This is a genomic window from Rhodococcoides trifolii (assembly GCF_014635345.1).
GTDB classification, from domain to species: Bacteria; Actinomycetota; Actinomycetes; order Mycobacteriales; family Mycobacteriaceae; genus Rhodococcoides; species Rhodococcoides trifolii.
Map to the genome: position 1 here is coordinate 225283 of NZ_BMCU01000004.1, position 55103 is coordinate 280385.

Annotated in this window: 64 protein-coding genes (1 of these 64 running past the window's edge); 32 read left to right on the forward strand and 32 right to left on the reverse strand. The window is 65.9% G+C overall.

The window, feature by feature from the left end; genetic code table 11:
- Positions 1-389: 389 nt before the first annotated feature.
- Complete coding sequence (locus tag IEW02_RS18700) at positions 390-647, forward strand: hypothetical protein (protein ID WP_188546393.1); 258 nt, start codon at positions 390-392, stop codon at positions 645-647.
- A gap of 59 nt (positions 648-706) precedes the next feature.
- A complete protein-coding gene (locus tag IEW02_RS18705) occupies positions 707-2215 on the forward strand; it encodes an amidase (protein WP_188546394.1) in 1509 nt (502 codons plus the stop codon).
- A 15-nt stretch (positions 2216-2230) separates the two neighbouring features.
- Here IEW02_RS18705 and IEW02_RS18710 read toward each other — a convergent pair whose 3' ends face one another.
- The 4 genes from IEW02_RS18710 to IEW02_RS18725 form a co-directional block, all read right to left on the reverse strand.
- The gene (locus tag IEW02_RS18710) at positions 2231-3040 is read right to left on the reverse strand and encodes a DNA-formamidopyrimidine glycosylase family protein (RefSeq protein WP_188546395.1); all 810 of its coding nucleotides are present in this window, start codon (positions 3038-3040) and stop codon (positions 2231-2233) included.
- 10 nt (positions 3041-3050) lie between these two features.
- Entirely contained in the window at positions 3051-3416 is a 366-nt protein-coding gene (locus IEW02_RS18715) for a hypothetical protein (protein ID WP_188546396.1), read from the reverse strand.
- Between the two features lie 110 nt (positions 3417-3526).
- Complete coding sequence (locus IEW02_RS18720; protein WP_188546628.1) at positions 3527-4426, reverse strand: manganese catalase; 900 nt, start codon at positions 4424-4426, stop codon at positions 3527-3529.
- A gap of 151 nt (positions 4427-4577) precedes the next feature.
- Positions 4578-5408 (reverse strand): oxidoreductase, encoded by an 831-nt coding sequence (locus IEW02_RS18725; protein ID WP_188546397.1) that lies wholly within the window; start codon positions 5406-5408, stop codon positions 4578-4580.
- A 153-nt stretch (positions 5409-5561) separates the two neighbouring features.
- Here IEW02_RS18725 and IEW02_RS18730 point away from each other — a divergent pair, with 153 nt between their 5' ends.
- Entirely contained in the window at positions 5562-6443 is an 882-nt protein-coding gene (locus IEW02_RS18730; RefSeq protein ID WP_188546398.1) for a PDDEXK-like endonuclease domain-containing protein, read from the forward strand.
- A 43-nt stretch (positions 6444-6486) separates the two neighbouring features.
- On the opposite strand, the gene IEW02_RS18735 is transcribed toward IEW02_RS18730, so the two are convergent.
- On the reverse strand, positions 6487-7962 hold the full coding sequence (locus IEW02_RS18735) for an MFS transporter (RefSeq protein ID WP_188546399.1): 1476 nt from the start codon (positions 7960-7962) through the stop codon (positions 6487-6489).
- Between the two features lie 91 nt (positions 7963-8053).
- Here IEW02_RS18735 and IEW02_RS18740 point away from each other — a divergent pair, with 91 nt between their 5' ends.
- Positions 8054-8668, forward strand: a complete 615-nt coding sequence (locus IEW02_RS18740; protein ID WP_188546400.1) for a TetR/AcrR family transcriptional regulator — start codon at positions 8054-8056, stop codon at positions 8666-8668.
- Here the strand turns inward: IEW02_RS18740 and IEW02_RS18745 are convergent.
- Positions 8649-8927 (reverse strand): WhiB family transcriptional regulator, encoded by a 279-nt coding sequence (locus IEW02_RS18745; RefSeq protein ID WP_188546401.1) that lies wholly within the window; start codon positions 8925-8927, stop codon positions 8649-8651. The two genes, IEW02_RS18740 and IEW02_RS18745, sit on opposite strands and share 20 nt — an antisense overlap.
- Before the next feature lie 236 nt (positions 8928-9163).
- Between IEW02_RS18745 and bla the strand changes: the two genes are divergently transcribed.
- Positions 9164-10063 (forward strand): class A beta-lactamase, encoded by a 900-nt coding sequence (gene bla / locus IEW02_RS18750; RefSeq protein ID WP_188546402.1) that lies wholly within the window; start codon positions 9164-9166, stop codon positions 10061-10063.
- Here the strand turns inward: bla and IEW02_RS18755 are convergent, their stop codons facing one another.
- The 4 genes from IEW02_RS18755 to mihF all read right to left on the reverse strand — a co-directional run bounded on the left by IEW02_RS18755 (position 10064) and on the right by mihF (position 12273).
- Entirely contained in the window at positions 10064-10963 is a 900-nt protein-coding gene (locus IEW02_RS18755) for an alpha/beta hydrolase (protein ID WP_188546403.1), read from the reverse strand.
- 66 nt (positions 10964-11029) lie between these two features.
- Complete coding sequence (locus IEW02_RS18760) at positions 11030-11416, reverse strand: DUF5313 family protein (RefSeq protein WP_188546404.1); 387 nt, start codon at positions 11414-11416, stop codon at positions 11030-11032.
- Positions 11413-11859 (reverse strand): MarR family winged helix-turn-helix transcriptional regulator, encoded by a 447-nt coding sequence (locus IEW02_RS18765; RefSeq protein ID WP_229746173.1) that lies wholly within the window; start codon positions 11857-11859, stop codon positions 11413-11415. Before IEW02_RS18765 ends, IEW02_RS18760 begins: the two co-directional genes overlap by 4 nt.
- Before the next feature lie 102 nt (positions 11860-11961).
- The gene (gene mihF / locus IEW02_RS18770) at positions 11962-12273 is read right to left on the reverse strand and encodes an integration host factor, actinobacterial type (RefSeq protein ID WP_188546405.1); all 312 of its coding nucleotides are present in this window, start codon (positions 12271-12273) and stop codon (positions 11962-11964) included.
- Between the two features lie 344 nt (positions 12274-12617).
- Between mihF and IEW02_RS18775 the strand changes: the two genes are divergently transcribed.
- Positions 12618-13667 carry an NAD(P)H-binding protein gene (locus tag IEW02_RS18775; RefSeq protein WP_188546406.1) on the forward strand — a complete coding sequence of 350 codons (1050 nt, stop codon included), beginning with the start codon at positions 12618-12620 and terminating at the stop codon, positions 13665-13667.
- A 54-nt stretch (positions 13668-13721) separates the two neighbouring features.
- Here IEW02_RS18775 and IEW02_RS18780 read toward each other — a convergent pair whose 3' ends face one another.
- The 5 genes from IEW02_RS18780 to IEW02_RS18800 form a co-directional block, all read right to left on the reverse strand.
- A complete protein-coding gene (locus IEW02_RS18780; protein WP_188546407.1) occupies positions 13722-13925 on the reverse strand; it encodes a hypothetical protein in 204 nt (67 codons plus the stop codon).
- Positions 13925-14182 carry a lipopolysaccharide assembly protein LapA domain-containing protein gene (locus IEW02_RS18785; protein WP_188546408.1) on the reverse strand — a complete coding sequence of 86 codons (258 nt, stop codon included), beginning with the start codon at positions 14180-14182 and terminating at the stop codon, positions 13925-13927. The genes IEW02_RS18780 and IEW02_RS18785 overlap by 1 nt, the downstream gene beginning before the upstream one ends.
- 57 nt (positions 14183-14239) lie before the next feature.
- Entirely contained in the window at positions 14240-14977 is a 738-nt protein-coding gene (locus IEW02_RS18790) for an aquaporin (RefSeq protein ID WP_188546409.1), read from the reverse strand.
- Between the two features lie 358 nt (positions 14978-15335).
- A complete protein-coding gene (locus IEW02_RS18795) occupies positions 15336-15506 on the reverse strand; it encodes a CsbD family protein (RefSeq protein ID WP_188546410.1) in 171 nt (56 codons plus the stop codon).
- A 116-nt stretch (positions 15507-15622) separates the two neighbouring features.
- The gene (locus tag IEW02_RS18800; RefSeq protein ID WP_229746155.1) at positions 15623-15943 is read right to left on the reverse strand and encodes an Asp23/Gls24 family envelope stress response protein; all 321 of its coding nucleotides are present in this window, start codon (positions 15941-15943) and stop codon (positions 15623-15625) included.
- Positions 15944-16132: 189 nt separating this feature from the next.
- Between IEW02_RS18800 and IEW02_RS18805 the strand changes: the two genes are divergently transcribed.
- The 4 genes from IEW02_RS18805 to IEW02_RS18820 all read left to right on the forward strand — a co-directional run bounded on the left by IEW02_RS18805 (position 16133) and on the right by IEW02_RS18820 (position 18173).
- Positions 16133-16705, forward strand: coding sequence for an RNA polymerase sigma factor (locus IEW02_RS18805; RefSeq protein ID WP_188546411.1), 573 nt, complete (start codon positions 16133-16135; stop codon positions 16703-16705).
- Positions 16702-17232 (forward strand): hypothetical protein, encoded by a 531-nt coding sequence (locus IEW02_RS18810; protein WP_188546412.1) that lies wholly within the window; start codon positions 16702-16704, stop codon positions 17230-17232. Before IEW02_RS18805 ends, IEW02_RS18810 begins: the two co-directional genes overlap by 4 nt.
- 132 nt (positions 17233-17364) lie before the next feature.
- Entirely contained in the window at positions 17365-17769 is a 405-nt protein-coding gene (locus IEW02_RS18815; protein ID WP_188546413.1) for an STAS domain-containing protein, read from the forward strand.
- Positions 17770-17849: 80 nt separating this feature from the next.
- Positions 17850-18173 (forward strand): hypothetical protein, encoded by a 324-nt coding sequence (locus IEW02_RS18820; RefSeq protein ID WP_188546414.1) that lies wholly within the window; start codon positions 17850-17852, stop codon positions 18171-18173.
- Here IEW02_RS18820 and IEW02_RS18825 read toward each other — a convergent pair.
- From IEW02_RS18825 to IEW02_RS18840, 4 genes are read right to left on the reverse strand one after another with little or no spacing between them, the layout of a single operon-like run.
- Positions 18167-18970 (reverse strand): glycosyltransferase family 2 protein, encoded by an 804-nt coding sequence (locus IEW02_RS18825; RefSeq protein WP_188546415.1) that lies wholly within the window; start codon positions 18968-18970, stop codon positions 18167-18169. The genes IEW02_RS18820 and IEW02_RS18825 overlap by 7 nt on opposite strands.
- Positions 18967-19962 (reverse strand): glycosyltransferase, encoded by a 996-nt coding sequence (locus IEW02_RS18830; RefSeq protein WP_188546416.1) that lies wholly within the window; start codon positions 19960-19962, stop codon positions 18967-18969. Before IEW02_RS18830 ends, IEW02_RS18825 begins: the two co-directional genes overlap by 4 nt.
- Positions 19959-21113 (reverse strand): glycosyltransferase family 4 protein, encoded by a 1155-nt coding sequence (locus IEW02_RS18835; protein ID WP_188546417.1) that lies wholly within the window; start codon positions 21111-21113, stop codon positions 19959-19961. The genes IEW02_RS18830 and IEW02_RS18835 overlap by 4 nt, the downstream gene beginning before the upstream one ends.
- Positions 21113-22168, reverse strand: coding sequence for a glycosyltransferase family protein (locus IEW02_RS18840; protein ID WP_188546418.1), 1056 nt, complete (start codon positions 22166-22168; stop codon positions 21113-21115). Before IEW02_RS18840 ends, IEW02_RS18835 begins: the two co-directional genes overlap by 1 nt.
- A 161-nt stretch (positions 22169-22329) precedes the next feature.
- Here IEW02_RS18840 and IEW02_RS18845 point away from each other — a divergent pair, with 161 nt between their 5' ends.
- The 8 genes from IEW02_RS18845 to IEW02_RS18880 all read left to right on the forward strand — a co-directional run bounded on the left by IEW02_RS18845 (position 22330) and on the right by IEW02_RS18880 (position 29018).
- Positions 22330-23274 (forward strand): WcbI family polysaccharide biosynthesis putative acetyltransferase, encoded by a 945-nt coding sequence (locus IEW02_RS18845; protein WP_188546419.1) that lies wholly within the window; start codon positions 22330-22332, stop codon positions 23272-23274.
- Positions 23271-24281 (forward strand): glycosyltransferase family protein, encoded by a 1011-nt coding sequence (locus IEW02_RS18850; RefSeq protein WP_229746156.1) that lies wholly within the window; start codon positions 23271-23273, stop codon positions 24279-24281. The genes IEW02_RS18845 and IEW02_RS18850 overlap by 4 nt, the downstream gene beginning before the upstream one ends.
- Complete coding sequence (locus IEW02_RS18855) at positions 24278-25573, forward strand: glycosyltransferase (protein WP_229746157.1); 1296 nt, start codon at positions 24278-24280, stop codon at positions 25571-25573. The genes IEW02_RS18850 and IEW02_RS18855 overlap by 4 nt, the downstream gene beginning before the upstream one ends.
- Before the next feature lie 61 nt (positions 25574-25634).
- Positions 25635-26069, forward strand: coding sequence for an SRPBCC family protein (locus IEW02_RS18860; RefSeq protein WP_188546421.1), 435 nt, complete (start codon positions 25635-25637; stop codon positions 26067-26069).
- Between the two features lie 3 nt (positions 26070-26072).
- Positions 26073-26756 (forward strand): glycosyltransferase family 2 protein, encoded by a 684-nt coding sequence (locus IEW02_RS18865; RefSeq protein ID WP_188546422.1) that lies wholly within the window; start codon positions 26073-26075, stop codon positions 26754-26756.
- The gene (locus IEW02_RS18870; protein ID WP_229746158.1) at positions 26753-27694 is read left to right on the forward strand and encodes an acyl-CoA dehydrogenase family protein; all 942 of its coding nucleotides are present in this window, start codon (positions 26753-26755) and stop codon (positions 27692-27694) included. Before IEW02_RS18865 ends, IEW02_RS18870 begins: the two co-directional genes overlap by 4 nt.
- Entirely contained in the window at positions 27679-28455 is a 777-nt protein-coding gene (locus IEW02_RS18875; protein WP_229746159.1) for a PIG-L deacetylase family protein, read from the forward strand. Before IEW02_RS18870 ends, IEW02_RS18875 begins: the two co-directional genes overlap by 16 nt.
- Positions 28452-29018 carry a class I SAM-dependent methyltransferase gene (locus IEW02_RS18880; protein WP_188546423.1) on the forward strand — a complete coding sequence of 189 codons (567 nt, stop codon included), beginning with the start codon at positions 28452-28454 and terminating at the stop codon, positions 29016-29018. The genes IEW02_RS18875 and IEW02_RS18880 overlap by 4 nt, the downstream gene beginning before the upstream one ends.
- A 56-nt stretch (positions 29019-29074) precedes the next feature.
- Here the strand turns inward: IEW02_RS18880 and IEW02_RS18885 are convergent, their stop codons facing one another.
- The 4 genes from IEW02_RS18885 to IEW02_RS18900 form a co-directional block, all read right to left on the reverse strand.
- Positions 29075-30472, reverse strand: a complete 1398-nt coding sequence (locus IEW02_RS18885; RefSeq protein WP_188546424.1) for a fatty acid desaturase family protein — start codon at positions 30470-30472, stop codon at positions 29075-29077.
- A 19-nt stretch (positions 30473-30491) separates the two neighbouring features.
- A complete protein-coding gene (locus IEW02_RS18890; protein ID WP_188546425.1) occupies positions 30492-31586 on the reverse strand; it encodes a ferredoxin reductase in 1095 nt (364 codons plus the stop codon).
- Between the two features lie 210 nt (positions 31587-31796).
- Positions 31797-32318: a peptide-methionine (S)-S-oxide reductase MsrA gene (gene msrA, locus IEW02_RS18895; RefSeq protein WP_188546426.1), complete on the reverse strand. Its 522-nt coding sequence runs from the start codon at positions 32316-32318 to the stop codon at positions 31797-31799.
- A gap of 66 nt (positions 32319-32384) precedes the next feature.
- Positions 32385-33938: an acetolactate synthase large subunit gene (locus IEW02_RS18900; RefSeq protein WP_188546427.1), complete on the reverse strand. Its 1554-nt coding sequence runs from the start codon at positions 33936-33938 to the stop codon at positions 32385-32387.
- Between the two features lie 126 nt (positions 33939-34064).
- On the opposite strand from IEW02_RS18900, the gene IEW02_RS18905 reads away from it, so the two are divergent.
- From IEW02_RS18905 to IEW02_RS18920, 4 genes are read left to right on the forward strand one after another with little or no spacing between them, the layout of a single operon-like run.
- Positions 34065-34934 carry a TIGR04222 domain-containing membrane protein gene (locus tag IEW02_RS18905; protein ID WP_188546428.1) on the forward strand — a complete coding sequence of 290 codons (870 nt, stop codon included), beginning with the start codon at positions 34065-34067 and terminating at the stop codon, positions 34932-34934.
- Positions 34931-35809, forward strand: a complete 879-nt coding sequence (locus tag IEW02_RS18910) for a TIGR04222 domain-containing membrane protein (RefSeq protein ID WP_188546429.1) — start codon at positions 34931-34933, stop codon at positions 35807-35809. Before IEW02_RS18905 ends, IEW02_RS18910 begins: the two co-directional genes overlap by 4 nt.
- Positions 35806-36621, forward strand: coding sequence for an MbnB/TglH/ChrH family RiPP precursor modification enzyme (locus tag IEW02_RS18915; RefSeq protein ID WP_188546430.1), 816 nt, complete (start codon positions 35806-35808; stop codon positions 36619-36621). Before IEW02_RS18910 ends, IEW02_RS18915 begins: the two co-directional genes overlap by 4 nt.
- Complete coding sequence (locus IEW02_RS18920) at positions 36618-36959, forward strand: SCO6045 C-terminal-like domain-containing protein (RefSeq protein ID WP_188546431.1); 342 nt, start codon at positions 36618-36620, stop codon at positions 36957-36959. The genes IEW02_RS18915 and IEW02_RS18920 overlap by 4 nt, the downstream gene beginning before the upstream one ends.
- On the opposite strand, the gene IEW02_RS18925 is transcribed toward IEW02_RS18920, so the two are convergent.
- On the reverse strand, positions 36876-37532 hold the full coding sequence (locus tag IEW02_RS18925) for a nitroreductase/quinone reductase family protein (protein ID WP_229746160.1): 657 nt from the start codon (positions 37530-37532) through the stop codon (positions 36876-36878). The genes IEW02_RS18920 and IEW02_RS18925 overlap by 84 nt on opposite strands.
- Positions 37533-37552: 20 nt before the next feature.
- On the opposite strand from IEW02_RS18925, the gene IEW02_RS18930 reads away from it, so the two are divergent.
- Both IEW02_RS18930 and IEW02_RS18935 read left to right on the forward strand, forming a co-directional pair.
- Positions 37553-38140: a TetR/AcrR family transcriptional regulator gene (locus tag IEW02_RS18930; protein WP_188546432.1), complete on the forward strand. Its 588-nt coding sequence runs from the start codon at positions 37553-37555 to the stop codon at positions 38138-38140.
- A 20-nt stretch (positions 38141-38160) separates the two neighbouring features.
- Positions 38161-39342: a DNA cytosine methyltransferase gene (locus IEW02_RS18935; RefSeq protein ID WP_188546433.1), complete on the forward strand. Its 1182-nt coding sequence runs from the start codon at positions 38161-38163 to the stop codon at positions 39340-39342.
- 1 nt (position 39343) lies between these two features.
- Here IEW02_RS18935 and IEW02_RS18940 read toward each other — a convergent pair whose 3' ends face one another.
- The gene (locus tag IEW02_RS18940; protein WP_188546434.1) at positions 39344-40180 is read right to left on the reverse strand and encodes a GAF and ANTAR domain-containing protein; all 837 of its coding nucleotides are present in this window, start codon (positions 40178-40180) and stop codon (positions 39344-39346) included.
- Positions 40181-40343: 163 nt separating this feature from the next.
- On the reverse strand, positions 40344-40949 hold the full coding sequence (locus IEW02_RS25370) for a TetR/AcrR family transcriptional regulator (RefSeq protein WP_188546435.1): 606 nt from the start codon (positions 40947-40949) through the stop codon (positions 40344-40346).
- Between the two features lie 77 nt (positions 40950-41026).
- Here IEW02_RS25370 and IEW02_RS18950 point away from each other — a divergent pair, with 77 nt between their 5' ends.
- Together IEW02_RS18950 and IEW02_RS18955 are read left to right on the forward strand one after the other, a co-directional pair.
- Positions 41027-41440, forward strand: a complete 414-nt coding sequence (locus IEW02_RS18950) for a VOC family protein (RefSeq protein ID WP_188546436.1) — start codon at positions 41027-41029, stop codon at positions 41438-41440.
- Positions 41437-42051, forward strand: a complete 615-nt coding sequence (locus IEW02_RS18955; RefSeq protein ID WP_188546437.1) for a DedA family protein — start codon at positions 41437-41439, stop codon at positions 42049-42051. Before IEW02_RS18950 ends, IEW02_RS18955 begins: the two co-directional genes overlap by 4 nt.
- 34 nt (positions 42052-42085) lie before the next feature.
- On the opposite strand, the gene speB is transcribed toward IEW02_RS18955, so the two are convergent.
- The gene (speB, locus tag IEW02_RS18960) at positions 42086-43039 is read right to left on the reverse strand and encodes an agmatinase (RefSeq protein ID WP_188546438.1); all 954 of its coding nucleotides are present in this window, start codon (positions 43037-43039) and stop codon (positions 42086-42088) included.
- 99 nt (positions 43040-43138) lie between these two features.
- Here speB and IEW02_RS18965 point away from each other — a divergent pair, with 99 nt between their 5' ends.
- Both IEW02_RS18965 and IEW02_RS18970 read left to right on the forward strand, forming a co-directional pair.
- Entirely contained in the window at positions 43139-43927 is a 789-nt protein-coding gene (locus tag IEW02_RS18965) for a carbon-nitrogen hydrolase family protein (RefSeq protein ID WP_188546439.1), read from the forward strand.
- Positions 43924-45615 carry a flavin monoamine oxidase family protein gene (locus IEW02_RS18970; RefSeq protein ID WP_188546440.1) on the forward strand — a complete coding sequence of 564 codons (1692 nt, stop codon included), beginning with the start codon at positions 43924-43926 and terminating at the stop codon, positions 45613-45615. The genes IEW02_RS18965 and IEW02_RS18970 overlap by 4 nt, the downstream gene beginning before the upstream one ends.
- On the opposite strand, the gene IEW02_RS18975 is transcribed toward IEW02_RS18970, so the two are convergent.
- Positions 45609-47105: a PucR family transcriptional regulator gene (locus tag IEW02_RS18975; protein ID WP_188546441.1), complete on the reverse strand. Its 1497-nt coding sequence runs from the start codon at positions 47103-47105 to the stop codon at positions 45609-45611. The genes IEW02_RS18970 and IEW02_RS18975 overlap by 7 nt on opposite strands.
- Before the next feature lie 123 nt (positions 47106-47228).
- Between IEW02_RS18975 and gabT the strand changes: the two genes are divergently transcribed.
- The 3 genes from gabT (at position 47229) to IEW02_RS18990 (ending at position 51034) form a co-directional block, all read left to right on the forward strand.
- Positions 47229-48587, forward strand: coding sequence for a 4-aminobutyrate--2-oxoglutarate transaminase (gene gabT / locus IEW02_RS18980; RefSeq protein ID WP_188546442.1), 1359 nt, complete (start codon positions 47229-47231; stop codon positions 48585-48587).
- On the forward strand, positions 48584-50026 hold the full coding sequence (locus IEW02_RS18985) for an NAD-dependent succinate-semialdehyde dehydrogenase (RefSeq protein ID WP_188546443.1): 1443 nt from the start codon (positions 48584-48586) through the stop codon (positions 50024-50026). The genes gabT and IEW02_RS18985 overlap by 4 nt, the downstream gene beginning before the upstream one ends.
- A gap of 81 nt (positions 50027-50107) precedes the next feature.
- Positions 50108-51034: an esterase/lipase family protein gene (locus tag IEW02_RS18990; RefSeq protein ID WP_188546444.1), complete on the forward strand. Its 927-nt coding sequence runs from the start codon at positions 50108-50110 to the stop codon at positions 51032-51034.
- A 4-nt stretch (positions 51035-51038) separates the two neighbouring features.
- Here IEW02_RS18990 and IEW02_RS18995 read toward each other — a convergent pair whose 3' ends face one another.
- The 3 genes from IEW02_RS18995 to IEW02_RS19005 are packed head-to-tail and all read right to left on the reverse strand — an operon-like array spanning position 51039 to position 53058.
- Positions 51039-51644, reverse strand: a complete 606-nt coding sequence (locus tag IEW02_RS18995) for a TetR/AcrR family transcriptional regulator (protein ID WP_188546445.1) — start codon at positions 51642-51644, stop codon at positions 51039-51041.
- A gap of 29 nt (positions 51645-51673) precedes the next feature.
- Positions 51674-51841: a rubredoxin gene (locus IEW02_RS19000; RefSeq protein ID WP_188546446.1), complete on the reverse strand. Its 168-nt coding sequence runs from the start codon at positions 51839-51841 to the stop codon at positions 51674-51676.
- Complete coding sequence (locus tag IEW02_RS19005; RefSeq protein ID WP_188546447.1) at positions 51838-53058, reverse strand: alkane 1-monooxygenase; 1221 nt, start codon at positions 53056-53058, stop codon at positions 51838-51840. The genes IEW02_RS19000 and IEW02_RS19005 overlap by 4 nt, the downstream gene beginning before the upstream one ends.
- 155 nt (positions 53059-53213) lie before the next feature.
- On the opposite strand from IEW02_RS19005, the gene IEW02_RS19010 reads away from it, so the two are divergent.
- Positions 53214-54986 (forward strand): acyl-CoA dehydrogenase, encoded by a 1773-nt coding sequence (locus tag IEW02_RS19010; protein WP_188546448.1) that lies wholly within the window; start codon positions 53214-53216, stop codon positions 54984-54986.
- Between the two features lie 70 nt (positions 54987-55056).
- Here the strand turns inward: IEW02_RS19010 and IEW02_RS19015 are convergent, their stop codons facing one another.
- On the reverse strand, positions 55057-55103 hold the 3' end of the coding sequence (locus tag IEW02_RS19015) for an NHL repeat-containing protein (protein ID WP_188546449.1). The gene runs 1012 nt beyond the window's last position; the window shows 47 of its 1059 coding nt (coding positions 1013-1059); its start codon lies beyond the right edge, outside the window — the gene reads right to left on this strand; it ends in the stop codon at positions 55057-55059.

A 55103-nucleotide genomic window follows, 5' to 3' on the forward strand; every position in this document is an offset into this window, starting at 1 on the left:
TTTGGTTCGCGTTGTGTGTCCGCACCGTCCCCGGCGGCTGAGCTTGTCACCGAGCACGACGAGACGACGTCGTCGGTGACCTATGTCCGTTTTGTCACGTAAACCCCACTGGCCGTTACCCATTCACGATACGTTCACGTTCCGACCGCCCTTCGCGGCTTTCCACAACCAGCCGTTCATGTTGTCTCTGTACACCTTTGAGGCGGCCGCACTCGGCGGCCCGGACCACGAGGAGTAACCATGCCTGATTTCGTCACCACTCTTGCCGCTCTCTCCGACCTGCTGGTCGCGTTCAACGCCTTCAACGGCCTCAGCTGACGGTTGTGGATGGTCGATCGTTTTCGATAGTTGACCGTTCGACCAGATCCTGACTGTGCGATTCTTGGTGGGTGAATTCCGACGGGAGTGACGACGACGCCGACGAGGCTCAGGCGCGTCTACTCCTGGGCGCTCTGAACGAGCACGTCGAACGCTGCACCAACGGCATCGAGACTGCCGACCGGCGCGCGAGCACACTCCGAGCAGAAGGTGCTCGCGCGCCCGCGGAAATTCTCGAATCGGAGTCGCGTTCGTTGCGGGCCGAGTTGTACGAGGTCTCCCGGCACATCGATCGGCTCGTCCAGCGGTTCCCGACGGTGCGCCGCTAGATCGACGAGCGCGCGGGGTTGTGGCACAGGCCCTGTCCTGTGCACTAACGTGCGACCGTATGCGCTTCGACGAGTACCGGACATTCGACGCCCTCGGTTTGGCCGAACTGGTGCAGGCGGGGCAGGTGACCGCGACCGAATTGCTCGACGTCGCCCGTGACCGAGCCAGGGTCGTCAACCCCCGAATCAACGCGATCGTGCGCTTCATGGACTCGCAGGCCAGAGACCTCGTGAAGCGCGGGGCCACAGGGCCGTTCGCCGGGGTCCCGTTTCTTCTGAAGGACCTGCACCAGGACTACGCCGGCGTCCCGACGAGTTGCGGCTCGAGTTCGCTCGCCTCGATCCCTGCCGCCGAGCACGCGACGGTGGTTCAGCGTTGGATCGACGCGGGTGTCACCGTGTTCGGGCGGACCAACACCCCCGAGTTCGGCGCCAAGGGCATCACCGAACCCGACTTGTTCGGCCCCACACGCAACCCGTGGGACCTGACCCGGACACCGGGAGGTTCGTCCGGCGGGTCGGCCGCCGCCGTGGCGTCCGGGATTCTCCCCGTGGCCGGAGCCAGTGACGGAGGCGGCTCGATCCGCATCCCGGCCGCGTGCTGCGGATTGGTGGGCCTCAAACCCGGACGCGGACTGATTCCGATGGGACCGACGTCGGGCGAAGCGATGCACGGGGCCGCGACCCAAGGGGTGGTGTCGCGCTCGGTTCGCGACACCGCGGCCATGCTCGACGTACTGGCCGGCGGCGAGCCCAACGGACCGTACTCGCCTGCAATGCCGACCGAGACGTTCCTGTCTCAGGTCGCACGGGATCCCGGTTCTCTGCGGATCGGCGTGTGCACCTCGTCGAGCATCAACTCGTCGCCACATCCGCAGGCCATTGCCGCCGTGAATGCTGCGGCGACATCGCTGGAAGGACTCGGGCATCGGATCGAGTTGCTCGACGCACAGCCCTTCGACGACGCCGCACTCGCGCGTGATTTCCTGCTGACCTGGTTCGTCTACCTGGCGTGGGAGATGGACGACGCCAAACGCCGATCCGGTTGCGGGAACAGCGCTTTCGAGGTCGACACCCAGATCATGGCTGCGCTGGGCCGCGCCTACAGCAGCGTCGAGTACGTCGACGCCGTCGAGCGCCGACACGCACACGTGCGTCGGTTGACGACGTTCTTCGAGTCGTACGATCTTCTGCTGACGCCGACCTTGGCGGATCTGCCTCCGAAGATCGGGTCACTCGACACACCCAAGCTCACGTCGATCGCGGCGGCGGGCCTGCTGAAGACCGGCACCGCGGGTCTGCTCAGGCATTCCGCACTGGTCGATCAGATGATCGATGCCAACCTCGGCTGGGTGCCCTACACCCAACTTGCGAACCTCACCGGCCGGCCGGCGATGTCGCTCCCTCTGCACTGGACTCCGGAGGGTCTGCCGATGGGAGTGCAGTTCGTCGCTCCGCTGGGCGGTGAGTCGACCCTGCTTCGGTTGGCCGGTCAGCTCGAGCAGGCACTGCCGTGGGCGCAGCGCTACGCGACCGCGTACGGCCGCGTGGACAGCGCGAACGTGTAGCCCGGCTACGCCCGTTCAGCGATCCGGTCCGGGACCCGGCTGGCAGTGCGGGCACCACCACGTTCGGCGACGCTCCGGGTCGCCGGGAACTTCGTCCACCACCCGGATCGTCGTCCCACATCGTAGGCACGGTTTGTGCGCACGTCCCGACACCCAGTGCTGCCGGCCGGGTCGCTTGTCACCCGTCGTGACCTGCATTGCTCCCGGCACGGTTGCGGAGTGCCGCATGGTTTTTCGGGTCAACGCCACCAGCGCCGCCGCGTCGACCTCACCCGCGGGCCGCCACGGTGACAGTCCCCGCAGGAAGCACAATTCGTTCGCCCACAGGTTCCCCGGTCCTGCCATGACGCGTTGGTCCAGCAACACCGCGACGATGGGCCTCGACGGGTCGGCGAGGACGTTCGCGGCGGCCACGGCCGCGTCGAAGTCGTCGTGCAACGGATCCGGTCCCAGGTGGTCGGTCCACTGGTGCGCATCGCCGGTCTTCGCCAACTGCACGACCGGAAGGTTCAGGCCGTACGCGGTCGGTCCGTTCTCCACGGCCAGACGGACGCGGACCTCGGGATCGAGCCGGGAGGGTAACCGTCGGCCCGCTCGGACGACGGTCCACGAACCGGTCATCTTCAGGTGCGTGTGCAGTGTGATGTCGCCGTCGAAATCGGTCAGCAGGTGTTTGCCGATGGTGCGATGACGCAGGATCGTCTGTCCGGTCAGGTCTTCGGTCGCGTGCGCCGGAACCTGAAGTCGTCCGGACGCGAGGCTTTGGCCGTCGAGGGCCGGTCGCAGCTTTCTGGCGAGCTGAAAGACGGTGTCGCCTTCGGGCATTCGTTACCGCCTAACGCGTCGGTTCGGCTCTGTACCGGTCGTCGTCGAGTTCGCTTCCGGCCAATTCTGCCGCCAATTGTTCCTCGAAGTCACGTGCGGACGCCATGGCCGGTGATTCGGGGCTCGAGCGTCGACGCGGTTCGACGGCCAATCCTGCGCTGCGTGCCGCCGCGAGTACGACGGTGGCCACGTCGACATCGAGAGCGGCCGCCGCCGCCGCGAGCGTAGAGGGTTCGGGAAATGTCGACAGCGGCGTCCCCGTCGCCCACTGTCTCCACGACTCCTCCGGCACCGGCCCACGGTAACGGTCGACGAGTTCGTCGAGCGACCAGCGGCGGGTGGCCAAGAATTCGTGAACCAAACGTTCGAGCGTCATGTGTCGTCTCCCTGGTTCCGACGGCGGAGATGAGACCCGGCCACCGACCCCCGAAGGGACCGATGGCCGGTCTCAGCAGCGCCCGCGGTCTCGAGGCGCCTGGCCTCGATCTAGTCGAGCGCGTCCTTCAGCTTTCCCAGAACGCCTTTCTCGGTTCCCACGGCGGCCGTCGCGGGCGCACCCTTCGCTCCGTCGTACGTCGCATAGAGCAACGGGTCGGGGGCCGGGGCACTTCCCTTGTCGCCCAACGGCTGCGGGTCCGCGAGAAAGCCCATCTGGTGGACGCCGTCGGGGGCGAGGCGGCTGGCCCAGCCGCCGGTCTGCGACATCTCACCGTCGGACAGGTGCCACAGGTCGGTGGCGTGCTCCGCGTACTCCTCGTCCATCAGCGCGTTCGGCACGACCACATCTTCGTACCCGTCCGTCTGCAGTTCCTCGATGGCGGCGAGCCACAGGTTCTGGTGGTGGGTGTCGCGGGCGAGGTTGAACTTCAGCATCGCCTTGACGCCCGGATCGTCGGTCATGTTGTACAGACGCGCAGTCTGCAAGCGCCCCTGCGCTTCTGCCGCGACGTTGGCGCGGAAGTCGGCGAGCAAATTGCCGCTGGCGATGATGTAGCGCCCGTTCCAGGGATACCCGTTGCTGTCGGCCGGCAACGCTCCGCCGCCGGCCACGATTGCCTGCTGCGGGTCCATTCCGCCCATGACCGCCGCGACGACGGGATCGCCGGCGGCCGCTGTCGTCGGGTCGGTGGCGGGCGCCCCTTCGAGTAGACGCGCAACCATCACCGCGAGCATCTCCACGTGGCCGATTTCCTCGGTGGCGATGTCCATGATGAGGTCCTTGTACTTGCCCTCCATGCGGCAGTTCCAACCCTGGAACAGGTACTGCATTGTTACGGTCATCTCGCCGAACGCGCCGCCGATCAGCTCCTGGAGTTTGTGGGCGTAGACCGGGTCGGGCTTTTCCGGCTTGGCGTCGAATTGCAGATAATCGGTGTGACGGAACATGATCGAACTCCAGATGTCTGGTGTCACCGGAATGTGCTTCACTCGTCGCGGGAGACTTCACGACGATCAGGCACCTATGAGCAGGGTGCGCTCGGCACTCTCCGCTGCCAGGCGGATACCCAGGGCTTCCGGTCTCAATCAGTCGTGAAGCCTACGAATCGAAATCGGTGCTGCGACTGACGACCTCCCACGCGTCGACGTCGGAGAGCAGCGAATCGAGTGCTCCGCGGAAGGCGTCGACGGAATCGTTGCCGAGGAGCAGCATGAACGGCGGATCGTCCGATTCGATCGCCTGGATCAGGACAGCAGCGGCTCTGGTGGGGTCGCCCGCCTGCGTGCCGTGGGCGGTGTCGTTCTCGAGCCGGCGCGCGCCTGCCGTGTCTGCGTAGTCGGCGATGGGGACCTCGGACTGCGTCAGTGATCGGCCCGCGAAATCGGTTCGGAAAGCGCCGGGTTCGACGGCGACGGCACGAATCCCCAACGGCGACACCTCACGTCGCAGTGAGAGTGTGAGCGCTTCGATCGCCGCCTTGACCGCCGAGTAATACCCGGAGCCGGCCGGCGAGATCCGCGCGCCTATCGACGAGAGGTTGACGATGGTGCCGGAGCGTCGCTCTCGCATTCCGGGAAGAACGGCCTTGACCGTGCGCATCGTGCCGAACACATGAGTGTCGAACAACCGTCGGACGGCGTCGTCCTCCCCTTCTTCGACGGCTGCGCGGTAGCCGTATCCGGCGTTGTTCACCAGCACGTCGATGCTGCCGAAGCGGTCGATGCCCGCGCCGACCACCGTGTTCACCTGCTCGTCGTCGGTGACGTCGAGGGCGACCGCCAGTGCGGTGTCCGGGAACCGCCCGGCGATGTCGTCCACCGAATCGACGTTGCGAGCCGTGACGACGACGTTGTCGCCGTGTGCGAGGACGGCCTCCGCGAGGTCACGTCCGAGGCCGGTGGAACAGCCGGTGATGAGCCAGGTTTTCATGGAGGTCCTGTCGTTGTGAGTGTGGATTCGACAGTACGGTTCGGTCGATCGCGGCGGACCGGCAATCGGGCACAATCGATCTCGCTCAGCGAGAAAGAAGCTCCCCGATCTTCTCGTGGAACCGCGGGGACAGTTCGATCCGTCCAAGGATGTATGCAGCCTCCCGAGTTGAGCCGGATCCTCGCCAAGCAGGACGGCGTGATCAGCGCCGGGCAGGCACTGCGCGCCGGACTGAGTCGCGCGGCGATCGGCCGCCGCGTACAGACGGGTCGGTGGCGATCGGTCGGCCCCGGCGTCTACCTCAGCGCGGACCGTCAGCTGACCGACGCGGCTGAACTTCGAGCTGCTGTTCTCGGGGCAGGTGATCGTGCATGCGCCTACGGGCCGAGTGCACCGTGGTGGCACGGCCTACTGGATCGTGCGCCGCAGAAGCAGTGGGTGACAACGCCACGTCGGCGCAATATCAAGCGTGGCAACGGAATCACGGTGCGCAGACGCGACCTGCAGTACCGGGATGTCGACACGGTCCGCGGGTTGCGGGTGACGAATGTGCCGCTGACGGTGCTCGAAGCGGCCGTTCTCGTGCCCGATGGATCACGGCTGATGGATCGCGCCCTCCAGTTCAAGACCAATCTTCCGATACTGACGGCGGTGCACGAACTTCATGCGGGCCGTGCGGGAAGCGTGGAAGCCGCACGGCTATTGCGTATCGCTGCCGAGGGAGGACACTCGGAAGCCGAACGCATCCTGCTTCGCTTGCTTCGTGGAGCCGGAATCACCGGATGGCGTACCCACGTGAAAACCTGTGGCTACGAGGTGGACGTAGCGTTCGCTGTGCAACGGGTAGCCATCGAGGTGGACGGCTGGGCCTGGCATCGAGATGTCGAACGGTTCGACCACGATGCTCACCGGCAGAACGTGTTGATCAATGCGGGTTGGCACGTTCTTCGTTTCACCTATCACCGGATCGTCGGGGACCCGTCAGGCGTCCTTCTCGAAATCCGGCGAGCGATCGGGCACAATCGATCTCGCTGAGCGAGATAGAGAGTGCCCGATCGCCGCTAGTCGTCCGGACACATCACTCGGCCCGTTCCTGGACCAGCTCGTGACCCTGACCGACGCGGTCCTCGGTCCCGCCTGATGTGGGCGCCACGAAGCGCGGGATGAATGCGGCGAGCACGAACGACAGCACGGCAGCCCCCGCCGCCACGCCCATCGTGACGTGGAAGGCGGCCTCCGACGGAATCGACCGGCCGCCGAGGTCGATCGTCATCTGCGCGAGGATCACACCGGCGACGGCACTCGCGAACGATGTTCCGAGAGAACGCATCAGCGTGTTGAAGCTGTTGGCTGCACCGGTCTCCGATGCGGGGACGGCGCCCATGATGAGTGCGGGCATGGCGCCGTATGCGAGGCCGATGCCGGCGCCGATGACCATGGAGATGACGACGAGAAGCCAGACGGCGCTGAGGGTGACGACGCCGATGAAGTATCCGGCCGCGATGACGACCGCGCCCAGCATCAGAGTGGTCTTGGGTCCACGGGTGGTGGTGATCCGTGCGGACAGCGGGGCGACGAGCATCATGATGACTCCCGACGGTGCCATCACGAGGCCGGCGGCCAGGATCGACTGACCGAGGCCGTAGCCCGTGGCCGTGGGGAGCTGCAGTACCTGCGGGAACACCAAAGACATTGCGAACAAGGCAAATCCGATGGCGATGGACGCGAGGTTCGTGAACAACACCTGACGCCGGGTGGTGACGCGCAGATCGACCAACGGCAGCGGGGTGCGCAGCTCCCACCACGCCCAGAATGCGAACGCGGCGAGGGACAAGGCAAGCATGCCCAGCGTCGTGCCACTGGTCCATCCCCAACTCGACCCCTTCGAGATGGCCAGGAGGAGTGAGACGAGAGCGATCGACAGCGACGCGGCACCGGGGAAGTCGAAGCTGCCCCCGGCTCGGACCGTCGACTCGGGGACGACGGCGACAACCAGAGCGGTCACGACGACACCGAGCGCAGCCGACGTCCAGAAGAGGTAGTGCCAGTCGGCGTACTCGGCGATGAGGGCGGCAGCCGGAAGGCCCAGTGCGCCACCGACTCCCAGCGATGCGCTCATCAGGGCGACGGAGCCGGCCAGCTTCTCGCGAGGAAGGACGTCGCGCATGACGCTGATACCCAGTGGGATCACGCCCGATGCGAGGCCTTGCAGCACTCGACCGACGATGAGCGGCAGAACGGTGTCACTGAGTGCGCCGACGACCGAACCGACGACGAGCAGAGCGAGTCCGACGAGCAGCAGCCGACGCTTTCCGAACATGTCGCCGAGGCGGCCCATCACCGGTACCGCCACGGCGCCGGCCAGAAGGGTGGCCGTCACGACCCATGCCGTGTTCGCAGCGGACGTGTCCAGCAGCGTCGGTAGTTGCGGGATGATGGGAATGACGAGCGTCTGCATCAAGGCGACGACGATGCCGGCGAAGGCGAGGACCGCGACGATTCCGTTGGTGCCCTGAGCTTTCGGCGCCGTGGCGTCCGGTGAACGTGTGGACATCGCCACTCCTCCAGTAAACCGTTGGTAAAGTTTTTAAATCAACTGACTTAGAGAATTTAAGTCATGTGATTGAATATGGCAAACGGAGGAGATGCACGTGCACGGTGACGACACGCGAGACGTGATCATTGCGGCCGCCGAGGAGTTGTTCGCCGAGCGCGGTGTGTTTGCGGTGTCGAACAGGCAGGTGAGCGAAGGCGCGGGACAGCGAAACAGCTCGGCCGTCGGCTACCACTTCGGGACCAAGGACGACCTGGTGCTCGCGATCGTCCAGAAGCACGCGGTGCCGATCGAGGAGAGTCGGAAACGGCTGCTGGCAGAGATCGAAGGATCGACCGACCTCCGTGACTGGGTCACGTGCCTTGTCGTGCCCTACATCGAACACCTCGTCACGATGGGGGCGCATTCGTCGTATGCGCGATTCAGTGCGCAGGTCATGACCGACCCGGCGCTGCGCGGGGTGATCTACGAAACCGCCTTGGAGTCACCGGCATTGCGCCGAATTCTGGCCGGACTGCAGAGCTGTGTCCGAGATCTGCCACCCTCGGTCCGCGCAGCGCGCGGCGACATGGCTCGACAACTCATCGTCCACATGAGTGCCGAGCGCGAGCGCGACGCCACGGGGAACTGGGCGGATTTCGGCGCAGACCTGGTGGACGCGATCGTCGGGATGTGGAGCGCGCCGGTCAGTCGGACGTGGGCGTGACGTACGTCCGGCGCTTGCGCCTGTCGGTCTCCGACAGCCCTCCCCAGACGCCGTGGCGCTCGTCGACGGCCAGCGCGTAGGCGCGGCACTCGGTGAGGACGGGGCATTGCTCGCAGATTTTGCGGGCTTTGGCGACCAGGATGCTGCGAGCGTGCCCGCGTTCGTTCTCGGGCGGATAGAAGACGTCGGCGTCCATTCCGCGGCATGCCGCCCCGAGACGCCATTCGGCCTGATCGAATGCGGGGGAATTGGTGGTCATCGATTCGGCTCCGGCCGGCAATCGGGCATCGAATGCGTTGCTCGACATACAGATCGAGCGCTGTCCTGTGTTCCCGGGCGAAGAGTCGACGACGTGGCCTGTGCGGCGACGACGTGGATCCCGGTTCGGCTGTTGTCCCCAGCAATCTCCAGTGCATACTCCCCGACAGGTTTTGTCAATTTCTCACATCGGACCGGTGGCGTCGTGAGGAATCACAACCTGGTTGAGTACCCGTCATGAGCTCACGCCGTGCTGCCGCGTTCGTTGCTGCGTTCGTGTCGGCTGCCACCCTCGTCGGATGCTCGTCGGCGACGACCGACGCGCCGCCCCCCGTCACCACCTCGCGCGTCGATTCGCCGTCGCCGTTCGTTGCGCTCGAGAGTCGCGACTCGGCCCGACTCGGAGTCGCCGCTATCGACCTGTCGTCGGGTCGGACCCAGAACAATCGGTCCGACGAACGATTCCCGTTCTGCTCCACGTTCAAGGTCTACGCGGTGGGTGCGGTGCTCGCGGCCGTGGACGCAGGCCGATTGTCGTTGTCCGACACCAGAATCGTCACCGCCGAGGACAAGGTGCCCGGATCTGCGGTGGACTGGCCCGCCGGGTCGACGGTCACCGTCGCCGACCTCGCGTCTGCCGCTCTCACCAAGAGCGACAACACCTCCGGCAATCTGCTCATTCGGGAAGCCGGAGGAACTGCTGCGCTGACATCGTTTGCGCATTCGTTGGGAGACAACGAGTTCCGGCTCGACCGCACGGAACCCGAGCTGAACACCGCGATTCCGGAGGACCCGCGCGACACCACCACACCTGCCTCGTTGGCCGCCGGATATCGGACTCTGCTCGACGGCGACGTGCTGAGCGGGCCGTCCCGCGAGCAGTTGCTCACGTGGATGGGGAGCACCGAGACGTCCACCGCGCGGTTCCGGGCTGGCATTCCCGAGGGATGGACGTCGGCCGACAAGACGGGCACCGGAAGCTACGGCGTATCGAACGACGCGGGGCTTCTGCTCGGCCCGGACGGTCGACGGATTCTCCTCGTCGTTCTGAGCACCACAACGTCCGGCGACGAGAACGCGCCGGCCATGAACGCACTGGTGGCGGACACGACGCGTCTCGTCGTCGCGGGCTCGTGATCAGACCGGGACGGCGTCGGCCAGGAACGCGAGCTGATCGGCGATGACGGTGGGGAACAGCGGTTCGACGTAGGGGTCGAAATGTCCGCCCGGGTAGGTCTTGACGACTCCGTTCCGGATCTTGGACGCGGCCTTCAGTGCGACCGCGGTGGGAGTGATCGAATCCTCGGTCACGATCTGCACCAGCGCGGGGCAGGTGATCGCCGACGCGTGGCGCCCCGGCGAGTAGAGGCCGATCCGCAGCAGAATCCGCCCCGCGACGTCCATGGGATAGGCGTCCGGCGTCAGCCCCGATTCCGAGATCAGCTTGGAGTAACCGGGCTCGGCGTCCGGGGTGGCCATCACCGCTTTCGAGCCCGGCGTACCGGCGGCGGCAACGTAGAGAGGTGCGCGCCCGAGCAGGCTGCGTACCTGATCGCCGAGGGCGTACGGGGCGAGGCGCAGAGACTGCTTGACGCCGGTGGCGCGCACCGCGGCCGGCCCACTGATGTGGGGAACCTGCGCGATGACGGCAGCGAGCGGCTCGCCGGATGCCGCGAGTGTGATGACGTGTCCGCCGGAGAACGATGTTCCCCACGCGACGACCTTTCCGGCGTCGACGCCGTCCAGGGCGCGGGTGAATTTCAGAGCGCTGCGCCAGTCGTCGAGCTGGGCGTCGATGTCGAGCACTTGCCGGGGTTCACCCTCGCTCTCACCGAAGCCGCGGTAGTCGAAGACCACCACGGTGTACCCGGCGTCGGCGAATCGCTCGGCGTAGGCGTAGAGCCGCAGAGCTCGGACTCCGTTGAAACCGTGCGCCATGACCACGGCCGGACCGGTCTGCGACTCGGGCCGAAAGACCGCGGCCGCGCAGCGAACCCCCCTCGAATCGAACTGTTCCTCGGTGCGTGTGAACCCCACGTCGTAACCCCCCTTGTTCGGTGATCAAGACAAGTTAGCACCGGCTCGACGGGGTCGACCGATCGGTCATCCCAAGCCGAACGGCGAATGCCTCTTCTCGTACGCCTCACGCTCGGCGTCGATGCGTTGCTGTTTCTTCGGGTTCTGCAACGTCGGGGGCAAGCCGTGCCGTTCGAGGCGGCGCATGCGGTTCTGCTCCATGTACGCGGCGGTGTAGAACAGCGCGAGTAGCACGCCGAGCAGGATCATCGCGCCGCGCAGCCACAGTTCACCGGGAAACAGCAGGAACGCGGCGAACACCGGTGAGAACAGCACCATGTTGCGCGCGAGGTGCCGCGGGACCGCTCTCGGACCGACGAGGTCGTTGCGCACCCAGTCCTGCATCGAGGGGGGAAGGGTGCGGCCGGCGGCATAGCCGAGCCATTGAATCGGGTTGGGTCGGGTGGTGCTCATATAGCTCCAGCTGTCTGTGCGGCGGTGTTGATGCGGGTGAGAACGGAGTGCAGTTCGACGATCTCGTCCATCTCGACTCCGAGTTTGTCCATCACGGCACCGGGAATCGCGAGCGCCTCGTTCCTCAATTCGGAGCCGGCGTCGGTCAGGGAGACGAGGAGTGTCCGTTCGTCGCCTTCGGCGCGGGTGCGGGTGAGCAGGCCCGCCGCTTCGAGTCGCTTCAGCAGCGGCGACAGGGTGGGCGAATCGAGTTGGAGGGCCGCGCCGATCTGCTTGACGGACATCGGCGAGTTACCCCAGAGGGCGAGCATCACCAGGTACTGCGGGTGGGTGAGACCCATCGGTTCGAGCAGCGGGCGGTACACCGCGAGGACTGCGCGATTGGTGACGGCCAGAGCGAAACAGACCTGACGATCGAGGGCGAGGGGATCCACGGCCGCCAGTGTAGTCACAGTTCGTGCACTAACCAATAGCGTGCGAACTAATTGACCGGCACGAAAAACGGGGAGCCTCCCGCAGGAGACTCCCCGTTCGACGAGCGTGCGTCAGGCCAGTGCGGCCAGAAGCTGCGTGCGCTGGGCCGTGCCCAGTCCGCCGATGCGTCGCGTCGGGGTGATCCCGATGGTGGTCATGAGTTCGGCAGCTTTGACCTTGCCGACGCCGGGAAGTGACTCGAGGGCGTACGAGACCTTGGTCTTCGCCACGATCGCGTCGTCGGCGGACTTGTCGAGGAGCGACTGGAAGGTCAGCTCTCCGGCCTTGAGCTGTTCACGCAGCTTGGTGCGCGCCGTGCGGGCTGCAGCAGCCTTGGCGAGGGCGTCGGCGCGCTGTTCGGGGGTCAGTGTGGGCAATGCCATTGGGTGTCGGCCTTTCGTGTTGCGGTGTGGTCACAGTAAGCCAGAAGACCGACAGTCTATGGACCCACCTCGTTCGGCGAGTCAGACACCGTGGGCGAAATCGCGGAGCTCGCTACGCTCGGTGTCCGCCGTCACGGCAGTCGTCCATATCACTCTCGGGAGCAGGTAGAACCCGAGCGCCTCGATCGACCAGCAGGTCCACGGTACCGGTCGCGGTGAGCGTCACGCCCCGGTGCACCCGGTTCTCGGCGGTTTTCGCCTCCGAATCGGTCCTGTCGCGGGAGTCACGTGTGTTCTCCGCCGACGACGGGTAACCCGACGCACAACAGAAAGCAGGTTTCGACGTGCGTGTTCTCGTCACGGGTTCCACCGGCTACATCGGGTCTCGATTGATCCCGATCCTTCTCGACCGGGGGCACGACATCGTCGCGGCGATGCGCGACCCGAAGAAGAAGAACAACTTCGCGTGGGGTGACCGCGTGGAGACCACACACTTCGATCTGGACGACCACGATTCGTTCGACGACGCGACGGTCGGGGTCGACGCGGTCGTCTATCTCGTCCACTCGATGGACGAGGGCGACTTCGTGACCAAGGACCGGGAGGCGGCGGAGCGTCTGGCGCGTGCTGCCGAGAAGAACTCGGTGGGCCGGATCGTCTACCTGTCCGGCACCGTGCCCGACGACGGCACGGCGCTGTCGGATCACATCAAGTCCCGTTTGCAGGTCGAGGAAGCGTTCGACGCCGGCGCCGTCGACTCCACTGCATTGCGTGCCGCGATCATTCTCGGTTCGGGTTCCACGTCCTTCGAGCTGGTCCGCCGGATGAGCGAACGACTGCCCGTCACGCCCATTCCCACCTGGATGAAGCGGAAGGTGCAGCCCATTGCGGTGGCCGACGTACTGACCGTCATCGCCGAGGCACTCGGTCCGACGGCGAAGCCCGGGTCCTTCGACATCGGAGGCACCGAGGTGCTGACGTACCCGGAACTGCTGAAGACGTACGCGCAGGTTGCCGGGTTGCGACGGCCGCAGGTGTCCATTCCGTTTCTGCCGACGGCGCTCGTGGGGCGCTCCGTCGCGGCCATCACTCGGATGCCGAAGGGCACCGTGGTCTCGTTGGTCGAGAGTCTCGAGCACGACATGGTGGTCCGCCGCGGGAATGCAGCGATCGACGTCTTCGGAATCGAGAAGCCGATCGCGCTCACCGAGGCTCTGGCGCGCGCTATCACCGTTCGGTCCGGAAACGGAACCGAATCGGACGTCGACCCACTGGCCGCTGCCGACACCGATCCGGTGTGGGCCGGCGGCGTCGTCTCGATCGAGTCGGGCAAGGTCGAGCACCGTCCGGCAGGGTTGATCTCGCGGGCACTGCTGGGGGCAACGCGTCGCTGATACGACAAAAGGCGCGAACTCTCCGGGGAGAGTTCGCGCCTCGAGCGGGAGTATTTACTTCCTCTTGCCGGCGGCCTTGTCTGCTCGCCGCTGAGTGAACGCGCCGATCTTCTTCAGGCCCTTCGACACGGTGGTGGGTTGGCCCGCCCGCTGTTCGAGTGTGCCGCCGAGACCGAACATCAACCGCGCGAGAAGCGGGAAGCCGAACGCGACGAGCAAGTACCGGTAGATGTACTTGCGTGCCAGGAGTGGCAGCATCAGCGAACCGCGCGACGCAGGCGGATCGCTGCGCCGAGGATGAGGGCGATGACGGCTCCGACGATCGCCGCGCCGAGCAGCGACACGCCCACCGACAGGTCGAAGTTCCACCCGATGAAGTTGATGTTCTGGTGCACGGTGTTCTGCAGAACGAAGATCACCAGCGCGACGATCAGGACGAGCGCGATGAGCAACGAGAACTTGGACGCGAATCCGCCGGCCTTGCGAGCGGGGGTGCGGTTGGTGGTGGTCGACATGATGGTTCCTCTTTCTTCGGTGAGTGTTTCGGTGAGTGAACGTGCGGGCGAAGTTGATCAGGCGGTGCGGTTACGACCGGCGTCGAGCAGTCGGTAGACCCCGGCGGCCAGAGCGCCGCCGATCAGCGGGAAGACGACGAAGACCCAGAGTTGGCTCAGCGCGAGATCACCGGCCAGCAGCGCCGGGCCGAACGAGCGTGCCGGGTTGACGGACGTCGAGTCGATGCCGATGGCGATGAGGTGAATCACGGTGAGCGTCAAGCCGATCGGAACGCCGACTGCCGCGGACGGTGCGTGCGGGGCGGTCACCGCCAGGACGACACCGACCAGGAGTGCAGTCAGCACGATCTCGGTGATCGCGACGGGTACGAGGCCGTATCCACCGGTGGAGGCAGAACCGTATCCGTTGGTGCCCAGACCGTCGACGGCCTTGTCGTACCCCGGTCGTCCGGATGCGATCGCGAGTACCACCGCTGCACCGACGAGAGCGCCGACAAGCTGTGCGACAACGTATCCCGCGGCGCGGACCGCCGAGATACGGCCGGCGAGCATCGCGCCGAGGGTGACTGCCGGGTTCACGTGGCACCCGGAGATCGGTCCGATGGAGAACGCCAGCGCGAGCAGCGTGAGACCGAAAGCCAGTGCGATGCCCGGTGTTCCGACGGTGTCGCCAGCGAGAACGGCTGTGCCGACTCCGCCGATCACCAGGATTGCGGTACCGATTCCTTCGGCTGCGTAGACGGTGGGCGCCGAGTATTCGACCGTCATGTCGTGTGCGACTTCCTGCGATGTCATCGTCGCTGACCTTTCTGTGCGCGGCGCTCGTCGATCTTGCGGCGCACTACTTTCCACGTGACGCGGCCGAGACCTTCGTACAGCCGACTGGCAATACTTCGTTGTCCGCTCATCGGATGTGTCCTGCTTTCTGGCGCGACCGACGCCCGACCGTCGTCGATCGGTGGTGGTCGCCTGTGATGAATGCGCCGAAGCGCGAGAAGAATGATGGGCAAGCGGTGAAATAATCACGCCTGCAACGTGTTTCTGATGCTTGGTGCACTTACTGGTGTTGCTGCCGGTGGCGGGTCGGGTGGCGTCCACTCCCTCGGGAGACGCCCTCCGACCGCCGCGGCGGGTGAAGCCGTGAAAGGACGTCTTACTTGAAGGTGTCCTTGATGTTCTCGCCGACCTTCTTGACGCCGGCCGAACCCTGATCCTTCTTGCCTTCGGCTTCGAGATCCTTGTTGTCGGTGACGTCGCCGATGACCTCTTTGGCCTTGCCGACTGCGTCTTCGGCTGCGTTCTTTGCTTTGTCGATGAAGCTCATGGTGAATCCTTTCGGTAAGTGTTACTGCCTGTGACAGAGAGATAGTCGGTAGTTGCGAGCGAAACCGAACGCGCGTGCTCTGTGATCTGAATCACAGCCAGGTATCGTGCGATTTGCTAGGTCGGCACAACGTCTTCGACCGTCACCGTGACGGCCGTCGAGCCCATGCCGTCGGCCACGGCCTGCTTCACGGCGCGCGCAGTCTTCCGTAGAGGAGCGCCCTCGGTGACGCTGACGTGTACGTCGACACCTGTCTCGTCGACGCGAACTCCGTCCACTCGGCGGCCGGGCAGGTAGGTTCCGACCTCGCCGAACATCCCGCCGTGCAGGGCGGCGACACCGTCGACGGCAAGAGTGGCGGCCGCAATGGCGTCCGCCTGCTCTGCGATCGGCAGCGAGGCCCAGGTCGAGGGCTGATTCTCGGGCGTGCTGGTCACGGGTACTCCCAAACTTGTACGTGTGTCCAAGTCTCAGTCGGTTGGTGGAAACGAGAGCGCATCTACGATCAGTGTGATGTGCATCACGTTTTACCAGCGATAGTTGAGGAAACAACGAATACACAGCAGTCGAAGTCATCGGCTGCAAGTGCCTCTACCCGTGATGGCGTTACGGGAGAGGACTGCGCAATGACCGACGACCACGCCGACTCGGCAGACCTCCCGGTCAGTGATCGGGTACTGCTGGACCTGTCGGCGGCGGGCGACCGCACCTCCTTCGAACAGCTGGTCCGTCGGCACGGACCGTCCCTGACGCGCTACGCCCGGCGGATGTTGCGGGACGAGGGTGACGTCAGCGAGGTCGTGCAGGACACGTTCGTGGTCGCCTGGAAGCAGTCGTCCTCGTTTCGCGGAGAGTCGACGGTACGGACCTGGCTCTTCTCCATCTGTTCTCGCAAGATCGTCGACTCGCGTCGGGTGAAACGCGCGCAGCCGATGCCGGACTGGCTTCTGGAGCCGGCTCATGTCGGCAGAGCACTGGATCCGCACGTGTTCGCGTCGAACCAGGAATTCGTCTCCGCTCTGGAGAAGGCGCTGGCCGAGCTGCCGCCCCGGCAGCGAGCATCATGGGTACTACGGGAAATCGAGGGAATGACGTTCCCGCAGATCGGTGTCGCGCTGAGTCTCAGCGCCGACGGCGTTCGCGGGCATCATCTCCGGGCGCGTAATGCGCTGAGTCTCAGAATGGCAAGGTGGAAATGACCGACGATCCCGTGGCCGCCTTCTTCGCGCGGGCCGGCAAAATTCTCGAGGGCGTTCCCGAACCCGACTGGGACCGCATCGTCGACGCCGTGATCGACGCCGTCCGTCGTGCCCCGCGCGGAGGCTGGCCTCTCGACGTCGACATGTCCGACCACGACCACGACCACGACCACGCCGACGACGACAGGTCCACCGACGATCACGGAAAGAAGGACTCGGTCGCGTCCGTCGTGGACGGCGCCATCGCCGTGAGCGATCTGGTGTTGCGGGGCGCCCTGGCTCGTGCGCTGGGCGACGACTCCAGCGTGCCGCGCAACATCGAGTTGACGCTCGACGGGCGACACCTCGAACGCATTCGCGTGGAACTCGCCGCGCGCTACGGCGCCGAGCTGAGCGATGTCGCCGACAAGGTCCGCCATGTCGTGGCGGGTGTCGTGGAGGACATCCTCGGCCGCTCGCACGCGTCGGTGGACGACGTCGACGTCGTGATCACCGACGTCGTCGAGGGCGATCCGAGGGCCGACTAGATCCGTTACCACTCCGTTATCTGACGTACATCGCTTCGTGACGGAGCGTCGACCGCAACGACGTTCTCGAAGTTCAAAATTCAATCAGCGGGTCGCTTCGACCCAAGATCCAGCAATAGAAGGAGTGTCCCGGTGAAACTCGTCGACGTCACTACACAGCCCGCCCGCAACGACGCTCCCCTGACCGTGCTCGAGGACATGGACGGCCACACCGCGCGTCTCGTTCTCTCCGGCGAGGTCGACCTGGCCACATCGACCATCCTCAGGTCTGCGCTCTACGGCATTGCCGACGCAAACCCGGACGAGCTCATCTTCGACTTCAGCCGCCTCGAATTCCTCAGTGCCGCAGGGGCCGTTGCCATCGTGACGGAAATCCGTCGTCGTCGACCGGCTCGAACCGTGATCGTCTCCAACGACCCGTCCGTGAGCCGTTCGCTCACCTTGCTCGGCGCCGGTGCCGGCATCGAGATCTTCCCGACGTTGGCCGAGGCCCGCGCAGCACTGTCGTCGGTACGCGGCGCACTGCGCGTCTGCTGAGCTCCCGGCGCGGCCTCCGGCCGGTTGAGACGCCGGACACTGGGTAGTCTGCGACGACCACGTCGCGACAGGAGTCCCCAGTGACCGAAGACAAGACTCGATACGAACAAGGCTCGCAAGAGTCCGAGGACGATGCGGTCGACGACTCCCGGACCGCGCGCGCACACGCCGGTGAGGCCATCACCGACGCGCGCAACTGGCCCGGATACTTCCTGGTCGCACTGGGCTTGGCTGCCCTCGGCCTCGCGCTGACTGCAGCGGGCGGCGGATTCGAGGGCTGGACGATGATCGCCGGCGTCTCGTCCGTCGTGCTCATCGCGGCCGGTATCGGTCTGGTGCTTTTCCAGCGCAAACGTGTCAAGGCGCAAGAAGGCAAATCTCTGATGGACCCCGGCGGTCACTGAACGAGCGTAATCGTCCCGTCGTCGCGTTCGATCAAGCCTCGGCGCTCGAACTCGTCGAGCCAGCCGGACATGGGCCAGCGCCCCCACCGGTCGTGGAACAACCGCGAGTTGGTGACGATGTCGACGAGATGCTCGACCGGCGGCGACGACACCGGATGGTGCTGGTGATACGCGTGCGCGCCGCCCACCCAGACCAGGCCGACGCCGGAGCGCCGCGCGGTCCAGGCGAAGTCGGTGTCCTCTCCTCCGTAGCCGGTGTAGTCCTCGCAGAACCCGCCCACCGTGTCCCAGGTGCTCGCCGTCAGAGCGAAGGACAGCGACCAGAAGAGGTCGTAATTCGTTCCTTCCGCGATGATGCCGTCCGGGGGGTTCGGTCTCGCGGGGTGCGGATTCGTGAAGCGATCCAGCCCGTCGACGGCGACCTCGCCCATTGCCGGCAGGTAGGTGACCGGGCCGCACGCGAGTGCGCGGGGCCGATCGGCCACGGCGCGTTGGTACCGGTCGATCATTTCGGTGCCGGGAATGCAGTCGACGTCGAGAAAGATCAGCACGTCGCATCCGGCCCCGAGGGCGGTCCGCGCACCGAGGTTGCGTGCCGCGGCGAGAGGGAGCGCGCTGCCGGGCTGCTCCAGGTCGACGACAGTGGCCGCGTCACCGACCAGCTCGCGAACGTCCGGGTCGCCCATCGACACGACGATGTGGCGATCGGGCGAGATGACCGAACGGTGAAGACCGGCAAGTTGATTGGCGAGGTGCCGGTGCCGACCGTGAACCACCGTGACGACGGCGGTGCTCACCGTGAGGGCACCGACGACACGGCGGCCGCCCCTCGTTCTGCTGCGCCGTCGACACGCAGTTCCGACCAGCCCGCCGGTTTGCGTTTCGCGGCCGCCTCGACGAGTGCCGGCCAGTCGCCGGGCCGCGGCCAGCTGGCGACGGTGTCGGCGATCCCGTTGTCGGACAACGCCTGTGCGGTTGCCTGTTGCTCGTCGAACGGTCGGTCCTGCGCGACGATCACCGCCGCGGTCCGTGCTGCGGCGACATCGGCGATGGCGTTCTGTCCGGCGTGGGTCACCACGACGTCGGCGTCGCACAGCAGGGGCCACACGTCATCGCACCAGTTGTTCGGTCCGATTCCGGCGCTCACCCAGTCGAACTGAGGGTTGACCGTGCGGCATTCGTCGATGTCGTCGGGAGTCAGGACGCTCCCGCCGGCCCCACCGAGGACCAAGATTCGTGGGGTGGCCCCCCGTTCACGTACGGGTGGTCGCGCCCTGCCTTCGAAGCGGCTGATCGATCCGGTGTAGGTGACCTTGTGGTCGAAGGGTGCCAACCACGACGGTCGGTACACCCGATCCGACCACGGCGCGACGATGAGCGTCGCAGCGCGGTAGGCCAGGGTGTGCGCCGCATCGGTGCGGGTGCCCGGCATGGCCGTCACCGCCACCGGCGTTCCCAGAAGTCGCACCAGCAGAGCAACTTCCACGGACACGTCGACGACGACGAGCCGCGGCCGCTCGGTGGTCACCCACCGCGCGATCGTGTTCATGCGCTCGCGCAGCCCGTCGCTGCCGAGAGGTGCCCAGTGCAGTGCACCACCGGCAGTGGGATCGACGGGGTGATCGCTCGTGTCGGTGTCCAGGGGCAGCGACACCCAATCGGCGAATTCGTGCTGCGCAGGTTCGGCCCGCGAACTCAGCAACACGACGGGCTCGTCGAGGTGCTGTGCGATGGAGGTCGCGCGAGTCAGGTGTCCGACACCGTGATGGTGTGCGTAGTAACCGATCACACGGCAAGCAGGGTGTCAGGAGTGGAGCCTGCGGAACGACCCGAGGTGTCAGGAGTGGAGCCTGCGGAGGTGATCGATCGGGAGGGCCGGAGCATGCTTCGATACATGGTCAGGTAGCGGTCGACCATGGTTTCCTCCGAGCACGCCTGCTCGGCCCGAGCGCGCACGTCGGACCGCGACAGCTGCGCCGCCTCGAAGATCGCGTCGGCCAGCCCGCCGATGTCGTCGGGGGGTGCCAGCCTTCCCGACGTGGCGTCGATGATCTCGGGAATGCCGCCACGCGAGTAGGCCGCGACCGGTGTGCCGCACGAGAGTGCTTCGGCCACAACGAGTCCGTAGGGTTCTTCCCAGAGCGGGGAGACCACCGCCACGGATGCTCCGCCGACGAGGGCGGCGAGGTCGTCGCGGCGCAGGTGCCCCTCGTAGGTCACATCGGCGCCCAGCAGCGGTTGCACTTCGCTGCGGAAGTAGTCGATGTTGCTCGTGGGACCCGCCAGTTTCAGCCGGTATCCGGCTGCTCTCGCCGCCTCGATCGCTTGGGTGACACCCTTCTCGGGAACGAGGCGTCCCGACCACACGGCGTATTCACCGGCTCCGTCGCCGACCGGCCACGAGTCCAGCGGAATTCCGTTGGGCACCACGGGAACGTCGCCGGTGACCGGGTGCCATTGCCGCGCGGTGAACGCGCTCACCGCGGCGAATTGCGTGAACGCACCCTGCTGTAGAGCCACCGCTGATTCGAGCCAGGCGAAAGGGGGAGTGTGCAGCGTGGTCAGCATCGGGGTGGAGACCATCGGCGACATCGCGATCGGAAGATAATGCAGGCTGTGGTTGTGGATTACGTCGAAGCTGTCGCGCAGCTCACCGGCCATGTCCATCATCACGGCGAGATAGGCGTGGTGCTCTTCGACCGCCCAGCGTGGGGTCGTGGGATCGGCGGCGGCGATGTCGGTCATGTCGAACCGGCGCACGGGGATTCGCGAATACGGGGCATCGACGGACGAGCCGTCGGCAGCGAACAGACTCACCTCGTGTCCACGCCCGGACAGAGATCGCGCCAATTGCCACACGTGCGCTTCGAGGCCACCGGCGAACGGTTGGCGCACAGGGAATCTCGACGAGGCAAGCAAAGCGATACGGAGCGAATTCATCAGGCGGACACCGCCATGGTGGCGACCGAGGTGTACACCGCTTCGTGTGTGGCCCGCACTGCGGCCTGTTCGGCCGTGCGTTCGCGACGCAGGGCGGTCCCGTCGAACGGTGCGGAGGCCGCGGCAACGGCGGCGACCACCGCGGCACGGACGGAATCGTCGTCACCGAATTCGTAAGTGTCGCAGTCGAACTGGTCACGGTAATGCCCCAAGGACGGGGCGACGACGCGAGTGCCGACGTCGCGGCACGCCTCCATCCATCCGGAGTGCGTGCCGAACCGATAGGGCAACACCGACACGTCGATGTCGCTGAGGTAGTCGACGAACTGGTCGTCGTCGAAGCGCGCGTGTACTCGGACGTCGACGTTCGGGAATCGGCGGAACGCCAGCAGGCGCTCTGCCGCGTCCGGTGCGTACGCGTGGCTGCTCGGGTCGAACATGTTGTCGTCGATGTCCAGGCGGACGTCGGCGTCGACCGAGGCTGCGGCAGCGATGACGGCCGGGAGAACGGACTCGGGATCGAGATTGGCGCGCAACGATTTCGCATGAATGCCCACCACCGCGCGGTCGCGTACCGGGCGCGCTGCGCCGACCAGCTCGAGGGGCACGATGTGCGGATGCGGCACGACGATGGCCGATACGTTCCACGTCTGCTCGATCTCACGGGCGGCGCCCTCGGTCAACGTGAGGACGACGTCGGCGGCCGGGACCAGGACGTCGAGTCGACGACGGTGTTCGGTGTTGTCGGCAACGTGCGGGTTGTGCAGATCGTGGACGGTGAGGACGAGCGCCGTGCCGTGGCGCCCAAGGAGTTCGACCACGTCGGTCAGCTGGGCGGGGGTGAAATGCTCGAACCCGAAGTGGATGTGCAGAACGTCGATCTCGTGGATGCGCGTGGCGAGGTACTCGGGTTCGAGGAAGCGCGGCGGCCACCACTGGCCTGCTGGTGCGTCGACACTCGGTGCGGGGTCGGTGAGCACTCGAACCGAGTCGCCGGCGGGGATGCTGCCGGTGACGTAGACGTGGGCATGCGGGATGGACGCGACGGTAATCATGTGACGCCTCTCGGAACTGATCCAGTCGGCGACGCCCGGACAGGTTTCACCGGACCCGCTCTGGAGTGAGGGTGGAAAAAGATCGGCCTCCGCTGCTTCGAGGCGGTCAACCGGGGGGTACCCGGTTTGGCACACCCTAATCTCGGCTACTCCGGACGGCGATGATGACTATGGACGGGCGCACCCGTCACTACGGCGAGTTCTACGGCATCGACGACACCGCCGATGACCGTCCGTTGATCGTGATCCTGGGGAACTGCCAGGCCGAGGCACTGCGGGTGGTACTCGACGCGGTCGCGGACAGGCCCTATCGGACCATGCGCATTCCGCCGGTCCACGAACTCACCTCCGGCGACGTGCCGCATCTGCGGCGCGCGGCCGGCGCGACGTCGACGCTTCTCACCCAACCCATCAGGTCCGGGTATCGAGAGCTCCCGATCGGCACCGACGACGTGGTGGCTCAGCTTCCTGCCGGTGCGACGGTGGTGCGGTGGCCCGTTCTGCGGTACGCGGGGCTGTACCCGTTCCAGGCCATCGTTCGCCACCCCAGCGACCCGAGTGCGGACCCGGCGGTGGTGCCCTACCACGATCTCAGGACCGTCAGCGCATGGAGTCACGGCCGCGGCGCCGACGAACCGTGGGACGTCGAGCTGACCGCGGACACCATCCGCCGCATCGGCGACGCGAGCGTCGCCGAGCTTGCTCGGAGGGAAGCGCGAGACACCGACGTCGCCGTGTCGGATCGACTCGCGTCCTTCGGCGCCGACGCCGCACATACGATCAACCATCCTGGCAACGGCGTGCTCCTCCTTCTGGCGATGAGAATTCTTGCTGCGATGGATGTTTCGGCTGTCGAGCCGACTATCGATCGGGTGCTGTTGCGTTCGGTGATGGCACCGCTCGAAGCGCGCGTTCTGCGCGCCCTCGGCTCCGACGCACCGACTCGGCCGATGTGGCGGGTCGGGGAGGACGACGTCTCCGCGGACGAGGTTCATCGCAGTCAGATGGCCTGGTACGACGAGCATCCCGTGTTCGTCACTGCGGCCGTCGAACGGCACCGCGAGACGATGGAGCTCCTCGGCCTCACCGTCGGAGATCGGGTGTGACAGCGGCTGTGACTTCGGCGGGGCGGCCATCGGTCGGTCAGTTGGTGGTGGGGCCGGATCGGCACGGTGTGGTCGAGTACGCGCGCCGAGTGCAGGTCGAGTTGGAGAAGGCTCGTCCGGGTGCCTACCCCCGCGTCGACGCGCCGCGTTCGCGCGTCGACGGCCTTCACGTCCATTTCACCGATCGATTGTTCGGGTCCGGCGCGGCGGAGGCCGCAGACCGATTCTGTTCGCTGGCAACGCAATCGCCGACCGGCCTGTCCGTCACCCTGCACGATGTTCCTCAGGAGTCGGACGGTCGGCACGCCCTCGTCCGCGCCGACGCGTATCGACGCGTCGCCCGCGCCGCGCGAGGAGTGGTCGTCAGCAGCGAACACGAACGAGCCTTGATGGGCGACATCCCGGACGCTCCGGTGCCGGTGGTGATCCCGCTGGCCGTCACCCTTCCGTCGCCCCCGATCCCGTTCGAGGACAGCACGATTCCCGACGTCGCGGTTCTCGGTTACATCTACCCGGGCAAGGGTCACGACGAGGTGCTGCGGGCCCTGGCGTCCGTCGACCCCTCCATCGGGTTGCTCGCGGTGGGCACTGCGTCGGACGGGCACGAAGACCTGGTGGCCGAGCTGTCGCGCGTCGCGGAGACGATCGACCGGCGGTTTCGAACGACCGGGTTCGTCGATGACGACGCACTGCCGGCGCTGCTGAGGAGCGTCGCGGTCCCCATCGCGCATCACCGGCACATGTCCGCGTCCGCGTCCATCACCAGCTGGATCGAAGCCGGTCGACGACCGTTGGCGCCGCGCACTCGCTACACGGGCGAGATCGATGCCCGGTCGCCCGGCACGATCCGCCTGTTCGACGACACCCCCGACGCCCTCGTCGCGGCACTGGCGTCCGCGCTCGCGGAACCCCGCACCACATGGATCGACGCTGCGGCGCAGGCGCATCCGACGTGGGCAGAGGTGGCCGATGCGCACATCGAGGTGTTCGACGAGTGGTTCGGGTGAGCGGGAAGGCCGGAGGCCGGTCGGGGCATGGCCTGCCGGGGAACCGGTGGGATCTCGTGCGGGATGAGCCGCACCGCTTCCCCACGGTCAGCGTGGTGATTCCGTACTACGAGCAACCGCGCCAGCTCGAGAACGTACTGACCGCGTTGCGTATGCAGACCTACCCGGCGGACCTGATCGAGATCGTGGTGGCCGACGACGGTTCCACCCCGGCGTTGGTGCGGGCGGACGTGACGGTGGTTCGACAGGAGGACAAGGGTTTTCGGGCGGCGGCCGCACGCAATCTCGGAGCGTCGGCGTCGACCGGTGAGGTGCTGTGTTTTCTGGATGCGGACACGGTTCCCGAACCGGGATACATCACCGCGCTCACCCGATTGCCGTCCATCGTGCCCGACGCACTCACCGTCGGGCGGCGGCTCCACGCCGACCTGGCGGAGGTCGCCGATCTGGGGCGGTGGTTCGCGGACCCTCCCGAAGTGGACGAGCCCGGTTGGCTGGCCGACGCGTACCGCGGTACTGCCGATCTGCTGACGGTCGATCACACGTCGTACCGGTGGATCATCAGTGCCGTGATGTGTTGTACCCGAGCACTGTTCGACGAGCTCGGCGGTTTCGACGAATCCTTCGTCGGGTACGGCGGCGAGGACTGGGAGCTGGCCAATCGCGCGTTCCACGCCGGCGCCGTCTTCGCCCGCGTCCCCGGGGCAACGGCGTGGCACGACGGACCGGACTGGGCAGGCCGTAGCCCGGACGACGACGAGCGACGTCGCGCGAAGAACGGGGAGGCGCTGTCGTTGGCGCGTCTCGTGACCGATCCTGCCGCACGTCGTCACGGCCTGATCTTCGACATTCCGGACCTGGTCGCGGTGGTGGACACCGACGGGCATTCTTCGGCGAGTCTGCTGCGAACGGTGTCGTCCGTGCTGTCGTTCGCCGATTGCGGTGTGTGGTTGCAGGGGTCTGCCGCCGACCTTGCGGCGACGTGGGGAGCCGCGGACTCTCGGATCCATGTCGGCGCCGTTCCCCCGCGTGTGCTGGCCAGATCACGTTGTCGACTGCACGTGTCCGGCCGGGTGTTCTTCGAAGCAGATTCGGTGAGGACGCTGGTCGGTCTGCTGAGCGACGACGTCGGGACGGTCACGGTGTCGGGCGTCGACGTGACGATGCGCAGCTCACGGTCGATCGGCCGTGCGCAGCGGTGGCGGACGGACGATCTCTTCGGCGCCGTCCACGTCGACGGTGCCGAGGCGGGAATTGTGTTGTCGCCTCGTGAGCCCGATCTTTCCTGGTGAGTGTGAACAGCGTCGGCGCTGGGTAGTCGATCGGAACAGCGTCCCAGACAAGGAGCCACCCATGGTCGATGTGACCCGTACCTTCACCGTCAAGCAAACCCTGCCGAAGGTGACCGCGTACCTTCGAGACTTCGCCAACGCGGAAGCCTGGGATCCGGGTACCGAGAAGTGTGAGCAGATCACCGCGGGCCCTGTGGCTGTGGGAACGCAGTGGCACAACACCACCAAGATGTACGGGATGTCCACCGAGTTGACCTACTCGCTCGAGACGGACGAAGCCGAGCACATCGTGTTCCGCGGTGAGAACAAGACGGCGACCAGTGTCGACGACCTGACCTTTGCCGAATCCGGGCCTCAGTCAACGGAAATCACGTATCACGCACACATTCAGTTCAACGGCATTGCCAAGTTGGCCGATCCGATCGCCGGTGTTGCGTTCGAGCGGGTCGGCGACGAGACCGTCGACGCGATCACCGCAGCAGTCGAGAAACTTTAGAACGTGTTCACGCCGCCGACGCAGTTGGTCGCTGTGGTTCCGGCGCACAACGAAGCCGAGCTGCTGCCCCGCTGTCTCGACGCGTTGAGCCGGGCCGCTGCGTCGGTGCTGGTTCCGGTCACGATCGTCGTCGTGCTCGACGCGTGCGACGACGACACTGCGTCCGTGGTGCCGCAGGGCATCGAGGTGGTCGAGATCGTCGCGCGGAATGTGGGCGCCGCCCGGGCAGCCGGGTTCGCCTCGGTGGCAGCGGAACTGGGGTCGGATGCCTGGCTCACGACCACCGATGCCGACTCCACGGTGGAGTCGGGTTGGTTTCACAACCACCTCGCCCACGCGGCGCACGCGGATGCCGCAGCAGGGACCGTGCGAGTCGATGCTTGGCCGAATCATTCGACCGCAGTGCAGCGTCTGTTCCACGAGCAATACGCTGCGGCGCAGGGAAATTCGACCCAGAAGCACGTGCACGGCGCAAGCCTGGGCATTCGCGCCGACGCGTACTGGTCCGTCGGTGGGTTCCGGCCCTTGGCCGTCGGTGAGGATCAGGACCTCGTCGATCGCTTGATCGCAGCAGGGCGACCGGTCGCCTGGGCGGACGATCTGTGCGTGGCAACCTCCGACCGGACCGACGCGCGCGCCGGCGAGGGATTTGCACATCACCTCCGCTCGTTGGCGGTCCCATCGTGACGGTGGCAGCCGTCTCCGGACTCTTGGACCTCCCGTTACCCGGCGGGGGTCGCACCCGCGAACGGTGGACGGCGTTGCAGCGCTTGGCCAGAGAGAATGTCGTCCTCGGCCGGATGGCCGAAGCGCATGCCGACGCCGTCGCAATCCTCGCCGAACTCGGTGGGCCGTCGGTGGGCCCCTCGGACTCGTGGGGGGTGTGGGCTGCCGAGCCACCCGAACCGATCCTCGTCGCGACGCGTCGCGGCAGCACCTGGAGTCTCAGCGGCAGAAAGCCGTGGTGTTCGGGAGCGAGCAGCTGCACGCACGCTCTGGTCACAGCGCGCGTGGACGGGACGCCGGCGCTGTTCGCGGTCGATTTGCGTGTGGACGGTGTCGAGCCGGTGCCCGATACCTGGCACGCCGTCGGGATGGCGGGCAGCGACTCCGGCGCAGTCGATTTCGACGACGTCGCGGCGCAGCCGGTCGGCGCTACCGGGGACTATCTGTCACGACCGGGTTTCTGGCACGGGGCCATCGGCGTCGCCGCGTGTTGGTTCGGGGGAGCTCTCGCGGTCGCCGACGTGCTGTACGACAAGTGTGAGCGCGGCACGGCGTCGCCGCATGCGCTGGCGCACCTCGGCGGTGTCGACGCCAGTCTCGCCGCCGCGTCCTACGCATTGGATTGCGCAGCAACGGAAATCGACAAGGACCCGTCGGACCGCTTCGGTGAGGGGCGGATGCGCGCGTTGCGAGTACGCCGCATCGTCGAACAGTCGGTCACCGACACACTGGACCGGGTCGGTCGCGCCCTGGGCGCTGGTCCGCTCTGCATGAATGCCGATCACGCACAACGAGTTGCGGATCTCGGGACCTATATCCGGCAGTCCCACGCAGAGCAGGACCTGGAAGCACTGGGGCAGACCATCGTGGAGAAGGAGCCGACGTGGCGAACACGGTGAGGTTCGAGGCGAGCCCCGTCGAAGACCGGGGAACGCCGGAAACGGTGTGGCAACAGTGGACACCGAACTTCGCCGCGCTGGACATGTCGACGTGTCGACGCCTCGTCGTGATCGCCCCTCACCCGGACGACGAGATCTTGGGGTTGGGCGGAACTGCGGCGGGGCTTGCCGCGGTCGGAGTCGACGTCTCCGTGGTGTCGGTCACCGACGGCGGGGCGTCGCATCCCGGTTCGCCGACCTACGGCCGGGCCGATCTCGAACGAATCCGCCGGCTCGAATCCATCACCGCGCTGGGGGAGCTCGGCCTCCCGCCCCCGCACCGACTGGGTCTACCCGACGGCCACATCGCGCAACACGAGGATCTTCTGGCGGGCGAGCTCGCCGAGTTCCTGGACGGCAGCGGGCCGGGTACGTGGTGCGCCGCAACCTTTTCGGGTGACGGGCACCCTGACCACGAGGCGACCGGACGCGTCGCACAGATGGTGGCGGCTGCGGTGGGTGCCACGTACGTCGAGTACCCGATCTGGATGTGGCACTGGGCCGTTCCGGACGACGACGGTGTGCCGTGGGACCGGGCCCGAACCGTCAGCCTGTCGCCGGAGCAGATGGAGGCCAAACGTCGAGCTGTCTCGCGGTTCCGGTCTCAGATCGACGACCTGTCCCCGGATCCGGCCGACCGCGCCGTGCTGCCACCGTGGGTGCTCGACCGATTGCTACGAGAAACGGAAACTGTGTTCCTGGAAGATGTGAGGGCCGTATGACCGCGTTGCCCGACAAGTACTTCGACGACATGTACTCCGCGAATCCCGATCCGTGGGGTTTCGAGACGCGGTGGTACGAGCGTCGCAAGTACGACCTGACGATGGCCATGTTGCCGGAGGAGCGCTACCGGAGGGCTTTCGAGCCGGGGTGCTCTATCGGGGTGCTGACCGAAAGGATTGCCGCACGGTGTGATTCGGTGTTGTCGACCGACATCGCTGCGGCTGCCCTCGAGCGGGCGCGGGCGCGGAATCTGGCCAATGTCACGTTCGAGCAGAGTTCGCTCCGGGACGGCCGACCGGACGAGACGTTCGACCTGGTGGTGCTGAGCGAGATGGCGTACTACTTCACCGAAGCCGAGTTACCGTCCATCGCAACGACCGTGCGCGACGCACTCGAGATCGGTGGGACGTTGATCGCGGTGCACTGGAGACACCACGTCGACGATTACCCGACCGACGCGCAGCAGGTGCACGAGGTGCTGCGGGCGACGGACGGACTGCGCCTGGACGCGCAGTACAGCGACGCAGACATACTCGCCGATGTGATGCAGCGAGTTCGATAGAGAACGAGAACGGCCCCGACGCTGTGAAGTGTCGGGGCCGTCTCGGTTTTCAGGTTCTAGCGGGGCGGGGGCTGGACGTCCACGCCGCCGCCTTTGTGCTCCGGGCCGGCGTCGGGATGACTCGCGGGAACACGGCTACGCGAACGAGCTGCCTCGCTCGGCTTGGTGTCCGAGCTGTCGAGCTCGCTGCGGTACGGGCCGGGCTTCGGGCGTGCCTTGCCGCCGGGCAGAGCCAGGCGCGCGATGGTGCGCATGACCATTCCCCACTGCTGCGAGAACGGGCCGGTGTTGTACGGAAGCTGGTAGCGCTCGCAGATGTCCTTGATCTTCGGCGCGACTTCCTTGTACCGAGTGCTGGGCATGTCCGGGTAGAGGTGGTGCTCGACCTGGTAGCTCAGGTTGCCGCTCATGAGGTGGAAGAGGGGACCACCGTCGATGTTGGCGGCACCGACGAGCTGGCGGACGTACCAGCCGCCGCGTGACTCGTTCTCGGTCTCTTCCTTGCTGAACGTGTAGGCCTGGTCCGGGAAGTGACCGCAGAAGATGATGGCGTGCGACCACACGTTGCGAATGATGTTTGCGGTGAAGTCCGCGGCCACGGTCGCGAGGAACGTGTTCTCGACGCCTCCGGCGCGCTTGTCCAGGAGGGATGCCACCGACTTGCTCTGCTTGCTCGAGCTTGCCTTGCGCAGACGTGATGCGATGCGCGACGTCTTCGGCTCCGGAATGCGGCCACCCGACGCGAGCTGCGCGAGGGCGTAGGCACCGGCGCTGATGGTGGGCCAGCCGATGTAGTCCTTCATGATCTGCTTGCGGCCCTTGTGGGCGATTCCGCGCAGATCGTGTGCCAGATCCTTCATCGGCTTCTCACCCTTGCGGATGGCGTCGATGTCGAGGTCGTGCAGTGCCACGCCCCACTCGAAGAAGGCCATGAGGATCAGGTTGTAGAACGGCTGAGCGAGGTAGACCGGCGACCACTTCTGCGACGGATCGATGCGCATGATCTCGTAGCCGAGATCTTTGTCCTTGCCGCGGATGTTGGTGTACGTGTGGTGCACGTAGTTGTGTGAGTGCTTCCACGACGCGGCCGTGGACGCGGTGTCCCAGTCCCAGACGGACGAGTGGATGTCCGGATCGTTCATCCAGTCCCACTGGCCGTGCATGACGTTGTGCCCGATTTCCATGTTCTCGAGAATCTTGGCGACACCGAGGGCAGCGGTGCCGGCGACCCAGGCCGTCTTGCTGCGCGAACCGAGAAGTAGAACGCGACCGGCCACGACGAGCTGGCGCTGCATCGCGATGACACCCGTGATGTAGTCACGGTCCTTCTGGCCGAGATCCGAGTAGACCTCGTCGTGGATGGCGTCGAACTCCTCCGCCAACTTCTCGATGGTCTCTTCGCTCAGGTGGGCGAGCGGATGGTCGATGGACGGTCGTTCCGAAATGGTGGTCATGGTTCCTCCGTGTGTACTTCTACAACTCGATTTCGATGTCGCCTTCTGCAGCGTTCACACATATGCGCACCGATTCCCCCGTAGGTGACGAGACTTCCCCGTTTCGAAGGTCCCGTAAACTACCTTTCTTCAACGTACCGATGCACGTATGGCAGATGCCGATACGACAACCGTGCGCCAGTTTGAGGCCGGCTTCTTCGCCGGCCACCAAAATTGTTGTCCCACCGTCGGATTCGGTTTCGGTATCACTCTGCAGGAAGCGAATGTTTCCGCCCTTGCCCTCGTGATCCTCACCGCCGATCGTCGGCTGGAAGCTTTCGTAATGAAATTGGTCGGACAGGTCGTGAGTCTTGAAATACTCACGCATATCGGACAAAAGGTCACCCGGACCGGAAACGAACGATTCGCGCTCGCGCCAATCGGGCGCGATCTCGTCGAGGTCCGACGGTTTCATTCGGCCGTCGTCGCTGGTGATGCGTCGGATGACGCGAACGTTGTGGTCCTTCTCGAGCTCGTCGAGCGTCGAGGCGAACATGATCTGCTTCTCGTCGTGCACGGAGTGAACGAGCACGGTGTCGGGCAAGGAGCCCTTGTGGATCAGGCTGCGCAACATGGAGACGATCGGTGTGATGCCACTGCCGGCGCTGACGAACAGCAGCTTCTTCGGGAGCGGATCGGGGAGTAGGAACTCGCCCTCGACCTCGCTGAGGCGAACGACGTCGCCCGGCTTGATGTCGCGCACCAGAAAGGGGGAGACGGTGCCCTCTTCGACCAGCTTCGGACTGACGCTGACCAGCCCGTCGCGCGGATTCGGGTCGGATGTCAGCGAGTAGGCGCGCCAGTGGTAGCGGCCGTCGATGATCACGCCGAGCCGAACGTACTGTCCCGGCTTGTGGGGGGCCCACTCGTAGCCGGGCTTGATGAAGACCGAGACGGCCTCGCTGCCCTCGGGCTCGACCCGCTCGACCTTGCCGCGAAGCTCGCGTGTGGTCCACAGCGGGTTGATCATCTCGAGGTAGTCGTCGGGACGCAGTGGGTTGAACAGCACCCTCAGCGCTTTGAGCGACAGCCGACGAGCTGTCGAGACATTGGGTCGTGCTCCGCGTTCAGCCACTCCGTCAACCTATCTGTGAATTGGCGTCTCAGTTACCGAAACGACCGATCCGGCCGAAGCGCTGGCGTGCAGCACTTCGACCGGTCCGGGTGAGTAGTGGGTGTTACCTACCCCACAGTAATACCCCTTGACTCACCCGGCTCACATCAGCCAACCCTTGCTGTGGGCGGTCACGACCACGGCCGCGACGTCGCCCACCACTCACAAACGTCAGGCAGTCGCCGACTCGGTGCGACGCGGGAGCTTCCAACCCGGGCGCACGAAGTGGCAGGTGTAGCCGTTCGGAATTTTCTGCAGGTAGTCCTGGTGCTCGGGCTCTGCTTCCCAGAACGGGCCCACCGGCGCAACCTCGGTGACGACTTTGCCCGGCCACAGGCCCGACGCGTCGACGTCCGCGATCGTGTCCTCGGCGACGCGCTTCTGCTCGTCACTCGTGTAGAAGATGGCCGAGCGGTAGCTCACACCGACGTCGTTGCCCTGACGGTTCTTCGTGCTCGGGTCGTGGACCTGGAAGAAGAACTCCAGGATGTTCCGGTACGAGGTCTGCTTGGGGTCGAAGACGATCTCGACGGCCTCTGCGTGCGTTCCGTGCCGACGGTACGTGGCGTTCTCGACGTCGCCGCCCGAGTAGCCGACACGTGTACTGACGACGCCCGGCTGCTTGCGGATCAGGTCCTGCATGCCCCAGAAGCATCCGCCCGCGAGGACGGCGGTTTCGGTTGTGGTGCCCATGATTTCTTGCTCCTTCTGTCGCGGTCTATCGGTTCAACGAACGAGGGGCGCGTTTTGGTCCCGGGCTCACGCGATCGGCGGCACGATGGCCTCGATCAGCGACGGGCCGGGAGTCGAGTTGGCGCGCTCGATCGCGTCGACCAGCTCGTCGACCGTGGTGACGCGGACGGCCGAGACGCCGAGGCCCGTGGCGATCGCGGTGAAGTCGACGTCGGGCTTGGACAGGTCGAGCATCTCGAGTGCGCGGGGCCCGGGGTTGTCGGCACCGACTCGCAGCAGTTCCATCCGCAGGATTGCGTAGGAGCTGTTGTTGATCAGGATGGTCGTGACGTCGAGGTTCTCGCGGGCCTGGGTCCACAGCGCCTGAATCGTGTACAGCGCGCTGCCGTCCGACTCGAGGTTGACGACCCTCCGGTCCGGAGCGGCGATCGCGGCGCCCACCGCCACCGGCATGCCCTGTCCGATGGCGCCTCCGGTCAGCGTGAGCAGGCTGTGTCGTGGGGCGCCGGCCGTCGCGGCGGGCAGGGCGAATCCCGAGGTGTTCGCTTCGTCGACGACGATTGCGTTGTCCGGCAACGTGTGTGCGATCGCGGCGGCCAAGGTCATCACGTTCAGCTCACCCGTGGGGCGAGGAGTGTCCACGGCTGCACTCAGCACCGGCTCGGCCTCCGCGGCGACGTCACGGGCCACCGCTTCGAGGGCGCCGACGATGTCCTGATCGAGCCCGGCCAGCGTCTCGACCACGCAGCCCTCCGGGACGAGATCGCCCACCTTGCCCGGATACGCGAAGAAGGACACCGGAGACACCGCTCCTGCCAACAGGATTCGCGTCACCCCGTCGAACTGCTCCTGGGCGGCTTCCGCCAGGTACGCGACGCGATCGACGTTCGGCACTCCGGCACCACGTTCGAGTCGGGCGGGGAAGCATTCGGCCAGCAGGTGCACCCCGGTGGCCGCTGCGATACGGCTGGCGGCGCGTAGGCCGCGTTCGCCCAAAGCGGGTCCACCGAGAAGAATGACGGTGTTCTGCTGCGACGCAAGCGATCTCGAAATACTGCTGACCTTGATGCTCGGCACCGCCGGTGCCAGCTGCGCAGGATGAGGTGCCACCGGTTCGGCGCCCTCGGACCACGACACGTCCGCGGGAAGCACCAGGGTGGCGATCTGCTTGGGAGCGGTCATCGCCGCAGCGACGGCTTCGGCCCCGTCCTCGGCGACATCTCGCGGGAGTCCGGAGGTGTGCACCCACCCGGACACGGTGCGGGCCACCGACTCGATGTCCGACTGAAGGGGAGCGTCGTACTTCTCGTGGAATGTCGCGTGTGCGCCGACCACGGCGACGATCGGGGAGTGCGCCCGGCGTGCGTTGTGCATGTTGGCGAGACCGTTGCCCAGGCCGGGGCCGAGATGGAGGAGCACGGCGGCGGGCTTGTCGGCGATGCGGGCGTAACCGTCGGCGGCTCCGGTGGCGACGCCCTCGAAGAGGGTCAGCACGCCGCGCATCTCCGGAACCGAGTCCAGACTGTGCACGAAGTGCATCTCGGACGTCCCGGGGTTCATGAAACAGACGCTGACCTGCGCGTCGACGAGCGTGCGGATGAGTGCCTGAGAACCGATCACATGTTCGACAGTAACGGATCGGACACGATCGGTGGCCAGGTAGCGCTTTTGCCTGGTTCGCCCTGATACTGACACCAGGGGACACGACTTCACCTGAGCGGCAACAACGTTCGAAGGGAGTGTGTGATGAACAACGACACCTGGGGGATCCCCAGCCACATCTTTCTCACCGGTTACATCGCAGCGGCCGCGGCCGTGCTGGCGTACGCGATCTATGTTCTCGCAACGCCGGGTCCGTCGGACCAGCTTCCGACGCGCCCACCTAGGCAGTTGACTCCCCCCGAGGTCGGAATGCTCGTCGGGGAAGGGCGCGCAGTGGCGGCAGCGTTGGGCATTCTGCGTGCCGGGGACTGGATCGGGCCGCGGCCCCGCCCGGACGCCGGCTCTCTCGATCCGTTCTCCCTCGCCTTGCTGCAGGCGGCGCGTTCCGGTGGCTACAAGCGCCTGCTGAAGCGAGTGCAGGGGCCGCTCGATCAGATGCGAGCGGACATGGTCGAACTGGGGTTGCTGGTCAGGGACTCGGATCGCCTGGCGAAAGCGGCCACCTTCCCGTTGACCGTGCTCGTTGTGATCGGCATGGTCCGGTTCGCGTTCGGAGTGTTCGCCGGAAAGCCGGTCGTATTCCTGTTCATCGTGATGTGGGTCCTGTGCATGGCAAACCTGCCGCTGCGGGCCTTCGCACGGTCTCGTCGACTCACGCCGGCGGGGAAAGTCGAACTCGCGAGAATGAAGAGCGATCACGCCTACCTCTCGCCGAAACAACGCCCCGCGTACAGCACCTACGGTGCGCCGATGGCCGGATTGTCGGCCGCACTGTTCGGTGTCGCAGCGCTGGAGCTGTTGGACCCTGGCCTGGCCAAGGCAGCGGACTTCTCCGGAGGAAGCGACAGCGGATTCTCCTTCGGAGGCGACGGTGGCGGGGGCGGCGACGGTGGCGGGGGCGGCGACGGTGGCGGGGGCGGCGGGGGATGTGGCGGCGGGGGGTGTGGGGGATGACGGGCAACGCCTTCGTGGCCTGCTACATCGTTGCTGCGATCGCGTCGATTCTGATCGGGCTGTACTTCGCCGCGACTCCGGGCAACCGCTCCTCGAGGCGTCCGGGGCGCACCCTCAGCCCAACCGAGGTCGGAATGCTCACCAGCGACGCCCACGCGATTGCCGCTGCTCTGGGAAGTCTGCGAGCCGACGGTCTGATCGGCGAGTTCGCTCGGCCCGGGCCCGATCCGTCCGACCGGTTCACCCGAGCGGTGTACTCGGTCGTCCGGCACGGCGACTACTCCCGCCTGAGATCTCGGCTTCGAGCCTCCCTGAAGCTCATGCGACAGGACCTGATCAAGCAGGGACTGCTGACGGGCGACGCCGATCGGGCGGTTCGGCGAGCCACAGCGGCACCGGCCGTCGTCACGGTGGTCGGAGCAGCACGTTTCGCGGTCAGCGTGCATAGCGGCGCACCCGAGAGTGCGATCGTCGCAGTAATGGTCGTCCTGGTTGCTGCCACGGTCGTGCTCAGAAGATTCGCTCGGACCCGTCGCTGTACCCCGACGGGCCGGGCGGAGTTGGCTCGGCTGAAAGAGGAGCTCGACTACCTCGCACCGCACATGCGACCCGCGTACACGACGTACGGGTCGACGATGGCGGGAATGGGAGCCGCGATCTACGGATTCCTGGTCATCGTGATGCTCGATGCGGATGTGGCCAACGCGGCCAATCTCAGCAGAGCCGGCAATCAGTTCTTCTCGCTCGGTGGGTTCGGCGGAGATTCGTCCGGTGGCGGATGCGGCAGCGACGGGTGTCGAGGGGGCGGCTGTGGCGGGGGCGGCTGCGGAGGTGGTGGTTGCGGCGGAGGCGGCTGCGGAGGTGGTGGGCAATGAGGGGCCTCGGCATCGGGTGGCGCCCCGAGATCGCCGGTGTGATCGCCGAGCTTCGCGGGCTGGGCTTCTGCGAAGTCATCGCGGAGTCCGTGAACCCGTCGGAGCCCCCGCCGCACCTGCTGGTACTGGGTATCCCGGTTGTGCCACATGGGATTTCGTTGTCGCTGGGTAGTGTCGGTCCGGTGGACGAGCGCCGCGTCACCCACCTGGCGGCGTGCGCGGAGGCGCTCGGTTCCCCAGTTGTGAGCGAACACATCGCCTTCGTGCGCGCCGACGGTATCGAAGCGGGTCACCTGTTGCCGATGCCGCGCACGAGGGAAGCTCTGGATGTGCTGTCGTCCAATATCATTGCAGCGCAGAAGTCGCTGCCGGTACCGCTTGCGGTGGAGAACGTGGCGTCCGTCGTCGACTGGGCAGACGCCGACTACACGGAGAGCGAGTTCCTCACCGAACTGGTGACACGTACCGGAGTGCATCTGGTTCTCGACATCGCGAACGTCTATGCCAACGCGCGCAACAAGAATCGTGACCCATGGGACGAGTTGCGGCGCATCCCGCGCGAGACGGTGGCCTACTGCCACGTGGCGGGTGGGTCCGAGCGCGACGGTTTCTATCACGACACGCACACCGACCCCGTTCCGGACGCAGTGCTCGAGTTGGTGCGAGCGCTGGCCGAGAACGGCCTACCCGCCCTGATGCTCGAACGGGACGGAAACTACCCGCCGGCGCACGAGTTGTACGACGAGTTGGACGCGATCGCCGACGCGGCACGATTGCCACGGGTCACGCCGTTCGACAGGACCCCGCGGTGAGCGGATTGGCCGAGCAACAGGCAGCACTGGTCCGCGCTCTCGTTGCGGGAGGGCCGATTCCGGCGGGCATCGACGCCACAGAAGTCGCGGTGGCGGCGCAGGCGTTGCGTCGGAAACGGGCGAGTGAGATCGGCCGGTACGACCCTCTCGTCGTGCACGCGTGCGGCGACCGGTTCCATGTTCTGTTCGACGAATGGGCGCGCGATCGCCCGAAGGTGTCCACCGCCGCGGACGCCGCTGCCTTCACCAGGCATCTACGCGACCGTGGAGTGCAGGTGCGGCCGAGTCGTCTGCGAACGTTCCTGCGGCGTCGACAGCGCAACATGCACGGACAGTAGATCTGTACCCATCGCGCGCACGTTCACGGCATTGATCGCTCGCAGTGGGTGCCATGCCGCGATCCTGCGCTGACGGGCCAGGGGGTCGTCGTCGGGACGAACGGTGGCGACCCCGTCGACCCACCGGTATCGCCACCCGACACGTAGACGCACACGCACTTCGCTGTCCTGCAGTATGTTTCGAACGTACCCGGCCGCCCATCCGTGTTCGGCGATGATCCAGAAGTCGTGGCCCGAGCGCCCGTTGCCGACAGGGGTCCGCCGCGGCTGCCCGGAGACGCGCCCTCGAGTTTCGAGGATCGCAAGACCCAACGGGTTGATGTTCAGCGCGAAGAGGAGTCGCACGACGGGGTTGACGAGCCAGCGCTGCACCGTGCGAACCAGGTGGATCTTTGCCCGTGGTGCGGCCGTGGTGAGAACGAACAGGCCGACGTAGAGCCCGCTTTGAACGATCGCGGGGGTCGGACCCGCGTCGATCCCCAGCACGAATGGCGCCCAGGCGACTCCGAGCATCACGAGAGTCGCGGCGGCCAATCCACGGGGAATTCTAATACGATCGTATGAATTGTTCATACGACTGTATGATCCTCGGTATGGCAGAGAAGTCAAGACCGGTGGATCGTCGCACCGCGATCTCCGATGCGATCCTCACGATCATCGCCGAACGCGGAATCGAGTTCGCCAGCGTCCGCGAGGTCGCTGCCCTGGCGGCGGTGTCGATCGGCACTGTCCAGCACTACTTTCCGACCAAGGAGGCAATGCTGGCCGACGCGTACACAATCGTGTTCGACCGCATTCGGGCGCGACTGAACGGAATCGAGTACGGGGACGACCTCCGCCGAAATGTGACCATGGTGATCGAGGAACTCCTCCCGCTCGACGATCGCCGCGCCGCCGAGATCCGGTTGCACGTCGCGTTCGCGGCCAAGGCTGCGACGTCACCGCCGTTGAGATCGATCGAAACGGAACTGCTGAAATCCGTTCACTCCGACTTGGCGGGTGCATTGGCGTCGATGTGGCCTTCGGGCACGGCTAGCGGTCGGCGCGCGGCGACGGCGCGTGCTGTCATCGCGTTCGCCGACGGTCTGGCTCTGCACGGAGTAAGTACGGACGGTCTGCTCACCCCGAGCGAATACACCGACACGGTGTCGGTGATGGTGAACGCGCTTCTAGCCGCTTGAGCGGGATACTCTGTCGACTTATGGCCGACCGTCCGTTCACCGTGGTGGATCTGTTCTCCGGTGGCGGCGGTATGAGCTACGGATTTCACGCGCACCCGTCGTTCGAGATCGTCGGTGCCGTCGACGCCCAACTGGGCAAGCCGAGCAGCCGCCGCGGATCGCTGGCGTGCAACACCACGTATGCGCTCAACATGGGCATGGAACCACTCGACATCGACTTGGCGACAGTCGAACCCGCCGAGCTGCTCGATCGGCTCGGCATCACCGGCGTCGACGTGTTGGCGGCATGTCCGCCCTGCACGGGTTTCAGCCGGACGAACAGTCGCAACCACCTCGTCGACGACGTGCGCAACGCGTTGGTACCGCGGGTGGCTGCGTTCGCTGAGGAACTCAGGCCGTCCGTCGTCGTGATGGAAAACGCGCGAGAGTTGTTGAGCGGTAACTTCCGTGAGCACTTCGACGCTCTCCACGCTGCTCTGAAGCGACTGGGTTACACCGTCGACGCGAGGGTTCGGCTTCTGACGACGTACGGCTTGCCTCAGGTGCGCGAACGTGCGCTGATCGTCGCCACCCGTGACGGTCTGATCCCGCGATCGCTCGACGATCTATGGGACGGGTACCGGATACCGCCGGACGTCACCACCGTCAAAAATGCTGTCGGACAGTACCGTTCGCAAGGTGCGGGTGAGACGGACCCGGCGGACTCCGCGCACGTGTCGCCGCGGTTCGTCTCGCAGACCAACCGCGAACGCATCGCTGCGATTCCACACGACGGTGGCTCGTGGCGCGATCTCCTTCGCGTCGCACCGAGCTACCTGACGCCGGCGATGGCCAGGCTCGTCGACCGGTCCATGCTGGGCAGTTTCCCCGACGTGTACGGCCGCATGGCATGGGACAAGCCGGCGCCGACCATCAAACGTGAATGCGGGCACGTGGGTAACGGCCGCTACGCCCACCCGGTGGACGACAGGCTGTGCAGCCTTCGAGAGATGGCCGTACTCAACGGGTTTCCCGGCGATTACCGCTTCGGCGGCGGTGGACTGGCGAATCGGTATCGGCACGTCGGCGACGCGGTTCCGCCGTTGATCAGCTATCAGATCGCCGCTGCCGCGGCGTGGTCGCTGACGGGAGTGCGACCGGACATGTCCGAGGTGGTTCTTCCGAACACGTCTCTGCGGGCGTCGGACATCCGTCGCGGGTGATTCAGGCTGCTCCGGAGTCGTCCACTCGCGGAGTCGAGACTTGGGACACGAACTCGCGTGCGATGTCTCGCAACTTACGGTTCTCGTTCTGCGATCGAGTCGCCAAGATGGCGAACGCGGCGTCGGCATCGACGCCATGCATCGCCATGAGAATTCCCTTGGCCTGCTCGATGGGCGCCCGGTGGGCCAAGGCGTCCCGCAGTCCACTCGACACCTCTTCCGCCGACCGAAGTCGCGCGTAATCACCCAGTGCACGCGAGACGACAGTGGTGAGGGCGTCGAGGATGGCCTCGTCGAGGTTGTCGAAAGCCTTCGGGGACACGCCGTACAGGTTGAACGAGCCGAGCTCGAGCGTGTCGGTGCGCAGGGGTGCTGCGAGGAACGAGCGAATGCCGTCCGTACGCGCGAGGCGGGCGAACTCGGGCCAGGCCTGCTGCGCGGCGTCGACGTCGACCCGCACGATCTCACCGGTGCGCGCCGCCTCCAGACACGGGCCGTCGCCGGCCTCGTACTGGTGGGCGTCGACAGCCAGGGTGCGCTTGTCGGTGTGCACGGCGCTGTAGGTGCGCCCACCGAGCGCGATGGTGACGCCGCAGCTCGACGCGCCGTCGATCGCCTCCTGCGCTATCTCCACCGTGCGCTCGAGAACAACGACGAGATGGTCGTCGTCCTCGACGCTGCCGCCGATAGCGGCCAGCACCGTTGCGATACGAGACGGCGTGAGCGTGGTTTCGGCTGCGTCGGTCACCACGGCGGCAGCGTTATCCACGTCGACCGTGGTGTCGGAGGCGGCCAGGACCGAGTCGTCGGTCGACGCCTGCGCCGGGGTGTTGTCCATGGCGCCCGAGTATGTCATGCACCGCGTCGAGGGGAGACGGCCGTTTGACCCGCTCATGATCGGGTACAGACCACCGAGGTGGTCGTGATGTCCGGACGTCACGGGTTGCCAGGGACATCGAGTGCAACAAACCGCCGATGACTCGGAGTGCCCCGTCGGTCACCTACGTGCCCGACGGGGTTCTTTCGTTCAGACCGTGAAGCAGACGTTCGAACTCGCCCCACGCGGCGTCCAGGGCGATGTCTCGGTTCGGCGAGCCGGCGACCCACAGTGCAGCTTCGTTCAGCGCTCCTGACAGCAGCGCGGTCAGCGCGGGGACCGACGTGGTCACGAGAAGTTGTTGTGAGACCAGTGATTCGAGAGCTTCTTCGAGATGCCGCCCCGACGCATCGGAGTCCTGTTGTCGCCACGTGTTCCAGCCGAGCGTCGTCGGCGCGTCCAGAAGCAGAATCTGTCGCGCGTCGTCGGCGAGAATGGCGATCAGGAAGGCGCGACAGCCGGCAGCGACGGCGTCCCACGGTTCGCGATTGTCGTCCGCCGCGTCGACTACCGCCTGAGCAACCCGGTTCGCCGTCGACTCTGCGACTGCAACGAACAGCCCCTTCTTGCTGACGAAGTGGTGATAGACGGCTCCTCGGGTGACGCCGGCCGCTACTGCGATCTCTTCCAGTCCCACGCCGGCAAACCCGTGGCGCGTGAACAAATCGGCCGACGTCGTAAGTATTCGCGCAGCCGTCCTGTCGCTCTCGTCTCTCGTTGCCCGTGGCACCGGCGACCCCTTTACATGCGGTGTGTACGTATATTATCTTCTCCTTTACATACACACTGTACGTAAAGGAGAACGACATGCAGAGCTTCTATTCGGTACTGATGACCGAGGATGTGGCGACGGTGAGCGCCTTCTACATTCGCCACCTCGGGTTCGAACCGACGTTCGAATCCGACTGGTACGTCTCCTTGCACCGCGACGGGCATGAACTCGCTGTGCTGGATTGCTCGCACGAGACGGTCCCGGCCGCACATCGAGGGCGAGTGAGCAATGGAATTCTGTTGAACCTCGAGGTGGACGACGTCGATGCGGAGTTCGAGCGGTTGGTCACCGCCAACGGACTGACGCTGGCGTTGCCGCTGCGAACCGAAGACTTCGGGCAGCGGCATTTCATCGTCGAGGCGCCGGACGGAGTGTTGATCGATGTGATCACACCCATCGAACCCGTTGGCGACTATGTAGCGCAGTTCGTCAATAGAATCGACGAATGACCTCCCTGATCGAACGCATTCTCGACATTGCCCCGATTTGGATCTATCTCACGGTCGGTTTGCTGGTCTTCGTCGAGGACGCAATTTTCGTCGGATTCGTCATCCCCGGTGAAACGGCGGCGGTGCTGGGCGGGGTCGCGGCCAGTCAGGGCAAGGTCGAGGTGTTCGCGATTGCCGCGATCGTCGTGGTCGCAGCCATTGTCGGCGACAGTTGCGGTTTCGAGATCGGCAAACATTTCGGCCCCCGACTGCTCGAAATGCGCATTCTGGACAAAAGGCGTGAAAAATTGACCGAGGCGCAGAACTTTCTCGCTCGGCGCGGCGGTTCCGCGGTATTCCTCGGCCGTTTCGTCGCATTCTTCCGAGCGGTCATGCCCGCTCTGGCGGGAATCTCTCGCATGCCCTACCCGAAGTTCCTGACCTGGAACGCGCTCGGCGGTCTGGTGTGGGGTGCCGGCTTCGTCACCCTGGGATTCGTGGCGGGCAACTCCTGGGAAGCGGTGGCGAAGACGGTCGGACGGGACGCGGCCCTGATCGTGGTCGCGATCGTCGTGGTCGCGCTCATCGTGTGGCGGGTGCGCAAGCATCGGTCGGAGAAGGCTGCGGCCTGAGGTTCTGCGCTTGTGCGGTCAGGTCGGAAAGCCGTCAGCGGGAGGCGGCTTTGTTCAGCGCCAGCACCGACAGCAGCTCGTAGGCAACATGCGCGGCGGCGATCCCCGTGATCTCGGCGTGGTCGTACGCGGGCGCGACCTCGACGATGTCGGCTCCCACGACGTTGAGTCCGACGAGACCGCGCAAGGTGTTCAGTAGTTCACGCGAAGTCATGCCGCCGGCCTCGGGCGTACCCGTACCGGGCGCATGTGCGGGGTCGAGTACGTCGATGTCCACCGACACGTAGACGGGTCCGCCGTCGAGCCGACGCCGCATTCGCTCGACGATGCTGCGCACTCCGTCGACCTCGAAGTCGTCGGAGCGGATGATCTGGAATCCGAGAATTTCGTCGTCCTCCAAGTCTTTCTTCCCGTAGAGCGGACCGCGAATACCTATGTGCTGTGACCGCTCGAGGTCGATCAGGCCCTCTTCGCTTGCCCGGCGGAAGGGCGTGCCGTGGGTGTACGGGGCGCCGAAGTAGGTGTCCCAGGTGTCGAGGTGCGCGTCGAAGTGCAGCACGGCGATGGGACCGTGATCGCGGTACAGGGACCGCAGGATCGGCAGCGCGATGGTGTGATCGCCGCCGAGCGTGAGGAGCGACGAGCCGTCCTTGCGGACGTCGGTCACCGCAGAGTCGATAGTGGTCAGCGCCTCGACGATGTCGAACGGGTTGACCCCGATGTCGCCGGCGTCGGCCACCTGATGAACCGCGAACGGGGAAACGTCGACGGCCTGGTTGTACGGACGCAGCAGCTTGGACGCGGCGCGGATGTGGCCGGGGCCGAACCGCGCTCCGGGGCGATAGCTCACGCCGGAATCGAACGGCACTCCGAGGATGGTGACGTCGGCGCGCGAGACTTCGTCCAGGCGGGGGAGACGGGCGAACGTCGACGGCTCGGTGTAGCGAGGAAACTTGGTGGCGTCGACGGGTCCGATCGGTTCGCTCATGGTCCTGATCCTGCCCGTGGATACAGTTCTGCGGGCGACCAGGGACGAAAATAGGGTCCAATTCATCCCTGACGGCCCACACATTCTCGAGGAGGTTGCGTGACCACGGTGAGCCTGTTCCAAGGTCCGGACAGTCCCGACGGCATCGTGGACGCCATCGACGCGGCAGCGCGTGCTGCCGCGGCGGCGGGTGCGCGAATCCTCGTGTGTCCCGAAATGTCGGCGACCGGATACAACATCGGACATCTCATCGTCGAGCGGGCAGAACCGGCGGACGGTCCCATCGCCGCAGCCATGGCGGACATCGCACGCGCGAACGACACTGCGATCGTCTACGGCTACCCCGAACTCGCCGACGGCGCCGTCTACAACAGTGTCCGCGTGATCGACCGCGACGGAACCGCCCTGCTGAACTACCGCAAGACGCACCTCTTCGGTGACCTCGACCGCGACCACTTCACCCCCGGCGACACGTTGGTGGCGCAGTTCGACCTGGACGGCATCCGTTGCGGAGTGCTGGTCTGTTACGACGTCGAGTTCCCCGAAGCTGTTCGCGCACACGCAGACTCGGGAACCGAGTGGCTGATCGTCCCCACCGGACTGATGACGCCCTACGACCTCGTGGCCACACAGGTGGTTCCGGCGCGGGCTTACGAGAGCCAGATGTTCGTGACGTACGTGAACCGGTGCGGCGTCGAGAACGGCCTCGAGTACGTCGGCCTCACCTGCGCCATCGCCCCCGACGGAACCGAACTGGCCCGAGCCGGTCGTGGTGAGCAGCTGCTGACGTTCGACCTGGACCCTGCCGTCGTGGCCAGCTCCCGCGGCGTCAACACTCATCTCGACGACCGTCGCCCCGATCTGTACGAGCAGGAGAGAACTCGATGACCGCCCCCGTCACCCCGGACAGCACGGCCACCGTTCAGGAAGAGCCGCCGCTGACCATGTTCGGGCCCGACTTCCCGTTCTCCTACGACGACTACGTGACGCACCCAGCCGGTCTCGGCTCGATCCCGCAGGAAATGTACGGCACCGAGGTCGCCGTCATCGGCGGCGGTCTGTCGGGCATGGTGTCGGCGTACGAGTTGCTCAAACTCGGTCTGAAGCCGGTCGTCTACGAGTCCGGTGAGATCGGTGGGCGGATGAAATCCGTTCCCTTCGACGGTTATCCGGATGTCGTGGCCGAGATGGGTGCCATGCGGTTCCCTCCGTCCTCGACGACGCTGTTCCATTACCTGGACCGCCTGGGCCTCGAGACGACTCCGTTTCCGAACCCGCTGGCCGAGGTCACACCCAGCACGGTGATCGACCTCAAGGGTGAGAGCCACTATGCGCGTCACCTCGACGACCTGCCAGGAGAGTTCGCGGAAGTCGCAGGGGCGTGGCAGCGCACGCTCGAGGAAAGCTCGGAGCTGATCCCGCTGCAGAAGGCAATTCGGGCGCGCGACGCAGCCGAGGTCAAGCGGATCTGGAACGACCTCGTGACCCGATTCGACGACACCACCTTCTACGGATTCCTGGCGACGTCGCCGCACTTCGCATCGTTCCGCCGCCGAGAGTTGTTCGGGCAGGTGGGTTTCGGCACCGGCGGGTGGGACACCGACTTTCCCAACTCCATCCTGGAAATCCTGCGTGTGGTCAGCACGGCCGCCGACGACCACCATCGCGGCATCGTCGGTGGTTCGCAGCAGTTACCGGTCGGATTGTGGTCGCACGCACCGAAGAACACGGTTCACTGGCCTGCGGGCACCTCCGTGGCGTCGCTGAACGGTGGATACACGCGCCCCGCCGTGACCGCACTGTCACGAACGTCCGACGGGTCCGTCTCGGTCACCGATTCCAGCGGAGTCACGACGACCTTCGCGTCGGCGATCTTCACGGCACAGAGTTGGATGCTGCTCAACAACATCGACTGCGACGACGACCTGTTCCCGATCGATCACTGGACCGCGATCGAACGCACCCACTACATGGGGTCGACCAAGGTGTTCGTTCTCGTCGACCGTCCGTTCTGGAAGGACACCGATCCCGCTACGGGCCGCGACGTCATGAGCATGACGCTGACCGACCGCCTCAGTCGCGGAACGTATCTGCTGGATCAGGGCGAGGGCAAGCCCGGTCTGATCTGCCTGTCCTACACCTGGTCCGACGATTCGCTCAAGCTGCTTCCGCTGAGCCCCGGTGAGCGGCGGAACCTGATGCTCAAATCACTCGAGGAGATCTACCCCGGGGTGGACATCCGCAGCCACGTGATCTCCGACCCGGTGACGCTGTCCTGGGAAACCGAACGCGACTTCATGGGTGCGTTCAAGGCCAATCTGCCCGGCCACTACCGCTACCAGGAACGTCTCTTCTCACACTTCCATCAAGCCGATCTCGAACCACGCCACCGCGGTATCTTCGTTGCAGGAGATGACATTTCGTGGACAGCGGGGTGGGCCGAGGGTGCCATTCAGACTGCGCTCAACGCCGTGTGGGGAGTGATGGACCATCTCGGCGGGGAGTCGAGTCCGGATAACCCCGGGCCGGGTGACGTGTTCGCGCAGATCGCGCCGATCAGGTTGGGAGACTACTGACCGCCTCCGTGCAAGGCGAGCAGCAGCTCCGCTCGCACCAGCGCGTTCGACAGGTCGCACTCCAATACCGTTTCCACCCGGCCGATTCGGCTGCGGAGGGTGTGCCGGTGGACGTTCAACGACGCTGCCGCGCTCTCCCACTGGCCGTTGGCCTCGAGATAGGCGCGCAGCGAGGGCACCAGGAACGACCCCTCCGTTCTGTCGTGCTCGTCGAGTACGGCGACCGTCGACGCGGCGATGGCGCGCAGCGCTCGGCGGACGGGTTCGGACAAGAGCAGCGTGGTTCCTTCGGCGGCACCGAACTCGGCGATCGGTGCGTGTGCGCTCGCCATGTCTACTGCCGACTTCGATTGCAGTGCAGCATCTTCGATGCCGTCGAGCGCATGGTTCCCACTGAGTCCGGCTCGCACCGTGCGGAGCTGATTGACCGGGAGGCTGCCCAGCCAGGTGTCGACGTCGGCTCGCGTGTCGGACCCGCGCAGCAACACCGAGGCGATCGACCCGTCGACCCGCGCCACGAGGGGGCGGGCGAGGTCACGCAAAGTGAGATCGAGATGGCGTCGCACCTTGTCGGCGTGTGGGGTGTCGATGATCAGGACCCGGAGTCGCCCGGAGTCGTCCATCGCGTCGTCGAGGTAACCGTCGGCCTGGCTCGGTCGGAGCACTCCGTCGAGCAGAAGGCCGAACGCCAACCCGCCCAGACGATTCTGACTGTCACGCAACCGAAGTGGTTTCTCGAGCTCCAGCGTCAACAACGACACCGCGTGGCCGAGAAGTACCCGTTCCACACCTTCGAGCGGACGGGGCGTGCTGACGGCCAGGACACCGTGCGCGGTGCCGGCGAGGTTGACCGGTTGCACCGTGAGTGACCGGCCGGGGGTGGCCACGTTCATCGAACCCGGCGCTCGCCCTTGCTGTTCGACGAGCGCGCGTGCTTCATCGACCAGAGCGGTGTCCGTCGGGGGATGCACGTTCGAGGTCCGACGTCCGACGAAGGCGACGCTGCCGCGAGTCGCCACCGCGAGCTCGCGCACGATCGCAGCGCTACCCCCGCGCAGAGCGGCACGGGTGATGCGCGTCTGGGTGTCGGCTGCGCGTCGGACCAGTTCGTACTGCTGCTCGGCCAGGCGTGACATCACTGCCTTGGTGACCGCGGCGAACGGCGTCGCGATCGGAACTTCGAGCACCGGAAGCCCTGTTTCGTCGGCCCGGGCCAGGAGCTCGGCGGGAATCTCCGGATGCGACAGACCGGTGCCGAACGCGATGCCGGACACCTTCGCGTCGACGAGTCGATCGACGTAGTCCGCCGCCGATCTGCGCAGGTCCAGGCCGGTGGTGAGTACCAGCTCACCGCCGGACAGCCACGGGCGCGGATCGAGCAGTTCCGTGGCCTGCGCGAACTGAATGGGGTTGTCGATTCCTGATCGCCCTGCGCGCAGGCCGAGGTCGAGATGCCGCTGCTGCAGCAACCAGGGGATACGCACGCTCATGGCGACAGCGTAGTTCCGGATTGGCCTGCGAAGGCGAGTTCGATAGACAAAACGGCAGGGCGCCCCTGTCGGTGAGCAGCGCCATAATTCTGGTACACGAAGTCCCCACCCGAGAGGCCCGCCATGACCAGCATCGAATACCGGCTCCCGCAGGTGCGGCGGGTCGTCACCGAACTCCCCGGCCCCAACTCCGCAGCCCTCACGCAGCGACGCAAAGCCGTCATCGGCGCCGGCGTCGCGTCGAGTGTTCCGGTCTACGCGGCCGACGCGGACGGCGGCGTGATCGTCGACGTCGACGGCAACTCGCTCATCGACCTCGGGTCCGGCATCGCCGTGACGTCCGTCGGCGCCTCGAACCCGGCCGTGGTCGCAGCGGTGCAGGAACAAGTCGCGCACTTCACGCACACCTGCTTCATGGTGACCCCGTACGAGGGCTACATCGCGGTGGCGGAGAAGCTCGCCGAACTGACTCCCGGTGACTTCGACAAGCGCACCGTTCTGTTCAACAGCGGCGCGGAAGCCGTCGAGAACGCAGTGAAGATTGCCCGCCACGCGACCGGCCGCGATGCCGTCGTCGTGTTCGACCACGCCTACCACGGCCGCACCAACCTGACGATGGCGCTGACCGCGAAGGCCATGCCCTACAAGGCCGGTTTCGGTCCGTTCGCCCCCGAGGTGTACCGCGCGCCGATGTCCTACCCCTTCCGTGAAGGGCTGAACAAGGACGGCTCCGCGATCACCGGTGCACAGGCCGCGGCGCGAGCGATCTCGATGATCGAGAAGCAGATCGGCGCCGACCACGTCGCCGCGATCGTCATCGAACCCGTCCAGGGCGAAGGTGGATTCATCGTTCCCGCCGACGGATTCCTCCCCGCCCTGTCCGAGTGGGCCACCGCCAACGGCGTCGTCTTCGTCGCCGACGAGGTCCAGGCCGGCTTCTGCCGCACCGGCGACTGGTTCGCCGTCGACCACGAAGGTGTCGTCCCCGACCTGATCACGATGGCCAAGGGCATCGCCGGCGGCATGCCGCTGGCCGCGGTCACCGGTCGCGCCGACCTGATCGACGCCGTCCACGCCGGCGGCCTCGGCGGAACGTACGGCGGCAACCCCGTCGCCTGCGCGGCTGCGCTCGCGTCGATGTCGCAGATGGACGAGCTCGACCTCCGCGGCCGGGCCAAGCACATCGAAGAGATGGTCACCACGCGTCTGCGCACCCTCGCCGACGAGTTCGACATCATCGGGGACGTCCGTGGACGCGGCGGCATGCTGGCCATCGAATTCGTCGAGAGCGGCAGCATCGAGCCGAACCCGGCCGTCACGAAAGCTGTGTCGTCGGCCATGCTCGCCGAGGGCATCATCATCCTGACGTGCGGCACCTACGGCAACGTCGTGCGATTGCTACCGTCGCTGGTGATCTCCGACGAACTGTTGACCGAAGCGCTCGACGTACTCGAGGCGGTCATTCGAAAGGTTGCAGCATGAGTGTTCTCAGTAGCGTTCCGACGCAGTTGTGGTTGGGCGGCAAGCAGGTTCCGTCGTCGTCGGGCGCCACGTTCGACATCACGAACCCCGCCGACGGCAGCCTGCTGCTGACCATCGCCGACGCCACCCCCGACGACGGTATGCGCGCACTCGACCTCGCGGTCGCCGCACAATCGGACTGGGCCGCCACGCCGACGCGTGAGCGGGCCGAGATCCTGCGCACCGCGTTCGATCTCGTGAAAGAGCGCGCCGACGACTTCGCCGAGTTGATGACCCTGGAAATGGGAAAGTCGTTGGCGGAGAGCAAAGGTGAAGTCACCTACGGCAACGAGTTCCTGCGCTGGTTCTCCGAGGAGGCGGTGCGCATCGGTGGCCGCTTCACGCAGGCGCCCGCCGGCACCGGACGTATCCTGGTGACGAAGGTGCCCGTCGGACCGGTTCTCGCGATCACACCGTGGAACTTCCCGCTGGCCATGGGAACTCGCAAGATCGGCCCCGCACTGGCGGCCGGCAACACGATCATCGTCAAGCCCGCGGAAGACACCCCGCTGACGATGCTGCTGCTCGGTCAGGTGTTCGCCGACGCCGGACTGCCAGAAGGCGTCATGTCGATCCTGCCGACGTCCGACGCGGCATCGGTCACCGGTCCGCTGATGCAGGACTCGCGTCTGAAGAAGGTCACCTTCACCGGATCGACGGCCGTCGGCAAGACGCTCGTCCGCAACTCGGCCGACAAGCTGCTGCGCACCTCGATGGAACTGGGTGGCAACGCCCCGCTCATCGTCTTCGACGACGCCGACATCGACAAGGCCGTCGACGGCGCGATGCTGGCGAAGATGCGCAACGGCGGCGAGGCCTGCACCGCTGCCAACCGCATCCACGTCGCCAATGCCGTGCTCGACGAGTTCACCGAGAAGCTCAGTGCACGCATCGAGGACTTGAAGGTCGGATCGGGACTCGACCCCGACACCAACATCGGTCCGCTGATCAACGAGCGGCAGCGCACCGTCGTCAAGACCTTGGTCGACGACGCCGTGGAAAAAGGCGCCCGCGTACGCGTCGGAGGGTCGTCGATCGACGGTCCCGGGTTCTTCTTCGCGCCGACGGTGCTCGACCAGGTCCCCGCGAACGCGCGCCTGCTGAAGGAAGAGATCTTCGGGCCCGTGGCTGCGGTCATCGGCTTCGAGACCGAGCAGGACGGCATCGACGCCGCCAACGACACCGAGTACGGCCTCGCCGCGTATTTCTTCACTCAGGACGTCGATCGCGCGCTGCGTGTCGCGTCGAAGTTGGACGCGGGAATCGTCGGTGTGAACCGCGGAGTCGTGTCGGACGCCGCTGCGCCGTTCGGCGGGGTGAAGGAGTCCGGATTCGGCCGCGAAGGCGGTTCGGAGGGCATCGAGGAGTACCTGGAGACCAAGTACGTCGCACTGCAGTAACTCCTGTCACTTCTGCAACACAGAATTACCTGTATTGTTTCAACAGGCAATCACTTACGAACACACAGGAGATTCAGCGGTATGGCGTCACGACTTCGCACAGCAGTCGTGGTTGCTGTCTCCACCCTCTTGCTGGCCGTCGGTGCGCCCGCGGCGGCGGATCCTGTGGTGCCGTCACCGGCGCAGGCTCCCACCGAAGGTCTCGACGGTGCCAACGACTTCGCGTGTTCGCCGTCCGCCGAGCATCCGCGTCCGGTCGTGCTGGTGCACGGGACCTGGGCGGACGCGCAGACGTCGTGGAAGTCGCTGGTTCCTCAGCTGAAGTCCGAGGGTTACTGCGTCTTCGCGCTCGACTACGGCTACAAGGCCACGCTGACGTACGGCAATCCGCTGAACCTGTTCGGCGGCGACGACATCGCCCAGTCGGCTCGTGAACTCGGCGGTTTCGTCGATTCCGTTCTCGCGGCCACCGGGGCGTCGCAGGTCGACGTGGTCGGTCATTCGCAGGGCGGAACGCTCGCTCGGCAGTACATGAAGTTCGACGGCGGGGCCGACTACCTGAACCCGGCGGCCAACAAGGTGCACACCCTCGTCACCCTCGGTGCCACGAACCACGGCACCACCTACGACTCGAAGCAGATCGTCGGCGACATCGCGCAGGAGTTCGGCATCCCGGTCACGTTCGTCGCCGCGGCGACGGTGGGCCCGTCCGCGGTGCAACAGTTCGTCGGCTCGCCCTTCATGCAACTGCTGAACGCCGGCGGAGACACCATGCCCGGCGTCGACTACACGATCATCGCCACCCACCACGACGCCGTCTCCACACCGCCCGAGCTCACCTTCCTCACCGCGGGAGCAGGCGCGACCGTCGACAATGTGTGGGTTCAGGACGGCTGCCCGTCCAACGAGACCACGCACGCGACCCTCCCGACCGACCCGCGTGCGATGTGGATGGTCATGCGCGGACTCGATGCGTCCTACGCCGATCGGGTGCCGTCTCCCTGCTAGCGGCTCACCCGAGCAGGTAGGGCGCGAGCAGTTCCGACAGCTCCCCGGCTGCAGCCTCGGGGTCGACGGGCGGCCTCGGAACGTAACTCAGCGCAAGGCGCACGATGGCACGACTCACGATGTCCGCCTTGTGTTTCGGCGCTTCGACCCAGCAGTTCTGCAGCGTGTCGGACATGTGCGTTCCGGCCCGCTCGATCAGTACGTCGCTGTCGGTGGTGATGAGCCGCAGCAGGTCGTCGGGTGCGTCGGGCCCGTGCAGCGACATCACCAGCGGGTCGACGACGCTGAGGGCGAAGAAGGTCGTGAAACCCTGCCGCAGCGCAGCTCCGACGTCACCGACGTGCTGGTACAGCGCCGCGTCGACCACACTCACGAAGGAGTCGGTCAGGCGCATCGCGTATCCCTGCGCCAGGCCACGGCGTGAGCCGAACTCGTTGTAGATGGTCTGTCTGCTCAGGCCGGCCGCGGCGGCGACGTCGTTCATCGTGACGCTTCGCCAGTTTCGTTCGCGCAACAGCTCTCGTACGGCGTCGAGAGTGGTGTCACGCTGCAGGGTGGCCGCCGCGGTGCGGTATCGACTCTGCGCAGTCGAGCGGGGCGCGGCGGGCATGGTGCGAGTCTAGAGCGGGTGGCGGCGCGTCACGCCGTCGCTGCTTCGAAGTCGATCTTCTCGCGGACGCCACAGTCGGGGCAAGCCCAGTCGTCGGGAACGTCAGCCCACGGTGTGCCTGCCGGAAAGCCCTCGCGCGGAGCGCCTTTGGCCTCGTCGTAGACGTACTGGCACACCGGGCACTCGTACGCGGTCACGTCGCCCCGTACTGTGCGAGCACCCTGTCCCGCTTGCGCGGCGCGATGTTCACCCGCGTGATGTCGCCGTCGTAGTGGTCGAGGACGCGGTGGTCCATCACCCTGCGCCACAGCGGCGGAAAGTACGCGAGGGAGATCATGCTGGCGTACCCGCTCGGGAGATTCGGGGCACCGTCCATGCTGCGCAAGATCTGGTAGCGCCGTGTGGGATTCGCGTGGTGATCACTGTGGCGCTGCAGATGATAAAGAAAGATGTTGGTCACGATGTGATCGGAGTTCCAGCTGTGTTCCGGTGCCGCGCGCTCGTACCGACCGCGAGGGGTTCGCTGGCGGAGCAACCCGTAGTGCTCGAGGTAGTTGACCGTTTCGAGAAGCGAAAAGCCGTACACCGCCTGGATCACGAGGAACGGGATCACGACCGGACCGAAGAGCGCGATGAGGACGCCGAACAACACCACCGACATCAGCCACGCATTCAGCACGTCGTTGTGAATGGTCCAGGTGCGCTTGCTCGCTCGATCCAGGCGTGCTTTCTCGAGCGTCCACGACGAGGTGAGGCTGCCCCACACGCTGCGAGGCAGGAAGGCCCAGAAGGTTTCGCCGAACTTCGAGCTGGCGGGGTCCTCCGGGGTGGCGACCCGAACGTGATGGCCGCGGTTGTGCTCGATGTAGAAGTGGCCGTAGAAGGTCTGTGCCAGTGTGACTTTCGACAGCCACCGTTCCAGCGAGTCCTTCTTGTGCCCGAGTTCGTGAGCCGTGTTGATACCGATCCCGCCCATGACGCCGACCGTGATGGCGAGACCGATCTTGGAGGTCGGTCCGAGGCCGCCGTCGACGCCGAGCCACGACAGATTCTCGGCCGACCAGAGGTAGCAGGCGAACACGAGACTGGCGAACTGGAACGGGATGTACGCGTACGTGCAGTAGCGGTAGTACTTGTCGTTCTCGAGTTGTTCCATGACCTCGTCGGGCGGGTTCTGACCGTCGGGTCCGAAGAAGCGGTCGAGTATCGGAAGCAGAACGTAGACCAGGATCGGCCCGATCCACCACCAGAGGGGCGCGACCGCGTTCCACTCCAGGCGACCGAACAGCCAGACGCCGACCGTGGCCGTGAACACGGCGGTGGGTGCCACGAGCCCGAACAGCCACAGATAGCGCTTCCGGTCCCGCCACTCGCCGGTGACCGGGACCTGTTTGTCCGCATTCGCTGTCGTCACGGACTGCCTCCTTATGACGTGACTCACTGTGCGATAGACACTAGAGCGTTTTCGATCAAAACACTAGACAAAATCAGCTATTTGTAAAACCTGCTGCGTGTCGAGCGTTTCTGCGGCCGCGCTACCGTGAGGAAAGTCGTCGAAAGGACCCCGTCGTGAGTGGTCTCGTTCTGTCCCGCCGTGATCTCGATTTCCTCCTGTACGAGTGGCTCGACGTGCTCGCCCTCACCGAGCGCAAGCGCTTCTCGGAGCACTCGAAGGAGACGTTCGACGCCGTCCTCGAGCTCAGTGAGCAGATCGCCGTCAGGCACTTCGCCAACCACAACAAGAAGGCCGACGCCAACGAGCCGTACGTCGGCGACGACGGAAAGGTCGTCCTGATTCCCGAGGTCGCGGAGGCGCTGAGGGCGTTCGGCGAAGCGGGTCTGATGTCGGGGCAGTTCGACGACTCGCTCGGCGGCCTGCAGTTGCCCACGTCGGTGTCGAAGGCGTCGCTGCTGTGGTTCCAGGCCGCGAACACCGGAACGGCGACGTATCCCTTCCTGACGATGGCGAACGCAAACCTGCTCATCGAATACGCCACCGCTGACCTGGTCGACTCGTACGTCCGACCGATGCTCGAAGGCCGGTTCTACGGAACGATGTGTCTGTCCGAGCCGCAGGCCGGCTCGTCGCTCGCCGACATCACGACCCGCGCCGAGCTGCAGGACGACGGGACGTACCGCGTCCACGGAACCAAGATGTGGATCTCCGGCGGCGACCACGAGCTGGGCGAGAACATCGTGCACCTAGTGCTGGCCAAGATCCCGGGCGGTCCCGCGGGCGTGAAGGGCATCTCGCTGTTCGTGGTGCCGAAGGTCCTCGTCGACACCGACGGCACACTGGGAGAGCGCAACGACGTCTCGCTCGTCGGCCTCAATCACAAGATGGGTTACCGCGGCACCACCAACACCCTGCTCAACTTCGGTGAGAAGGGCGGCGCCGTGGGCTATTTGGTCGGGGAACAGCACAAGGGTCTCGCCTACATGTTCAAGATGATGAACGAGGCGCGGATCGGAGTGGGTCTCGGTGCCACCGCGCTCGGCTACACCGGCTACCTGCATTCGGTCGACTACGCCACGCAGCGCACCCAGGGCCGTCCGCTCGGTCACAAGGACCCCACCACTGCGCAGATCCCCCTCGTCGAGCACGTGGACGTGCGACGGATGTTGTTGGCGCAGAAGGCCTACGTCGAGGGTGGGTTGGCGCTCGGGCTCTACTGCTCACACCTCGTCGACGAGCAGACCACGTCCGAGGACGAGACCGTGCGCACGAATGCCGGTGTGCTGCTGGACGTTCTGACTCCCATCGCCAAGTCCTGGCCCTCGCAGTGGTGCCTCGAAGCGAACAGTCTCGCGATCCAGGTGCACGGCGGGTACGGCTACACACGCGACTACAACGTCGAGCAGTTCTACCGCGACAACCGCCTCAACCCGATCCACGAGGGCACCCACGGTATCCAGGGTCTGGACCTGTTGGGGCGCAAGGTCGTTGCCGACAACGGAGCCGGCCTCGCCCTGCTGGTCTCGACCATCCAGGAGACCGTCTCGCGCGCAACCGACGGTGTCGCAGCCGAGTACGCGGAGGCGCTGAGCCTGGCGGTTCAGCGAGTCGTCGGAGTGACCTCGACCCTGTGGGGAACGGGCGATCCTGCGCTGGCGCTGGCCAATTCGTCGGTGTACCTCGAAGCCGTCGGGCATGTGGTGGTGGCCTGGCTGTGGCTCGAGCAGTTGTTGGTGGCCGGCGACAAGGAAGGCGCGTTCTACGAGGGCAAGCGCACTGCGGCGCGGTATTTCTTCGTCTACGAACTCCCCAAGACCGATCCGCAGTTCGATCTGCTGGGAAATCTCGACCGCACCACACTCGATGCGGACGTGAGCATCTTCTAGGCGCCTTCGGCACCTGTGCGCCAAAAAGTACCCTCCTCGGTACTTTTCGGCGCACAGGTGGCGCAGCCGCCTACCGAGGCAGGAGGTCGGGCGTCACGATCTGCAGGCTGCTGCTGC

Bases quoted from the DNA above. Each gene is read 5' to 3' on its own strand.
- IEW02_RS18705 (WP_188546394.1), top strand. From the start codon at position 707: ATGCGCTTCGACGAGTACCGGACATTCGACGCCCTCGGTTTGGCCGAA.
- IEW02_RS18710 (WP_188546395.1), bottom strand. From the start codon at position 3,040: ATGCCCGAAGGCGACACCGTCTTTCAGCTCGCCAGAAAGCTGCGACCG.
- IEW02_RS18715 (WP_188546396.1), bottom strand. From the start codon at position 3,416: ATGACGCTCGAACGTTTGGTTCACGAATTCTTGGCCACCCGCCGCTGG.
- IEW02_RS18720 (WP_188546628.1), bottom strand. From the start codon at position 4,426: ATGTTCCGTCACACCGATTATCTGCAATTCGACGCCAAGCCGGAAAAG.
- IEW02_RS18725 (WP_188546397.1), bottom strand. From the start codon at position 5,408: ATGAAAACCTGGCTCATCACCGGCTGTTCCACCGGCCTCGGACGTGAC.
- IEW02_RS18730 (WP_188546398.1), top strand. From the start codon at position 5,562: ATGCAGCCTCCCGAGTTGAGCCGGATCCTCGCCAAGCAGGACGGCGTG.
- IEW02_RS18735 (WP_188546399.1), bottom strand. From the start codon at position 7,962: ATGTCCACACGTTCACCGGACGCCACGGCGCCGAAAGCTCAGGGCACC.
- IEW02_RS18740 (WP_188546400.1), top strand. From the start codon at position 8,054: ATGCACGTGCACGGTGACGACACGCGAGACGTGATCATTGCGGCCGCC.
- IEW02_RS18745 (WP_188546401.1), bottom strand. From the start codon at position 8,927: ATGACCACCAATTCCCCCGCATTCGATCAGGCCGAATGGCGTCTCGGG.
- bla (WP_188546402.1), top strand. From the start codon at position 9,164: ATGAGCTCACGCCGTGCTGCCGCGTTCGTTGCTGCGTTCGTGTCGGCT.
- IEW02_RS18760 (WP_188546404.1), bottom strand. From the start codon at position 11,416: ATGAGCACCACCCGACCCAACCCGATTCAATGGCTCGGCTATGCCGCC.
- mihF (WP_188546405.1), bottom strand. From the start codon at position 12,273: ATGGCATTGCCCACACTGACCCCCGAACAGCGCGCCGACGCCCTCGCC.
- IEW02_RS18780 (WP_188546407.1), bottom strand. From the start codon at position 13,925: ATGCTGCCACTCCTGGCACGCAAGTACATCTACCGGTACTTGCTCGTC.
- IEW02_RS18785 (WP_188546408.1), bottom strand. From the start codon at position 14,182: ATGTCGACCACCACCAACCGCACCCCCGCTCGCAAGGCCGGCGGATTC.
- IEW02_RS18790 (WP_188546409.1), bottom strand. From the start codon at position 14,977: ATGACATCGCAGGAAGTCGCACACGACATGACGGTCGAATACTCGGCG.
- IEW02_RS18795 (WP_188546410.1), bottom strand. From the start codon at position 15,506: ATGAGCTTCATCGACAAAGCAAAGAACGCAGCCGAAGACGCAGTCGGC.
- IEW02_RS18805 (WP_188546411.1), top strand. From the start codon at position 16,133: ATGACCGACGACCACGCCGACTCGGCAGACCTCCCGGTCAGTGATCGG.
- IEW02_RS18810 (WP_188546412.1), top strand. From the start codon at position 16,702: ATGACCGACGATCCCGTGGCCGCCTTCTTCGCGCGGGCCGGCAAAATT.
- IEW02_RS18835 (WP_188546417.1), bottom strand. From the start codon at position 21,113: ATGAATTCGCTCCGTATCGCTTTGCTTGCCTCGTCGAGATTCCCTGTG.
- IEW02_RS18840 (WP_188546418.1), bottom strand. From the start codon at position 22,168: ATGATTACCGTCGCGTCCATCCCGCATGCCCACGTCTACGTCACCGGC.
- IEW02_RS18845 (WP_188546419.1), top strand. From the start codon at position 22,330: ATGATGACTATGGACGGGCGCACCCGTCACTACGGCGAGTTCTACGGC.
- IEW02_RS18860 (WP_188546421.1), top strand. From the start codon at position 25,635: ATGGTCGATGTGACCCGTACCTTCACCGTCAAGCAAACCCTGCCGAAG.
- IEW02_RS18880 (WP_188546423.1), top strand. From the start codon at position 28,452: ATGACCGCGTTGCCCGACAAGTACTTCGACGACATGTACTCCGCGAAT.
- IEW02_RS18885 (WP_188546424.1), bottom strand. From the start codon at position 30,472: ATGACCACCATTTCGGAACGACCGTCCATCGACCATCCGCTCGCCCAC.
- msrA (WP_188546426.1), bottom strand. From the start codon at position 32,318: ATGGGCACCACAACCGAAACCGCCGTCCTCGCGGGCGGATGCTTCTGG.
- IEW02_RS18905 (WP_188546428.1), top strand. From the start codon at position 34,065: ATGAACAACGACACCTGGGGGATCCCCAGCCACATCTTTCTCACCGGT.
- IEW02_RS18910 (WP_188546429.1), top strand. From the start codon at position 34,931: ATGACGGGCAACGCCTTCGTGGCCTGCTACATCGTTGCTGCGATCGCG.
- IEW02_RS18915 (WP_188546430.1), top strand. From the start codon at position 35,806: ATGAGGGGCCTCGGCATCGGGTGGCGCCCCGAGATCGCCGGTGTGATC.
- IEW02_RS18925 (WP_229746160.1), bottom strand. From the start codon at position 37,532: ATGAACAATTCATACGATCGTATTAGAATTCCCCGTGGATTGGCCGCC.
- IEW02_RS18930 (WP_188546432.1), top strand. From the start codon at position 37,553: ATGGCAGAGAAGTCAAGACCGGTGGATCGTCGCACCGCGATCTCCGAT.
- IEW02_RS18935 (WP_188546433.1), top strand. From the start codon at position 38,161: ATGGCCGACCGTCCGTTCACCGTGGTGGATCTGTTCTCCGGTGGCGGC.
- IEW02_RS18940 (WP_188546434.1), bottom strand. From the start codon at position 40,180: ATGGACAACACCCCGGCGCAGGCGTCGACCGACGACTCGGTCCTGGCC.
- IEW02_RS18950 (WP_188546436.1), top strand. From the start codon at position 41,027: ATGCAGAGCTTCTATTCGGTACTGATGACCGAGGATGTGGCGACGGTG.
- IEW02_RS18955 (WP_188546437.1), top strand. From the start codon at position 41,437: ATGACCTCCCTGATCGAACGCATTCTCGACATTGCCCCGATTTGGATC.
- speB (WP_188546438.1), bottom strand. From the start codon at position 43,039: ATGAGCGAACCGATCGGACCCGTCGACGCCACCAAGTTTCCTCGCTAC.
- IEW02_RS18970 (WP_188546440.1), top strand. From the start codon at position 43,924: ATGACCGCCCCCGTCACCCCGGACAGCACGGCCACCGTTCAGGAAGAG.
- IEW02_RS18975 (WP_188546441.1), bottom strand. From the start codon at position 47,105: ATGAGCGTGCGTATCCCCTGGTTGCTGCAGCAGCGGCATCTCGACCTC.
- gabT (WP_188546442.1), top strand. From the start codon at position 47,229: ATGACCAGCATCGAATACCGGCTCCCGCAGGTGCGGCGGGTCGTCACC.
- IEW02_RS18985 (WP_188546443.1), top strand. From the start codon at position 48,584: ATGAGTGTTCTCAGTAGCGTTCCGACGCAGTTGTGGTTGGGCGGCAAG.
- IEW02_RS18990 (WP_188546444.1), top strand. From the start codon at position 50,108: ATGGCGTCACGACTTCGCACAGCAGTCGTGGTTGCTGTCTCCACCCTC.
- IEW02_RS18995 (WP_188546445.1), bottom strand. From the start codon at position 51,644: ATGCCCGCCGCGCCCCGCTCGACTGCGCAGAGTCGATACCGCACCGCG.